Genomic DNA, 52,794 nt, shown 5'->3' with positions numbered 1-52,794 from the left:
GTTTCTCAGAACTTAAAAACAAATACACAAATATTTGTATATCGGTTGTTTATTATTTTATTAATAATGCACTACGGTTTTTACTTACACTTATTGAACATGCTTTAAGGCTTCCGCTACACTCGCCACCGGCAACTGGCAGGTCTTGTTTCTGCACACATAAATTTTAGTATCCTTACTTTGTTTATTTTGCAATAAGGGCAAAGTGCTTTTTGTTCCTGCCAAGGTAATCTTATTAGGGATATAATGTTGATCTAATTCCTTTTTTACGGTTCTAAAATCAGTTCCGGCAATGGCGATTTCGTTAATGCCGTAAACTTCGTTCAGGAGTTGGATGCTCCAATTAGCGTAAGCCGAACCGTAAGCTTTAATTCGGGGCTGTACTGCTTTTAGCATAGCCGATGCTCTTGCTGTATAGGTTTCCTCATCAAAAAACAGCCCTAATTTTTGCAAGTTTTGCGCCATTACCGAGTTTGAGGCCGGTATAACGTTATCCATCACTTCATGTTTACGGGCAATTAAATTTTCGCCATTGTTGGAGGTGTAGAAGAACATCGAGTTGGTTTCATCCGTAAAATTGGCCAGTACATATTCGGTTAAGTCTTTGGCTTCGTTTAACCAAGCTTCATTAAAATCGGTTTCGTAAAGTGCAATTAAAGCTTCGATCAAGAAAGCGTAATCATCTAAAAATCCAGTAATGCTGGCCTTAGCATTTTTATAATTACGGTATAGGCCACCGGCTTCATCCATGAGGTTATTGAGGATGAAATTGGCCGTTTGTTTTGCCTTTTCATAATAGGTATCCTTGCCCAAAACCCGAGCGGCATCTAGCAAGCCTTTTATCATTTGTGCATTCCAAGCGGTTAAGCATTTATCATCTAAACCAGGTTTAACACGTTGGTTTCTTGCTGCCAGCAATTTATTTTTTGCGGCCGTAACCACCTGCTTTAACTCGGTTTCGCTTAGCTGATATTTTTCCATCAATGCTTCGTCGAACACTTTGCGCAGCAAAATATTGGTGTTTTCCTCTTCCCAGTTCCCTGTTTCGGTAAGGGTAAAATACTCGTTTAATAAATTTTGATGCTCGCCTAGCACTTCATCAAATTCAGCCTTGCTCCATACATAGAATTTACCTTCTATACCTTCGCTGTCTGCATCTAAAGCAGAATAAAATAGGCCATCGGGCGATGTCATTTCCCGGTCTATCCATGCAATAGTTTCTTTAATGACCGCTGCAAATGGTTCATATTTTAAACATTGATATGCTTCGGCGTACAAACTTATCAGTTGGGCATTGTCGTACAGCATTTTCTCGAAGTGCGGCACATGCCATTGCGTATCTACCGAGTAACGGGCAAAACCGCCTCCAATCTGATCGTAAATTCCTCCCATGGCCATCGCTTCTAGCGTTCTCATTACGGCCATCATTACGGCTTGGTCATCTTTCAAAAAAGCATAGCGCAATAAAAACGACCAGTTATTTGGCAAAGGAAACTTAGGCGCACGATTATAGCCCCCATCCACCATATCAAAACTGCGTTTCCAAGGTTCTACAATGGCTACTAATTGTTCTTCGGTAAAAACAAGGTCGTTATTGGTGTCTTCAATCAGTTCGGCTTGCTTTAAGCCTTCGGTTAGTCTTTCTGCATATTTGATGGCTTTTTGTGGCTCATTTTGCCATAAGTTAGCCAAATTCAGTAAAATGTTAATCCAATCGGTTTTACGAAAATAAGTACCACCATAAATAGGTCGTTGATCTGGCAGACAAATGGCGTTTAGCGGCCACCCTCCATTTCCATTCATCAGTTGTACCGCCAACATATAAATCTGATCAATATCTGGGCGTTCCTCTCGATCTACCTTAATGCAAACAAAATGCTGGTTCATCACTTCGGCCACCTCATGGCTCTCAAAACTCTCGTGCTCCATTACATGGCACCAATGGCAAGCAGAATAGCCCACGCTTACAATAATCAACTTATTTTCATCCTTCGCTTTTTTTAAGGATGCTTCATTCCATTCGTACCACGCTACGGGGTTATAGGCGTGCTGTAAGAGGTATGGCGAGGAGGCGTGGATTAAACTATTGGCTTCTTTCATAATATAAAGGTATAAGGTTTAAGGCGGAAGGTATAAGGCTTAGCAAAATTTTACCTTGAAAAGAATTATCAATTTTGCTAAAGGATGCGAAAATTATCTATTTAACCGTTATTATTTTAGTTTTGTTTTATACTTTTAAGCAAATATTTTGTTTTATGGAATTGGCCGAAAGCGTACTATTTAGTGCTATTAAAGAAATTATCATTCAATCTAGGTTGAGGGTATTTCGCTTGGCTAATTCTGCGCTTTTGGAATCTTATTGGCACATAGGCAAACTCATTATTGAAGATGAACAACAAGGAAAACATAGAGCAGATTATGGCAAGGCAACCTTAAAAAACTTATCCAAACAACTTACATTAGAATTTGGCAAAGGTTTTGACTATACAAATTTAACTAACATAAGAAAGTTTTACCTTTCATTTCCAATTCTTGACGCATTGCGTCAAGAATTGAGCTGGACGCATTATCGCTTACTCTCTAGACTTGATTCTGAAGTAAAACGAACTTTTTATATTAACGAAGCAATTGCTTCCAATTGGAACAGCAGAGAACTACAACGCCAAATTAATACCTTGTCTTTTGAAAGAACTTTAACACAGCCAAAATCAACAGCACAACAAAGTATTCAACACTTAATTAAAGACCCTTATATTTTCGAGTTTTTAGGCTTAAAACCAGAAACTTCTACAACCGAAAGAAATTTGGAAACTGCAATTATAGACCATTTACAAAAATTTCTTTTAGAGTTTGGAAAAGGATTTGCATTCGTAGCTAGACAACAGCATATCGTCACCGATACTTCCGATTTCTTTATTGACCTTGTATTTTACAATTACATCTTAAAATGTTTTGTAATTATCGATTTAAAAACTGGAAGCCTTAATCATCAAGACATAGGCCAAATAGACATGTATGTTAGAATGTACGATGATTTGAAGAGAAGTGAAGGAGACAACCCAACTATCGGGCTTTTACTTTGTTCAGAAAAAGATGAAACCATTGTAAAATATTCTGTACTGAATGATAAAAACAAACTTTTCAGCAGTAAATATCTTTTATACCTACCCAAAGAAGAAGAACTAAAAAACATTATAGAACAAGATCGACTTAAATTTGAATTAGACAATTAGCATGAAACCATTTCGATTTAATCGGGATAGCTTCATCGCTATCAATATAAATTAACAAATAGATGAAAATTACCCACACCGAAATCTACCGTTTTAGTATTCCAATGGAACCCTTTACCATTGCCACAGGCACTATGGATTTTGCACAGAACACTTTGGTAAGAATTTTTACCGATGAAGGCATACATGGTAATGGCGAATGCTCGGCTTTTCCCATGATTGTTGGCGAAACTCAAGAGACCTGCTTGGCGATGGCCAAAGACTTTGCAAAAATTTTAAAAGGCAAAGATCCTTTAGATATTCCGGCACGAATGGATGATTTATTGGGCTATGCCGCCCACAACCCAACTATTAAAAGTGCTTTTGATATGGCTTTATTTGATATTGCAGCAAAAAATGCCAACCAACCTTTATATCAATTTTTGGGCGGACACCAGCGTACCATAGAAACTGACATGACCTTGGGAATTGATACGGCCGAAAATATGGCTGCCAAAGCCGTAGCACATCAAAATAATGGCTGTAGAATTATCAAAATAAAACTCGGCAAAAAAGTACATGAAGATATTGAGCGTGTAGCCGCCATTAGGAAGGCCGTTGGCGAAGAAATGACCTTACGTTTAGATGCCAATCAGGGTTGGAGTTTTGATGACGCACTTTTTGCCCTAACCGAACTGGAAAAGTACCATATTGAGTTTTGTGAACAGCCTATGCGTACTTGGTTCGATGATAAATTGCCAGAGCTCCACGCCAACTCTCCCATTAGATTAATGGCCGATGAGAGTTGTTACAACCATCACGATGCCAGAAAGCTGATTAATGCACAAGCTACCACCTTTTTAAACATCAAGTTCTCTAAATCTGGTGGTATTTTAGAGGCGCAAAAAATACATGAAGTAGCACTACAAAGTGGCGTAAAGTGTATGATTGGAAGCATGTTAGAAAGCAGATTGGCATTAACCGCTAATTTACATTTTGCATTGGCCAGCCCTAATGTGGTTTATTTTGATTTAGACACTTGTTTATTGGGGCATTTGGTAGATCCCGTAATTGGCGGTCTAACTTACGAAGGTTTTATGTTAAGCGTACCCGATACCCCAGGTATTGGCGCAGCAGCTGATGAAGCCTTTTTACAAAAATGCGAAAGCTGGACAATATAGTAGTAAGCTGGTTTACAATTTCTAGCTCATACTTTACAGTTGGCGGTTAATTATCAAATTGCCAACTGTAATTTCATACCAGCACAATAATCTACGAAAATTTTCGGAGTTTGTCGAGATTAATGGGGAGTTTGTCGATTTTAGGTTGCCTTAATGCAACGTTAGCGAATGATTTGCGTCTTATCTACAAAACACAAATCAAATTATGAAACAAAAAACCACTTCGCTATTTGCTATCGGGATTTTAGCTTTAGCCACCATGATTACCACCACCATTAACGCAAAAGAAGCAGTTAACCCTATTGCTGCTACCTATAAACACAGAAACGTTTACGAACAACAAGCTCCTAAAAAGGTCATCATTTCTGGAAATGTAGAGGTTACCTTGGTACAAGATTACGAAAGCAAAAAATTATTCTCTAATGATGGCACTGTAAAAGCCAGGGTTTACTCGGATGATAATGCAATTTATGTATCGGCCAAAAAAACTAACGAAACAGCAAAAATTACCCTTTACGTAGCTAATATTTATAGAATTGACATTTCTGGAAATGCCGTAGTAAATACCAAAAACACTTTAAATACGCAGCATTTACAACTTATTTTGCAAGATAGTGCAAAAGCAGACATTAGTTCTAAAACCGAAAGCCTTTTTACCAAACTGAGTAACGAAAGCGATTTAAAACTAAATGGAGCAACCGGACTACATGCCATTTCTACCAATGAGCTGGCAACCTTAAACACAAAAAATTTTAGAGCGCTTAAAACCGAGGTAGAAAAAAGAAACTCGACAGATTATGCAAAAGTGAAATAACACTTTGCCTCAATTATAAAAAAGTGCCTTATATCTACCATAAGGCGCTTTTTTTATGCAATAATAAATAATATATTAGCAACAAACTTATTTATTATGAAGAACATCACCGATAGGCACGAATACATCTTAAAAAAACTTAAAGAAGATGGCAAGGTAAATATTATTGAGCTTATTGATTTAATGAAGGTTTCGGGCGTAACCATCAGAAAAGATTTAAAAATGCTCGAAGATAAAAACCTTTTGTTTAGAACACGCGGTGGTGGTTCTATTAAAAATCCTTATGCCAGCGAACGCAGTATTTACGAGAAAGAGCTCATCAATGCGGAAGAAAAGCAACGTATTGCCAAAGCGGCGCTTAAACTGATTAAAGATACCGATTCGATTGCCATAGGATCTGGATCTACCGTTTTTGAGGTAGCCAGGTACTTGCATCCCAGCGAACATATTACCGTAATTACCCCAGCGCTAAAAGTAAGCTTAGAGTTAAGCAACCGAACCAATATCGAAGTGTTGCAACTTGGCGGCATGATTAGGGCTAACTCGTCGTCTGTTGCAGGTAATTTTGCCGAAAGAATTTTAGAAGAAATTTCTTGTGGAATTGCCTTTTTAGGGGTTGACGGCATTGATTTAGACTTTGGTTTTTCGATTACCAATTTAGCTGAAGCCACTTTAGACCAAAAAATGATAGAAAGTGCACAAACAGTAGTAATACTTGCCGACAGCACCAAATTTGATAAGCGTGGCCTAGGAAAGGTATGCACCTTCGATCAGGTTTCGTATGTGATAACGGATGATAAAGTACCTGCAATTTTGGTACAACAGTTAGAAGAAAAGGGAGTTAAGGTTATTGTTGCATAACCTAAAACTCCCTTTTTAATAGCGCTACTAAGCTTCTTCTTTATGCAAGTAAGCACCAGTATTCACCAACTCTTCTCTAATTAAATTCACCTCTAATTGCGAAGGCTTAACATTATTTCTGATAGCTAATTTAGCGGCTCTACCTGCAGCTTCGCCCATGGCCATACAAGGTGCCATTACGCGTATTGCCGACATGGCCTCGTGTGTTGTTGAAATAGAACGACCGGCCACCAATAAGTTTTCTACCTTTTGAGGCACCAAGGTACGGTAAGGGATATCGTAACTATCGCCACACCAGGTTAAGGTACAACCGCCACCTTCTGGATGATGAATATCTAATGGATAACTGGCCACGGCAATCGAATCGTCGAAACGGCGACAATTCAAAATATCATCGGCGGTCATTACATATTGGCCTACAATGCGTCGTGTTTCTCTTATCCCTAAAAAAGGGGCCATTTTTGTAAACATCGCATTTTCGAAACCTGGTACAAAATCTTTTAAATATCTTTCAATTTCTTCTACCTGTTTACGGCCTTCTATTTCTCCGTAAGTTAAACTCTCTGGGTTTGTTCCGTCAACGCCATTAATACGCGACATGTTTACCCAAACTTCGCCTTCGCGTAAGCCTGTAATTAAAATGGTACGCTCTACCGGCAAATGGTAACCAGCTTGGCGAGCTTTTTCCATTACACTTCTTAAACCCACCACAATAAATTGGTTATTTTGTCCAAAATATTCTGCCGGAATAAAGTCTGTTAAATAGGTACGTGGCTCTTCGGCAATAGACATGCGCAGTTTTTCAGTATCAACCCCGCCCATGCAAAACATTAGGGTAGGCGGTTGTGCGCCACCCACGTCATTTCCTTGTTCTGTTGGTACGCCTGCTTTGTAAGCCACGTCTGCATCGCCGGTACAATCTATAATGGCTTTTGCTAAAATAACCTCTCTGCCAGATTTACTTTCAATGATCACACCTTTTAACTCGTTACCTTCTTTTACAACGCCTGCACAGAAAACATACAGCAGTACTTTTACGCCAGCTTCTGCCAAAACTTTTAAGCCTACATTTTTTACGGCTTCTGGTTCAACAAGAGTTAAGCTCATGTGCAAAGGGCATGGCCTATGTTCCGAAGCGGCATCTACCTCTTTAAGTTTATCGATAAATTTTTGCGGCAAACCTTTAATAATTTGGTTTCCTTTTTGCCCTAGAAAGCCCAAAATAGGCAAACCTATGGTCATGTTGCCACCAATAAAACTTCGGTTATCAATTAAAGCAACATTCAACCCATCAGCAGCTGCTGCCTGCGCCGCAATAATACCTGCAGGACCACCTCCTACTACCAATACATCTACTTCCATTCGAACCGGGGTTTCTCTTGCTGGTTCGGAGATTGTTTTAACACTAGCCATTACTATATAATTTTAAATTCTTTTTAAATTAATTTTCTATCACTTTTTCTAAAGCCTCATCGGCAGATTTTACTTTTTCTCTACGCACCATCGTCCATAAAATTAACACGGCTATTGGATGCATAAATGCCATTGTAATGAAAATGGTGCTTGCTCCTAACGAGCCCATCATTTGGCCAACAAAGTAATTGAATATTACCGCTCCTAAAGCGCCGCAACCGCCTGCAATACCTAAAACAGATGCTACATTTTTCACAGGAAAAGCTTCGGCAATAACCACACTTACATTAAATAGCCAACATAGGCAAGCCATTGCTACCAACGAGTAAATAAATATGGTTAAATAAGGATTGTGAATAAATGGTGTTAAAGCACAAAGTGGAGCAAAAATGGTTACAATAGTTAACATCTTTCTGCGAGCGAAAAGTGGCTTTTGTCCTTTTTTCACCAACCTATCAGAGTAGGCAGAAAAAGCAATTGCGCCCACATCTGCTACTAAAAAAGGGATCCAGCCAAACATACCCACTTCTTTCAATGATAAGCCCGAATCTTCTTGCAAATATCCTGGCAACCAAAATAAACAGAAATACCAAACAGGATCGCTTACAAAACGAATTAGAAGTATGCCCCATAAGGTTTTGGTTTTCCATAATTGCCTCCAAGTAAATGCGGGTTGATCTACTGGCACTCCCTCTTCTCTAGCATTCTCTTCTAAAATTTCTGCTGGTGGCTCTTTGTAAATGATAAACCACAACAGCGCAATAATTAAACCTACTACCCCTGCAAAAATAAACACAGAATGAAACCCGTATTTTAACGCAATATGAGAAACTAAAAAGGTAGCTAATATGGTGCCAATAGAACTACCGGCGGTACACAAACTATTTGCGGTTGCCCTTAATTTACCAGAAAACCAAACCGTTACCACTTTAAGCTGTGCCGGAAAATTTGTTGGTTCTGAGGCTCCTAGCAGCCCTCTAAAAAAAGTAAACTGACCAAAGGTTTTAGACAAACCACCGCCTAAACAAGCGATAGACCAGCCTAAAATACCAACAAACATGACCTTTTTCTCTCCCAATCTATCTACCAACCATCCCGAAACAGGATACATGATAGCATAGAATACCGTAAACACGTTTAAAACTATAGCATATCCCTTATCATCTAATTGATATTCTTCCTTTAACATTGGTTTAAGAATAGATACAATTTGCCTGTCGAAATAATTAAATACGATAGCTAAAAAAACTACGCTTATGATAAACCAGCGACGACGCTCGGGTTTTATGGAAAGTACACTCATTTTTATTTGGTTAGATTCTATTGCACTTAATTATGCTGTTGCGTTTAGTTTTTCTAGTGTAAGTTCTCCATCGGTATCTAATTGAAAAAAAGTTAACGAAGAATTATGCTGTACAATTTTACGATAGTTTTTTAATGGCATACCTAATTTATGTGCCATATACAAACGATTGATACCGTTATGGCCAACCACCATAATGGTTTGGTCTTTGTGTTTAGCTAACATTTCTTTAAAGAAGTTATCTACACGAGTAACCACTTGGCTAGCAGTTTCACCATTTCCGCCAGCCGCATTTACTGCTGGGTTATCGCTCCACAGCTGCCATAAACCTGGATTTTCTGCCACAAACTCTTCCCTCCTTTTTCCTTCCCAATTTCCAAAATCTATTTCGATAATACGCTCATCTACCGTAACGCTTTCGCTACCAGCAGCAATTTTGGCCGTATGATTGGCCCTCATTAATGGCGACGAATATACGGCATCAATTTTTTTACCCTTTAGCTGCTCAAATACCGCGTTTGCCTGTGCAATTCCCTTAGCTGTTAAAGGAATATCTGTACGGCCACAGTAACGGTTCCCATCGGCATTAAACTGTGTTTCGCCGTGGCGTAATAAATATACATTAAGCATAAATTTCTTCTTTTGTTATAAATCCTCTTTCTACAAATTCTTGCAAAAACTGCTGATAGTTTTCTTGGTAAGCTTTCACAAGGGTAGCATCTGGAGTAACCTCTTTTTCTACAATGGTTAGTTTAGCAACAGCAGCTATAACATTTTCGAAATAGGTTTTTGAAGCCGATAGAATGGCCGCACCAACACCCCCCGAAACGTATTTCATTTTTACAATTTTCTTATTAAGAACAGCACTTCTAATTTTTAGCCATACCTCACTATTACTGGCTCCACCAGCAGTGTAAACTACATCAACATTTTCTCCCGACAAATGCTCGGCTAACTCGTAAGCATAGCGTTCTAGATAGGCTACACCCTCCATAGATGCTGCAAATTTTTCTTCGTCGGTTAAATCATCACCACCAAAACCATAAGCCTGAGGTGCTAAAATTGGAAAACGCTCTCCTTTTTGCAATAAAGGATATACAATTTTTCCCGTAGGGATTAATTGCGCCGCACTCTTGTTCAACGCATTCAAATCTGTATTTGCAAACTGCGTGCTTACCCAATCTGCCCCGGTATTACTTGCGCCACCTGGCATCCAATAGGTGCCCATAGCATGTTTATGGCTGTAAATTCTATTTAAGGGATCGATAATTTCTGATTTAGTAACTCCTTTGAGGACTAAAGTTGTACCTATTGTGGTATTCCAATCGCCTGGTTTAATTGCCCCGGCAGCAATTTGAGAAGCGCAGCCATCGGTTAAGCCTACTGTAACTAAGGTTGATGAAGATAGGCCCAAGGTTTCGGCCAGTTGAACATCTATACCACCTATAACCGCCCCAGAAGCTAAAACTTGTGGCAGCCATTCTTTTTTAATGCCAAGTTTCTCTGAGATATAGTTTGGCCAATTTAAAGCACTTACATCGTAACCCGACTTAAAGGCATTGGTATAATCGGTAATTCCCCATTGCCCGCTCAACTTTCCCGTAATAAAATCTGCTGCATGGATCCATTTTGCTAAACGGGCAGCTTTTTCTGGATAAGTTTGTACAAACCACACCATTTTGGCTAAGCCGCTAGAAGAATTAAAACCACCGAAACCTTTATTATGATTTGTTTTAAAAGCTTCGATACAACTTTTGCCAGCTTCTTCAGAACGTTTGTCGCTGTACATAATTGCGCCATGCAAAGGCTGGTGATTTGCATCTAAAGGAATTACGGTGCCCGATGTTGAGGTTACGCCTACAGACTTAATGCTACTCACGTTTAATTTATCGCTAAGCTCCATAACCATTTTTTTGATCAAAGTCTCGCAACATTGCCACCACTCTGCTGGCGATTGTTCTTGACGCGATTGCTCATTCAACTGAAAAACATTGCCCTCTTCAAAAAGAAGTTCGCCATTTACATCAATCAGCACCACTCTAACGCCCTGCGTACCTACATCAACACCTAAAAAATAAGCTTCGTCTTGCATCTTAACTTAATACCTCTCTAAATGATTTCCTAGCCTGTTTCCAAGCATTGTAATTCGCTTTATCTGTTGACGAAAAATTTGGGAGCGTTTCGTCTATTACTACTCTATTTAATTGTGGTTTACCTAATGCTTGGTTGCAGATTAATGCCCCACCAATAGCCGACGATTGACGGTAAGTATCGCAAACAATAACTTTTTTACCTGTCAAATTAGCTATTAGCTGACGTAGTTTTTTACTTTGCACACCGCCACCACAAGCCAGCACATAATCTTTATCGTGTTTAGAAATCTCATCTAAACAATCGTAATTTTCTTTAATGCTGCAAGCAATATCCCATAAGGTGGCAAAAACAAAATCGGCTCTTTTTAAAAGATGCGAAACCGGGGCGTCTATAATGAAACCGCCTTTTAGAATTGGTGTTTTTTCTGAAGCAACCAAAGAACCTAGGGAAGCTACGCAATTACTTCCATCCACTTCTTCCAGTTCTTTTTCTACCACTTCATAGGTTTCGTTTGGATAAAACACTTCTTTTAAGCGTTGGTAGTTTAAGCCTGTTACACCGGCGTTGGTTTCTACCATAAAAGTATTCGGTTCAACATGTCTGCCAGTCCAATTACGTTGCTGTTGGTCTGTTTCGTAAACTTCACTGATTTTAATAATTGGCGTAGTAGTTCCAGAAACAATTACCACATCGTTGGTAGCGGGCTGGGTACTTTTCGCAGCCAATTGCGTATCGGCACCGCCAACTATTACTACAGCATCGGCATTTAAGCCTAGCTGATTTGCAATGGCAGGTTTTACTTTGCCTAATACCGTTCCCGAAGCAGTTAGTGGCGGTAAAACATTTTTGTCGATGTTAAAAACACGCACTAACTCATCAGACCATTCTTGTCTTTCTACATCGTAAAGCAAAGTTTCTGAAGCATGAGAATGCTCAAAGTGCAAAACATCACTAAAAACAAACTCTACCCAATCGCTAATGCTTAACACAGCACCGATTTCTTTTGCTATTTCTGGTCTTCTTTTTTGAATACCTACTATTTTTAATGCCGAGAAAAGCGAAGTTGGATATCTTCCTGCTAACTGATAAATTTTAGCTTTATCAGTCATTAAATCATCCCACTCTCTACCTCTATGATCGATATTAGGCATGCCTATTAAAGCCTTTCCGGTTTTATCAACCAAAACAATTCCTTCTCTTTGACTAGAAGCTGTAACCGCTAAAACTTTACAGTTATTGGTTTGCAGGAGGGATAAAGACATTTCTTCTATTTGCTGCCATAAAAAAGCAGGATCGAAATGCAAGGCATCTGGATAAAGGCTGTCTTTTTGGTACTGAATATCTTGTGTGTTTACACCTAGAATAGTGCCATTGGTTGCAATTAAAGCAACCCGAGCATTACCAGTACCAATATCAACAACTAAATAAGCTTCTGTCATAATTAAAAATATTAGGCTTTAGCCAGTGAAACAGTTTCTTTCCAAGCCTCTAATTGTTTATTTAAAATAGCTACGTGATGGTCTTCTACTTCGAAAGTTGCGCCAGCCGTATGCGGTGTTGCCAATACATTTTCTGCAGTAATTAACCGATAGTCTAGCTCATCTGGCGGTTCGTGATCAAAGACATCTAAAATAGCGCCAGCAATCTTGTTATTGGTTACTACATCAATCAAAGCATTTCTATCTACCACGCTTGCCCTTGCTGTATTAATAAAAATGGCATCTTTACGCATGCTATTTAACAGCTCAGCGTTAATCATGCCAATGGTATGTTTGTTAACGGGCAGGTGAATAGAAACAATATCGCAGGTAGCAAATAAATCTTCTAAAGTTGTCTTTTGATAATCAGAATCGTAATTCTCTATAAAAGGATCGTAAAACTTAACAGGACAAGGATAGGGCTTTAACATTTCGGCAACTCGTTGACCAACGGCACCGAAACCAACCATACCTACCACTTTATTGGCCAGCTCGTTTCCTTTAAACTGTAAATAAGAAGTATGCGCCCCCTCGCCCCAATTCTTAGCTACCAACCACGCTCTGCTAGGAATCAACTTCCTCATAAAACCAATTACGGTAGCAATCCACATTTCGGCAACTGCTTGCGCATTACGTGCCGGCGTATGAAACACCGGAATACCCAATTCATTGGCCCTATCTACAGCCACATTTGATGGAGTGCCGCGACATACGCCAATAAACTTTAAATGAGGGTTTAAGCTGATTACCTTTTCGGTTACATGATCATGCTCAGTAATCAAGGCATCGGCATTTGAGACAGCAAGCAGCTTTATTAGCTCATCCTCATGGTAAGCCCTGCCTTGCTTCTTCCATGGCTCATAAATCACCTCCCCTAGGTTTTCTTCAATAAATTTTCTCCCTATCTCGTTATAAGGAGCAGTAATTAGAATTCTCATATAATAAATATCCCTAATAATCTACATATTTTCTTTAATTAAAGCTGGAGCTGGGAGCTTAATAAAATGTGTTAAAAAGGCACTTACAAGATACAACAAAGCCAGCATCCATGCCATACCTCCACTGCCTATTTGACCAATAAACAAGCCCACTAAAGCTGGCCCTACAAAAACCGATAAACCAGCGCCCAAATTAAGCACAGCCATGGCCGCACCTTTATCTTTACTTACCAACGATGGCACCAAGGCCGATAGTGGTACATAACCTGCCAATAAAGCACCCCATAAGACACCACTAGCCATTATTAACCAGTAATTACCATTAAACAACTGCGGCGAATAATAAAACAACAGGGTGGTTAAGGCACAGCCCACACCTCCAAACCATTTAATGGTGTTGCGCCAACCCAAACTATCGCCAACAAAACCAAATATTAGGTTAAAAGCGATGTTGGCCATAAAAATTGTACCCCATATTTGCAACCAAGCCACGGTAGATAATCCGTGTGCCGCCATATAAGTTGGTAAAAAAACAGGAAATGCAAATTGCGCTGTGGTATTAATAATTCTTACTAATCCTCCCAATAACACCTTGGGTTCATTTTTCATAATGGTGATTCCCTTCATCAACTCGTTGCTTTTAGTATTTGATGAAGTTGCCACCACTTGAAATTTATCTTTATTAATTACCAACGCTAAGAAAGCGCCTAGCAAAACCCAAAAAATAGAACTCCACAAAGTATTAAAATAACCTAAGCCACCTATAGCCCAAGAAGCGTAGTAGGCTCCAAAAACGTTCAATCCACCGGTAAAAACAAACCAAAACCAGCCTACCGCAGCGCCCAACCTCTCTTTTGGACTGCGATAAGTAATCCAAACTAAAAAAGAATACGCAAACAGCGGATAACCAAAGCCTCTAATGGCATAGGTAACAATCATTACCCAAAAATTAAGATTTGGCAAAGCATAACCTACAAAACCTACCGTACCAATAATATATAGCAACACACCAAGAGACATTGTTTTTCGAGGGCCAAAACCTTCTGTTAATACGCCCGAAAACCACGCAGAAATAGCAATAGTGACACCATAAGCCGTAAATAACGCGGCCGACTGCCCAAGTGACATTCCTTTTTCAATTAAGTACGGACTAAGCCAACCTTGTTCTACCCCATCCCCCATCATAAAGACAAGAATACCCAAGTAGCCCCAAGCTAGATGACGCGGCATTCCAATCTTTGCTAAAAGGCCGACAGCAGAATTGCTCATACTTAAATTTGGTTTAGATTATAATTCCTTTTTCAAATAAAAGAAAAAATTAAAGAAAATAAAAGAAAATTTAATAAAATTAAATATCGTTAAAACCAAATTGAACAAAAAAGAAGAGTTCTCAAGAAAGTAAAATTACGATAAACATCAAGCTTCAACAAATAAACGCACACGATTCAGTCCCTCAAAAAGCGTGGATTAACACAAAAGCACCATAAAAAACAAAAACATTTTAGCAATAATTCACTGTTAAGGTATGGTTAAATAATAAACCACAAGAATTATCCAATATTAAAAAATGAAACAAAAAACAACAAAGCAATGAAGTTTAAGTTTTTATTTATTATTTTAGTTTAACATTAGCAGCCTTATAAACCAAATAAAAACTAAAAATGAACAAAAAGAAAGAAAACCAAAATAGAAAAACTATTTCGAGGCGAGATTTTGTGGTTAGCACCACCGTTGCAGGAATTGGCCTAACCGTTTTTGGTTGTAAAAAAGCAAAAAGCCCTGAGCCTGTTCCCCCAACAAGTAACTCGCTTAAGATTACAAATGCCATAATTCCAAGTAACCTTAGTTTTACCACTTCGAGCGATTTTTCTTTTCAAGGAGGAGGTTATGCCCTAGGCGACAAATTGATTTTTACCGCATTAACAGATGCCACTATAAACTTTACCATTGAGCTTAAAGCCGTAACGGCCAACAACTGTACTTTTACTATTCCAGCTGGTGTTAAGCCAAACACTTATCGTATTTCTATAGTACGCGGCACACAAAGCCTACTTTTGGGCTCAAGTACTATAGACACCCCGTTTGCCAACATTCCAGATAAAGCGGGAATGACCGTTAAAGGGACGGTATTTGCTGCGGGCGTAGGCATTGCAAACGTGATAGTTTCTGATGGTGTGGAAGTTACCAAAACCGATGAGAACGGCGTGTACTACCTGCCGTCTAACAAAACCAAAAACTTTGTGTTTATCTCTATTCCAAGTGGCTACGAAGTAGAAAGCAAAAACAATATACTGCCTGCTTTTTACAAGAACTTTAGCGCAAATGCACAAACAGTAGAGTATGCAGATTTTGAATTAAAGGCCGTAGATAACAACAAACACATTATGCTTGCTTTGGGCGATATGCATTTAGCTAACCGCAACAACGATATTACCCAATTTCAAAATGGTTTTTTAAATGACGCCAAGGCTACAATTGCCAAATACAAAAGCGAAGGCTATAAAGTGTATGGTTTAACCTTAGGAGACATGAGCTGGGATGCTTATTGGTACGATAACAACTTTGGTTTAACAGACTATGTAAACACCATGCGTCCTATTGACATTCCAATTTTTCATACCATGGGCAACCATGACAACAACCCTTACATAGCCGATGACTGGAATGCAGAAACTGCTTTTAGAGGAAACCTGGGGCCTACCTATTATTCTTTCAACATTGGAAAAGTACATTATATTGTTTTAGATGATATTCAATATTTAAACACAGGAGGGGCACAGGGCACACAAGGTGGAAGAAATTACAATGGTGTTATTGTTGCTGATCAACTAGCGTGGTTACAAAAAGACTTGGATACCCTTACCGATAAAAACACCACTATTGTTGTTTCGATGCACATTAATTTATACAACAACCCAACCTTAAGCGGGCAAACCGAAACTTCGACACCAAGGTTAACGGGCGCCACTAGTTTCATTAATATGTTTTCTAGTTTTAATGATGTTCATGTAATTACCGGTCACACTCATTATTCGTTTAATTACGCCTATAACGCTAAATTAATGGAGCACAACACTACTGCTATTTGTGCCACTTGGTGGTGGACTGGTAGAAATGGCTATGCAGGCAACCAAATTAGTAAAGATGGCACCCCAGGGGGATATGAAATTTGGAAATTTAACGGCACAACCTACCAATGGAGGTATAAATCTATTGGCTACGATGAAAATTACCAATTTAGAGCTTACGATTTAAACAAAGTACATATTACCGCAGCTAAATATGCCTCAAAGGCAAACGATATCTTTGCTGCCAAATTACCATCTTTTGCTTCTCCTTATGATGTAGCCAACACCAACAACGAAATTTTAGTTAACGTTTGGAACTACGATAAAAATTGGACTGTAGAAATATTAGAAAATGGCGCACCACTAACCGTTACTAGGGTTAGAACTAAAGACCCCTTGCACATCATTTCGTATGAAGCTTTGCGCTTAAATGTTAATGCCGACCCTACTGAAGATTTTGTAAGCAACCTAAATGCGCATTTCTTTAAGGCAAAAGCCAATAGCGCCACAACACCTATCACCATTAAGGTTACCGACAGGTTTGGGAATGTTTATACCGAAACCATGACAAGACCAAAAGATTTAACTACCGCTATGAAGTAGAAAACGAAAAAGGCTCCAAAAATTGGAGCCTTTTTCTGTGGTATATCTTTTTAAAAGAGTTAGTTTACAACAAATTTAGCCGTAGAACGCTCAGCACCAACAGTTAGTTTAACTACATATACCCCCGAAACTAAATTCAAGCTATTAGTAACGGTATTTGAACCAACTATTGTATTAGCAGATACACTATATACTGTTTTTCCATTTAGATCAACTACGTCTAGTTTAACATTTGCTACTTTCGAAGCATCGAAATCAACCGTTAAATTACCTTTATTATAAGAAGCCTTAATAGAATTTTTAACTAAATTACCGTAAGCATAAACAACATTGCTTTGGTTTATTTTGCCATCTAAATCTACCTGAGCCAATTTGTAATAATTTACACCCGCCGCAGGTTTAGTATCTATAAATTGGTATTGCTGAAGGGTAGAAGTTGTACCCGCACCTTTTATTTTACCACTAATTGCTACAAAGTCTTCGCCTTGTTTACGCAAAATCTCAAAATAATCGTTATTTAATTCAGAAGCAGTTGACCAGTTTAGCTCAATGCCTTGATTAGATGCTTTAGCTGTAAAAGATTTTAATACTATTGGAAGAGTAGTTGCTCCGACAACAGATTCTAAAATAGCTTTCGAAGTTATAGTTGATACCGCAATATTATTTGCGAGCGAACGCGGCACATTCCAAGTTTTTAAAGTAGTATTATAATCGCCACCAAATTGCACAAACTTAACCGCATCACCTCCTGCCGTACCTAGCGTAATATACAAAGAATTGCCATCAGCATTATTAACATTAAAATATTTTGCATCATTATTATTATTATAGGTAGGTAACGTATAACCAGCATTCAATGCATCAACTAATTTGTTCGCTCCTAAGCCCGTTCCTGTAGCTTCACCAAAAAAAATGGCATCTATTGGTCTTGTATCAGAATCTATAGATGAAGCCTTATCCACCATAAAAACTGCAATACCAGAAGGATGTGTGTTTGGGAAAAACCCAGAATTACTAGCATTACTCGGATTAGTTATACCTGCCCCTTGTATATCCCCATTTACAGTAGGATCTAGCTTTACCAATTTCGCCGTAGAAAAATCGTCACCTGTAACTAAACTAGTACTTCCATTCAATTTTGGATCGTTGCCCGTGAGGTAAAAATAATCTCCTTTATTTAAAGAAGTAAAATTAGCTCTAGCTGGCGTAATGGTAAATACATAACTCGTACTAGTCGCATCAGCATTTATCCATCCTTTGGGCGTTGACCCAGAGTTTCTCGCAAGCGCAATAATAAATTTTTTATCCACATAATCTCCTCCGCTAAAAAAAGTAATATTTTCTGTTGCTCTAAACTGAACATATTCATACCAATTACCAGTACTGGTAACATCTGTACTACCAGTCACTGTTCTTTTTACACCAGTAATGATAATCTGGGAAAAAGACTGCATCGCCAAACAAAAAAACAATGCATTTAAAAGTAAAATTTTCTTCATAACATTTTGATTTAAAGGTTTATATTTTGATTTATTTAATATTTTATCTCAAAAATTTTAGACATAAAAATCCACTGCACCATTAAAATGGCGTCAATTCCAATTCGTAAAATTGTTCTTGATTAAATTGTCATATCGGCATACATAAAAAAATGATCACTCGGATACATGTCGTTTTTCTTGTCTTTAATAAGCGCACATGTTGTTGCTTTGATATCTCCTCTAGTAAAAATATAATCTATTCTATTACCTGCTTTCCCTTTAACTTCTTGATATTTTTCACCTAAAAAGCCATGCCCTGTAGCTTCGGCATTTTGCGTTCCGTTAATTATTTTAAACTCATCAATAAATTGATTATCGGTAGCTAGCTTTATTGGCTCGCTAGTGGGCGACGAATTAAAATCTCCTGTTAAAATTTGAGGAAAACGTTCTTTGTATTGTTTCGAATCGGCCACTATCATTGCTACCTGTTTAACCTTTGTATCGGTAGTTTTGGTAGTAAGGTGCGTATTTATAAACCTAAAATCTTTACCGTTAACCTGGTCTCTTAAAATTGCATAATTAACGTGTCGAGCTCTATACGTTCCCCACGATTCGCTACCTGCAACATTTGGCGTTTCTGACAACCAATAAGAACCAACGGACAGCAATTCGAATCTAGATTTTTTAATTAGCAATGGGTTTTTAGCAATACCCGCATACTCGGTAACACCAGCCATTTCTGGGCCATCGTAGCCTAAAAAATAGTAATCTTTAAATGCTTTTCGCAGATCTATGGCTTGCTGATAAAACACCTCTTGAAAACCTACTAAATCTGGCTTATACTTTTTTATAACTTCTATACAAAAATCTCTTCGTTGTTTCCAGCCTAAGCCTTTGGCTTCGTCTTCCTTTAAATCTACTCTAATATTAGCTGTTAGCACCCTAAATTTTGCACCGGCTGCGGAGTCATTATCTGCCATTGCTTCTAAAGAGATCGCTGGCAAAACCGATAATAGCGCTGCGCTTTTTAAAAAATTTCTTCTTCCTTTCATCGTATAAAAACTTACTTTCCTAAAACTTCTACAATTGGCACGCCTACATTTCCATTTGCTGGCTGTATTTTCAACAAATTGGCTATAGTTATGGCAATATCATTTTGATGATAAACTTTATTTGTACTGCCCTGCTTAATGCCCCAGCCCATAAACAATAAAGGAATATGCGTGTCGTAGGGGTTCCAAGCAGCGTGTACCCCACCACTTCTTTTTGAGGCATCTAAGTAAGCCGATTGTCCAACTATAAAAATTTGCCCCGTACGTTTTCTATTGTTACCATTTACAATCATTGTTTTAATACGCTCGGGCAACGAAACATTGTCTATACGATCTACATCAACCGCAAATTGCACATTGGGCTGCTGCTCTAAAAATAAAATTGCTTCGGCCTTAACTTTCTCAAAATCCAACCCTTCCAATCTGTCCATGTTAAAATAAACGCTATAATTGGCTGTGGTACTAACCAAACCTTTTACATTGATTTTTTTTGTTAAGTGGTCGTTTAATGATTTTCTAAAAGAGCTAACCTTTAGCAATCCGTTTGGCAATTTATTCTCTTCTAAAAAATCTACATTATGGGCAACGCCATGATCGGCTGTTAGAAACAGGGTATAATTGCCTTTCCCTAGATTAGCATCTAAATACTTAAAAAAGGCTGCCAAAGACTGGTCCAACCTTAAATAAAGATCTTCTATCTCAACAGAATTTGGCCCAAACTGATGCCCAACATAATCAGTTGAAGCGAGGTTAATTGTTAAAAAATCTGTTTCAGCACCCCTACCTAACTGATACCCTTCAATAGCTGCTTTAGCAAAATTTAAAGTTAAATCGTTACCAAAAGGGGTACTCCTTAAAGCAGCCTTGCTGGCTTTATAAATTTCTGGCAATGCGTAAGGGAAAGCGCTTTTCTTTTGATTTTTATATAAAACTTCCCATTTCACATCGTCTGCCGAACTTTGCTTATAAGTATTAATTGGATATAATGTATTCCAATTTTGAGACATTAGTTTTTCTGGCTCTTTACGATTATTAAACTTATTTACCCAATCAGGTAACTGGTTCATATAATAAGAACTGGTTATAAATTTTGCAGAATTATCATCAAACCAAAAAGCAGCAGTTGGATTATGGCCTACGGGTAAAATAGCAGCCCTATCTTTTAATGAAACACCTACAACTTTTGAGCGGAAGTTAGTAGCTAACCTTAATTCATCGGTAATGGTATTAACCAATAAATTACGTGGCGACATTTGACCGCCACTACCGTCTGCATCACTTTCAGTTTCGTTGGCTATGCCCACTGCGTTTACAGTACTATCTGCTACACAATAAACTTTTTTATTGGTAAATCTTTCTACCCAAGTATTGGCCGTAATACCATGAATGGCGGGTACCGAGCCGGTAAAAATGGTTGCATGGCCTACTGCTGTTTTTGATGGCGTATGGTTAATATAGGTATTCTCTACAGAAAAGCCCTCGTTTTGTAAGCGTCTAAAACCATCTTTACCATACCGCTCTTGAAAACGATATAAATAATCCCAACGCATTTGATCTAAAACGATACCTATTACAACTTTGGGCTTGCCCAACTTTTCTTGAGCGTTAAGCTGTATGGAAAGTAAAACAAGTGCTAAAAAAGCAATGAAATTTTTCTTGATCATTAATGGTTAACGTTTTTTGTCTATAAAATATTTACTTTTTGTACTTGTTTTAGGATAAAACTCCTTCACAGCATCATAAGCCTCCAAAGCCCTGTCGCTTAAAAGAATATCTACACCACTGGTAATTGTTTTTTTATACGACTGCGTCCTTATGTCTTCATCTTTCTCCTTCTCCATTACCTTAGCAGTGTAAACAAATATCATCATGCCTTTACTGTGCAATAAATTATAAAAGCTTTTCTTTTTAGGTTGCCCAACATAGGCTACCATATTTTCATGCGGAATGCCGGTATCCTCGTATTGCTTCAATTTCTCTTCGTTAGATACAAATATTTCGAACATTAGATTTTTATCTTTAGCAAAATAGAAAGCAGCTTCTTCTGGTGTGTAAGCAGAAATTAAAACGTTAGCTTCTACTTTATTTCTTTTAATGCTTTCATAAAGTTGTTGCAGCGGTACATCTTTCTTATCTATCATTAAAATAGTTTTGCCTTTCGCCCATTGCAAAACTTCGTCTAAGGTGTGCACCCTGTAAGGGGTTATCTTGCCCTTTCGGTCTCTCAATCTCATTTTTTTGACCTCTTCCCAAGTGTAATCAGACAGTTTACCAGTACCAGTAGTTGTTCTGTCTAGTGTTGCATCATGTAATACCACAGCAACGCTATCTTTGGTAAGTCGTGGATCAATTTCAAAAAAAGCAGGCATTTTTGAGAGTATGTACGCTAAGCCCGCTATCGAATTTTCGGGATAAAACTCTTGCGCACCACCTCTGTGCCCACATATTAATGGAATACGATCTTCGGTGTACTTAAAGAAATCTTTTAAATCTGTGCTTGACTGTATGTTCAACGTGTTAAGCCTCTTACCTTGTGCCATTACTTTTGGCAATTGCACCATAGTTAGCAAGACAAGAACAATTAGCAATCTATAATTAAGAATATTTTTCATATTAATTTAGCTTAAACGTTGCTACAGTAGGGTAATGATCGGAAATAACATGGGTAATACTGTCTTGAATAATATCGGCATATACCATTTTTTTTGCCAAGGGCTTATTAACCCAGATATAATCTACTCGTCTCAAGATGGAATTCTTCTTCATTTGGCTTTTTACAGGCACGCTATTTTTAAAAGATTTATGTAGAAAGAAATAAGCATCTGCAAAACCTGCGTCAATCATTTTATCTGTTACCGAAAAATCTATAGCGCCATTGTTAAGGTTATTTCGATAGATTGTTCTATTTTTAACGATAGGTGTGCCACTTTTTGGCTCCAATCTTCCTTCTAAACGCAACATTGAATTAAGCAATTTCTCATCATAATTTGCGGAATCAAATCTTGCAAACGAATTAAAATCTCCTCCTACTAACACCTTTGCACTTTTAGGAAAGGTTTTAACCTTGTTCAAAATTAGCTCGATATCCTGCTGTCTGTCCTTTAGGGTAAATGGCGCTAAATGGGTAGCAATAAAATGTAGGTTTTTTATTTGGGCATACACATACCCATGCCACATTTTATCATTATGCATTTCAACTTTATCAAGAGGGTATTTAGAGGTTATCGCTATAGGATGCGTTACATCGTAACCCGTTTCTTTACTCATAATTACCGAAAAAGAATGACCGTACTTTTTAGCAAACGTTTTAAGTTCGGCTTTAGAAAAACCAATCATTTCTTGGTACATCACTACATCAGGAGCGACAGTTTTTACCCAAGAAATGTATTTCGCACGTATTAAGCTATCGCCATTAAAACCATGAAGCGAATTGTAATCTAAAACTTTTAAAGTATTAGGCGGCTGTTGCGCTTTACTACTGGCAAAAGCCAATAGCAGTACTAAAAACAGAAAAAATGCCGATTTCTTCATTATTATTTATAAAGTGATGTCGAGAAGTTACTATCCTCATCTGTTTCTTCTAACAAATTATCTTTTTGAGGGATAAAAGTTCTTAACTGTAATTTTTGATTAGCTTGGTCAAATTTCATTAACCTTAAAATGCCGTTACCTCCGTTTCTATCGGTTTCTCCGTGAGGTGGGTTTCTCCTAGATTGATAATCTGTCAAGAAGATTTTTATGGTTCTTCCATTATAATTTTCTACCCGATAGGCCTCGCCGCTTCTATGCCCACAAAGCATCATAAAAACATTCGACGAATGTTTAAACTTCTCAAAAATCATTTTGCCTTGCGAGGTGAAAAGACCTTTCTTAGGCGTGTTACCCTCGCCTGCAACAAAATTGCTGTTGCTAGAATTGTCTTTCTTTAAAATACTATGACTTACAATAATTGCCTTTTTATCCGCATGTTCTTTTAATACTTTCTCGCCCCAGTTAAAAACAGATTCCTCTAATTTGGCATCGTAAAACTGGTTTTTACTGCTTTTTTCATTAAACACTAAATAAAGCACAATAAAACTTTCTCCATTTGCCGAGAAAATATCGTAGTGATTGGCGCTAGAGCTTTCATCGTTATAAGAGCCGCCGTAATAGTTTCTACCTTTAAAATGATCTCTCCCAAAATATTTAGTGTAACCTTCTTTTGTACCATTAGGATCGCCGTTAGGCCTAAGGTCGTGATTACCAACTGCCACACCATAAGGAATGCCATGCGGCAAACCTGGACGCGGTTTCTCTAAACGATACATCGCATCTTTAGCCCTCTCCCATTCTATAGGTTTAGCATCGCCGTGGTCAGTTATATCTCCAACGTGCACCACATAAGCTATTTTTTCTTGCTCAGCATTGGCGGTTATCCAATCAATCTGATTATAGAACATGTTCATGCTACCACCATATTTCTCGGCGGTATAATATTGGGTGTCGCCTAAAACAGCAATTTGAAAGTATTTATCTTTGGCCGCTTGGGTAAAGGCAATTGCTTGCTTATCATTAGCACCAAAGTGCTTATAACCCGCACCAAGCAACACAAAGCACAAAAAAGAATAAAGAACAATTATCTTCCTGTTTGGATTAAATACCGATAAAATGGAATAAGAAATCATTTTTGAAAATTATTAAAAGGCGCCTGTAATATACAGGCACCTTTTTATGAAAAATTAATTCTGATAAATGGCAATATCATCAATGGCCACACGGCCATAACCTGGATCTGGCACAAACCTTAATCTAAAGGGACCTCTAATATCAAGGGTGTACTCTGCAAAATATAGGTTAGCAAGATTGGAAGTAGGCACTTCTAATTTCGGTCCTAAATCAACCCAGGTTACCCCGCCATCTACAGAATAAGATGCCTGTACCTTGCCTCCTTTCATATCATTTGCATTAGTTGGGTTGGCAATAGCATAATAGAACGACACTTTAGAAGCACCATACAGCACATCAAAATTCATACTAATTTCTGCGGCGGTAACTGGAAACATTGCAGCCCTGGCATCTTTTTTAAATTGTGCTCCAGTTAAAATATAGGCAGATCCCGTCATGTTCCAAACACCTGTTTTATGTTCCGATTTATTACCTCCCGAAGCCGATGTTTTTGCGGCAATTGAACTTGCCACTTCCCAGCCTTCAGGAAAATTAGCATACAGTTGCCCTGGTCTATAAGGCTCTATTACCTTTGGTGCCACATCAGCTAAACTTCTTATTTGTATGTAAGCAGACGCAGCCCCATTTACAACAAAAGGATAGGCAATGCCAATATAATCGGCAAAATTAGCAATCTCCTCCGAGGCAAAAGTAGCTTGTGCATTGGTACGTAAAGTTACATTATTAAAAAAATCGGTAATTATATGATCACCAGCATAAGTGGTAGTACCTGTAGAACTATCAAAAATAGCGTTCTGTAACTTAACTAGGGTATTTTCATATAAGGAGGTATTTTTAAGCAGCTCGGAAAAATTAGTACCTATAACATTTGTTTTCTGCTCATTATTGGCAGATATTTTTGCTATTGCTCCACTTTGCAATTTGGTAATCTGTAGCATTCCATTTACTCTTTCCAGCGTTGCGCCATCCACTTTTACCACAATAGAATCGCCTGCGGTGTACTGGCTCGCCTCAGCACCTAAAGCTAAGGCAATGCCTCTTAATTGCTTACGGCGATAACTTTGCACAATTACCAGTCCATCAGGCGAGTTACCATTTACCGGATCAGAGATAACGATACCACAAATGCTAGTGGCTCCCATCATATTTTCGGCCTTTAACACTAATGGGCTTTCATTAAACATCGATTTAATGTCTGTTACAGAAATCAAAGGGCTGGGTTTTCCAGTAACCTTTTCTTCTTTTTTACATGAAATAGTGAAAGCTAAGCCAGCCAACACTAAGAAAAATAAGAATATCTTTTTCATCCTTTTGTAGTTAAGGTTTATTTTTTGCTATGGTTTTTGCCACCAACTCATCGAATCCAAATCATCTGGTCCTTGTATGGCAAGGGCTTTATTATAGTTGGTAACATTAGTTGCCTGAAGAGAAACAGGATAATACAGTCTATTAGGCATCATTCCATTGTTTCTTAAACCTGGCCCCTTAGGCAATACCGGATGGCCGGTTCTACGATATTCAATCCAAACTTGCATATCTGTATAAAACAACGCTAAATATTTTTGCCAATGAATTTTCTCCATTTTGTCCTGAATTGCATCAGCATCATTCCAAGCTATTAAAGTGCCGCTTAAGTAAGAGCCAACACTGCGCCCCCAAAGTGTAATTCGGGCAGTAGCTCCCGCTTCGTAATATTCTTTAGGTGTTTTTGCAGTTACCCAACCTTTTATTGCCGCTTCTGCCAATAACAACTGTACTTCTGCATAATTTAGCATATTACCCAACAGCGGTTCGGTAGTTAGGTATTGCAAGTAAGATCTGGTTTCTGGTGTTTCGCCATAGGTATAACCACTCGGGATACCTTCATACGAGCCATTATAGGTGGTTAGCCATTTGCTTGTACATGGATCATTAGAAAAGTCTAATTTATCAGCAAAAAAGCTACAAGCTTTTGGATAACGCCAATCTGAATTTTGCATATTGGCAAAAGGCGAATTATAAGGAGGTACTCCAGTCCATTTCAAAATGGCAGATTCGTCGTTAGAATTAATAAGCGGATAATTGGCCGGATTTTGATCTACCATTTCTTTGATTTTTGCTACGGCATTAGCGGCCACCTCTGCCTTACCCGAAACCCTCATCAGCAACCTTAAGTACAGCGAATTACCAAATTTACGCCATAAGGCTACATTTCCTTTATAAACAGGGTCTGATATAGAATTAACGTTTTTGGTAGTTGTTTTCAACAAGGTATTTGCTTCTTCTAACTTCGCAAATATATCTGCATAAATATCTTTTTGAAGATCGAATTTTGGCGCATAAATACCTTCTTTACCCATGTTAGCCTCGCTATAAGGCACATCTCCAAAGGTGTCGGTAATGATAGAACTCACCCAAGCCTGACAAATTAGCGAAATTGCCATATAGGTCTTACTATTGTTTTCATCAGCGTTATTTTCTTTGGCAAATTTATAAATATCCTTAAAATTAGTTAACTGCGCATACCAACTGTTCCATGGAGCCTCCGGAATATTACGTCTAATATCGTATCTAAATATTCGATCGGTTTCTACCAATGTATTTACAGTTACCTGCATTAATTCGTTAGTAATGGTGCGGCTACGATTCATATTGTTCTCTACAGTCTTTACCAACGCTCGTGCCAATAAATTTTCGGCCAGCACCTTTTCCGAAGTATTCGGATCTGTGTTTAGTTCCGAAAAATTCTTTGTACATGAAAGGGACAGCAATGTTACGCTTAAACCAATCCCTATGAAATATTTTATCTTCTTCATGTGATTTATTGTTAAAATCCTACAATTAAATTAACCCCAAATGTTCTTGTTGAGGGAAACTGTCCCGTTTCGAAACCTCTATTGATCTCTGAACCACTTAATGTTCCGAATTCTGGGTCGAAGCCTGGCCATGTTGACCAAATAAACAAATCTCTGCCAAAAACACCTAATGTTGCTCGTTGCAAACCTAGTTTCTTTGCCGCTTTCGCTTTTAGCGTATAGTCTAGTCTAGCCTCTCTTAACTTTATAAAATCAGTAGAAAAAGTAGCGCCCTCTACATTACTGGTGCCAAAATGAGCATCGTAGTAGGCAGACAAATCTTCTGCAACTACTGTATTAGGGCTATAGCTTCCATCCGGATTGCGCATTACACCATCGCCTACAATGCCGTTATATCTTCCCGGCAACGTTGAGGTGGTTTTTCCTTGTACTGCCATTTTACCTTGGGTTAACGAATAGGCTACAGCGCCATATTGGGCATCAAAAAGAAATCCCATAGAGAAATTTTTGTACTTGAATTGATTTTGAATACTTCCTTTCCATTGCGGCATGGTATTTCCCAGCTTTAACAAATCGTCTGAAAGCACAGGCATACCGCTGTTGTAAACAATCTGACCATCTGGAGAACGAAGATAGCCACGGCCATACAAATCGCCCATACTACCGCCAACATTGGCAACAATAAAACCATTACTACCCGGACCGTTTTGTAATGTAAACGATTCTAAATAATCGGAAAGCTCAATGATTTTATTTTTATTCGCAGAAAAAGTAGTATTAATATTCCAAGTTAATCCGTTTCTAACCTTAACTGGCGTACCATTTAATGCTATTTCTATTCCTTTATTACGCACATTTCCAGCGTTTACTACAATATCCCTAAAACCAACAGATTGGTCTAACAAGGAGTAAAGAATTTGATCTTTTGTATCGGCGGTGTACACTGCCAAATCTAAACCTATTCTGTTATGAAAAAGCTGTAGCTCTATACCTGCCTCGTAACTATAAGTGTATAAAGGTTTAAGATTTGGATTTTTTAACCTAGAAGGATTATATAAACCTCCAGAATAAGCAGGGTCGGCTAAAAAAGAAAATGCTGTATTGTAAGGCGTATTACCTCCACTACCCACACCCGATGCCGAAGCCCTCAACTTAAGATAACTGATTTGCTTTGGCAAAAGAACTACTTGCGAAAGGATAAAACTTGCATTTGCGGAAGGGTAAATAATTGAAACGTTTTCTCGGCTAGTAGGACTTGCCAATAAACTGCTCCAATCGTTTCTAAGCGTAACATCTAAGAATAAATAATCTTTGTAGCTCGTAGAAACCAAACCGTATAAGCTGTTGATAGCATAGCTTGACCTGTATGGGCTGGTCCACAATGGGCCGGCACTATTTGCAAAAGTAAACACCCCTGGAAATAGTAGCGAGTCTGCCCTTACTTCATTTTTGTTGTAAGAATTTCTTAATGCAGCACCACCTACCGATGCATCAACAGTAATATCTTTTGTGAACTTAGTTTTATATTTCAACAAGAAATCACTATTAACTTCTCTGGAAGTAATATCTTGTGTACGGTACATTCCTTTTTTAAATTTCTCGGTATCAAACGGTCGTTGCTGCGAACGGGCATCATTAGCTAAATCAACCGAAGTTCTAATCATTAAACTGAAATCTTTAGCGATATGATAAGTAGCCGAAACATTACCTGTTACCGAATTACGGTTCTGCTTATTCAACATCTCGTATGAAATTAAATAAGGATTATCTGGCCCCGAAGTTAATGGTGTGTTTTGGGTAATATTTTCTTTGCCTGGCACCCAATAGTTTCGCAACCACGAAATAGGAGCACTTGGTGCCCAAAAAATATAACCGTACATGATAGATTGATTGTTATATCCACCTGCTGGTAAATTATCAGAAACCTTATTGGTATAATTAAGTTTAGAACTAATTTGAAGATTTTTTGATGGCTTAGAATTAACAGATAATGCGACGGTATTTCTATCGTAGCCCGTGTTTGGAATTATCCAAGTATTGCCCACATTGGTATAGGAAAACCTAGCGGTAGTTTTATCCGTTCCTCCATCAATACTTACGCTATTTGTAAATGTTTTAGCGGTTTCAAAAAAATCGTTAAAACCTCCTTTCTTATAAGGCCTCCAAAGTGTACGTTCGGTAGCCTGCGCATTAGTTACTGGGTCATACTGAAAGAAATACTGACCATTAAACTTTGGCCCATAAGCATTGGTGGTTCTGTTTGTAGCGGCCCCATCTACCGACGCTCCGTAAGAGAAATAATTAGCTCCATCTACCCCTTGCCCATATTCGTACTGCAACGAAGGCATACGGTTAATGGTAGCAAAGGCGGTGTTACTATTTATACTAACACCTATACCTTTTTGCTTAGCCTTGCCCGATTTAGTAGTTATAATTACTGCTCCGTTTGCACCCCTAGAACCATATAATGCTGCCGCACCTGGCCCTTTAAGTACGGTTACATTTTCAATATCATCCGGATTAATATCCTCTACACTACTGCCATAGCCCACAACGGTTTCGTCTAAATAGGCACCCGAACCACCGCTCATTCTACCGCTACCGCCGTTAATAATAACGCCATCAACAACAATTAGTGCATCGTTGCTACCCGTTAGGTTGTTCTCTCCCCTTAAAATAATAGAAGCAGAGCCTGTAGGGCCGCTGTTAGAACGAACAAGATTTAAACCTGCTACTTTTCCAGAAAGTGCATCGGTCCAGTTATTGGAAAGGGCTTCGGTAAGCTGCTCGTTGCCAATGGTAGTAACGGCATAACCTAAGGCTTTTTTATCACGTTCTATATTTAACGCAGTTACTACCACTTCATTTAGCACGCTCCTATCTTCCTGTAAAGTAAAGTTTACACTTGTAGTAGTGGCGGCCTTAACCACTATTTGTTCTTTTTTCTGTTTAACAAAAGAAATAAATGAAACTTCGAGCGTATAAACGCCAGCGGGAACTTGCACCCTATAATTTCCAGAAACATCTGTAGTTACAACCCGATTTAGCTGTACCACTTTGACACTTGCACCCGTAAGCGCTATGCCGTTTACATCAGAAATTTTCCCCGATACAGTTCCATTTTGCTGCGCCTTAACCTCTACTAACGCACCTAGCGTTAATAAGAACAGAAAAAATACACCGTACCTTGAAAAACCTATGAGACACTTTTTTTGCATGACGATAAGTTTGGTTTATACTTTGGTTAAAATAATGTCGCATCGTGGAAATGCAACACTACTCAAAGTAAATTATTTTAATATTAAAAAACAAAATAAAAGTAAAAAAAAACGTTTTGAAACTTAAAGGACAAAAAAAAGCCTTTTTAATAAGCGAAAAGGTTTTTCAATAAAAAAAGCTCCAAAGAGCACATAAACAGAGAAAATAGTTTTTTAGCAATCATTAGTATTTAGTTAAGAATTTGAAATTAATTAATGGCAAACCTAGCATTGCACTTTAAACACATCATTAACAAATTATTAAAGAAAACTTTAAAAAGGTTAACATTCATTAACAAACCATTTAAAAACAAAGCTTTTAATTTACAACAGTATTTGCGAGGAATTACCTCATCCAAGTATTTTTCTTTAAATAAAACTTAAATAGCTGTAAACAAAAAAAGCCTTTCCGTAAGATGGAAAGGCTTTTAAGCTTCAAAACAATATATTTAATACCTCATTATTTACTTAGTTCGGCATAATACTTATGAAACAAAGGCAATGTTTCAATTCCTTTATAATAATTATAAACATCGTACTTCTCGTTTGGCGAATGTAAGGCGTCGCTATCTAAACCAAAGCCAAACAATACAGACTTAATACCAAGTACATCTTCGAACAATGCTACAATTGGAATACTACCACCGCCACGTGTTGGGATTGGCTTTTTACCAAAGCTATCTAAAATAGCTTGCTCTGCAGCCCTGTAAGCCACACTGTCTGTAGGCGTTACCACTGGCTCGCCACCATGGTGAGGCGTTACCTTTACTTTTACGCCTTTTGGTGCAATCTTCTCGAAGTGTTTTGCAAAAATCTCGCTAATTTCATCAGAATTTTGATTAGGCACCAAACGCATCGAAATTTTAGCATTAGCTTTACTTGGCAATACTGTTTTTGCTCCTTCACCAATGTATCCACTCCAAATACCATTTACTTCTAAAGTTGGTCTTGTGCCTGTACGTTCTAGGGTCGAATAACCTTTTTCGCCCCACTCTGCATCAATAGCTAGATCTTTTTTATATTCTTCTAAATCAAAAGGAGCAGCATTTAATGCCTCTTTCTCGGCATCATTCAACTCCACAACCTTATCGTAAAACTCCGGAATAGTGATGTGATTATTTTCATCGTGTAACGAAGCAATCATTTTACACAGTATAGTTGCCGGATTTGCAACCGCTCCGCCGTAAACGCCAGAGTGCAAATCTCTATTTGGCCCAACTACTTCTACCTCCATGTAAGCCAAACCTCTTAAGCCCGTTTCTATCGAAGGGTTTTCCATGCTAATCATCGAAGTATCAGAAATTAAAACCACATCGGCTTTTAAACGCTCTACATTAGCTTTCACAAAAATGCCAAGGTTTGCCGAACCTACTTCTTCTTCTCCCTCTATCATAAACTTCACGTTGCAGGCCAAAGTATTGGTTTGCATCATTAGTTCAAATGCTTTAACGTGCATATAAAACTGTCCCTTATCATCGCAAGCACCACGAGCATAAATTTTACCATCGCGTATTGTTGGTTCAAAAGGAGGAGTTTGCCACAGCTCCAACGGATCTGCTGGCTGCACATCATAATGCCCGTATATTAATACTGTAGGCAAACTGGCATCTATTATTTTTTCACCATATACAATAGGGTATCCGGCGGTTGGGCATATTTCTACCTTATCTGCACCGGCTTCTTTTAGTTTTTGCGCTACAAAGTCTGCAGTTTTTAATACATCGCCCTTATATTTCGGATCGGCACTTACCGATGGAAAACGCAACAGTTCAAAAAGCTCGTCTAAAAAACGTTGCTTATTATCTTCTACATATTTTTTTATTTCTTGCATAAGATTAAAATTTTGAAGCAAATATAGGTATTTTGGCCAGAGCATTCGATTAATTGGCAGGATAAATAGTTATTATAGTTAACCGATAAATAAGTGTTTTTCTTATTTTTACCTTGCTCATAAAATATATGAAGATGAAAAAGCTTGCTTTCTGTGCCTTACTTCTTGGCGTTACATTATTATTTTCTTCTTGGGGTTTTTTTGCACACAAAAGAATTAACCAACTGGCTATTTTCACCTTGCCCGAAGGCATGATTGGTTTTTATAAAAACAACCATAAATACATTACCGAACATGCGGTTGATCCTGATAAAAGAAGGTACGCTGATACTGCCGAAGCTCCCAGACATTTCATTGATGTAGAAAATTACGAAAATCATATCGACAGTATTCCTGAAAAGTGGAACGATGCCGTAAATAAGTATGGAGCCAAGCATTTAGCGAAAGAAGGGACCGTGCCATGGCAAATAGTGCGCACCTATAACAATTTAGTAAGGGCCTTTAAAGAAAGGGATTCGCTTAAAATATTAAGATATTCGGCAGATTTGGGCCATTACGTTGGCGATGCACACGTACCTTTACACACCACCCGCAACTACAACGGACAGCTAACAAATCAGGTTGGTATCCATGGATTTTGGGAATCGAGAGTGCCAGAGTTATTTGCAAAAAATTACAATTTATTAGTGGGCAAAGCCACTTACATTGAAAACCCTTTAAAAGAAGCCTGGGCCATCGTTAAAAATTCGCACACCATGGTAGATACCGTTTTAACTTTTGAAAAGAAATTGAGCGAAACTTTTCCATCTGACCAGAAATACGACTTTTCTATGCGTGGCCAAAATGTAATGAAACAATATTCAATGGCCTACACCAAGGCCTACCAAGACCTAATGAATGGCATGGTAGAGCGCCAAATGCGTTCTTCTATTCTAAAAGTTGGTTCCTTTTGGTTTTCGGCCTGGGTTGATGCTGGGCAACCAGACCTCAGAAATATGATTAGAATTGAGGCTACTATTGAAGACAAGCAGCAAACCGAAAAAGTTGATAAAAAATATCAGGAAGGGAAAATTATTGGAAGGGAGTATTAAAAGAGGGTATTGTCATTTCTGACAAAGAATAAGGAGAAAGCTAGCTTAAAATAAAAATGCTAGGTTTCTCCTCGCTCTGCTTCCCTCAAAATAATGGGAAATGACTTATAAAGCCGTATCGTTATCCTCTATTTTCTCTTTCTTTTTAAACAAAGATTTCAAAGCTGCAATAATTACCGGAGCAAATGTGCCTACTGCAATAATTACAATAATTACTTCAAAGTTTTTCTCTACAAATGGAATTTTGCCCAACAGGTAACCTGCAAAAGACAAACTAAAAATCCAAGCAAAACCACCAATAATATTGTAAAGTGTAAACTTACCAAACTCCATTCTAGCTGCACCTGCAACAAAAGGTGCTATTGTTCTAAAAATTGGCAAAAACCTTGAAAAAACAATAGCTACAGCACCGTGCTTCTCAAAATACTCGTGAGATTGATGGTAATATTTCAATTTCAAAATTTTATTATCTTCTTTAAACACCTTAACCCCAAAATACTTACCAAGTCTATAATTTACAGTGTTTCCTAAAATTGCAGCGGCAGTTAAAATAAAGCACAAAAACCAAATATCTAAACCTGTATTTCCAGCAGCCACAATTGCTCCCATGGCAAACAGCATCGAGTCGCCGGGTAAAAAAGGAGTAACTACAAAACCTGTTTCTGCGAAAATAATCATGAAAAGAATAAGATAAGTCCAAGTTCTATATTCATAGATAATTGCGCTTAAAGTATCTTTGGTATCGGTAAGCAGCCTAATTAATAAGTCTAGTATCTCCACTTTAATTAAATTTTGCGCTAAAATAAGCAATATGGTTATTAATTCACCTGTTAAATTGCTAAATTGTTGTAGGCTTTATGTAAAAAGTTTTGTTGGTTAGTTTGCTACAGAAATGGTAAAAAGCAAAAAGCCCAGACTTTTTTGGACCTGAGCTTTTTGCTTTTATTTTTAATTATTGTTAATAGCTGTTATTTAACATTACTGGCATTACCAACATTAAAACATCTTCATTTTCATCATTGGTATGAGGGATTAATAAGCCTGCTCTGTTTGGTGTAGAAAGTTCTAAAGTAATTTCTTCGCCATTTAAGTTATTTAACATCTCGATCAAGAAACGAGCATTAAAACCAATTTCTAAGTCTTCGCCATCATATTGGCAACTTAAACGTTCGTGCGCCTCGTTTGCAAAATCTAAATCTTCTGAAGAGATATTTAACTCGCTACCGCTAATTTTTAAACGAACTTGGTGGGTAGTTTTATTGGCAAAAATTACCACCCTACGCAGGGTATTTAAAAACAAAGCCCTGTCAATAACCAACCTATTTGTATTGTTGGTGGGAATAACCGCTTCGTAATCAGGATAGCGTTCGTCAATTAAACGGCAAATTAAGTTGATATTTTCGAACTTAAAAAAAGCGCTAGTTGCATTATAATCTACAGAAACATTTACATCTGTACTTGGCAAAGCTGCTTTTAAAAGTGTTAATGCTTTTTTAGGCAAAATAAACGAAGAAGCTTTATCGGCCTTGCTATCATTTCTTCTGTAGCGAACCAATTTATGCGCATCGGTAGCTACAAAAGTGATGTTTTGAGGAGACAGCTGACAAAACACCCCCGTCATTGCCGGACGAAGCTCATCATTACTTACCGCAAAAATTGTTTTGGTTATTGCTTCTGCCAAAACAGATGCAGGTAAATTTACCGACGACGCATTGTCAACTACTGGAATTTTCGGAAAATCATCTCCGTTCTCTCCACTTAATTTATATTTTCCATCGCCTGCACTAATTTCTATAGCGAAATTATTGTCATCTACATGAAAAGTTATTGGCTGATCTGGCAAAGTTTTCAAAGTATCTAGCAAAATTCTCGATGGAACTGCAACTTTACCTTCTTCTTTCGATTCTACCAATAAAGAAGTAGTCATACTAGTCTGCAAGTCGGTAGCAGAAATAGTTAAATTCCCTTCCTTAATCTCAAACAGGAAATTCTCTAAAATAGGCAATACCGTGCTGCTACTCGAAGCACCATTAACCGTTTGTAAATGCTTTAATAATGTCGATGTGGATACTATAAATCTCATAGTTTGTTATATATAGACTCAAAAGTATGAAATTTACCTTGCATACTTATGTTTACGATAATAATGTTGAAAAGTTGCGAAACATATTAACAACAAAATTGGCAAAACGGTGTTTATCAGCTGCCATTTTGTTTTTTCGGTACGTACTAAAGTTTTATCTAGCGGCCTAACCGTAATTTCTTTATTGCGCAGGGCGATTAAATTGTCTTCATTGGTGAAATAATCTGCAATATTTAACAATAGTGCCTTGTTCCCAAAATTCTGTTGTGTATATCTATCAAAGCCCAAGGGAAACGGAGAACCGTCTGCACCAACCTGGTTCCGAAAGATATCGCCGTCGCCAATAACAATCATTTTTGCAGGCTTGCTTTGCGCAGGCACTTCATATTGTTCTTTAATGCCCTCTGGCACCGGCCTATTTAAAAAAACAGACTTAAAGCTTCCTTCCAATAACACACCAACACTTTTTGCGGTACTTGTAAATTCTTTTTGCGAAGGTTCTTCTTCTACCATTTGCAGGTTAAACATTTTTGGAGAAGTGTACACTTTATTGTAAGGAGAAGTAGATAAAATAAAGTGTTTATGTACATTTTTACTGCCAATAGTATCTACCGTACTGGCAAATTCGGCTTTTATGTTATCTAAATTCCTCACTACGTTGCTGCTCGTATCGGGCAATAGTATTGGATAATATAACCACGGCGCCATTTGTATATTGCCCTGTGGGCCAGCAGCAGTGGCTACCGGAATTTCAGCACAATTTACATCGGCAATAATGTTGTAATTGATACGGGCACCGTACTCAAACAGCATGTCGTCTAAATTGAGGGCATTATTGGCGGCCAAAAACGAACGTCCGTTACGCAAGCTGTCTAAGTCCATGCGCACTTGATCTATAGACCAAACTACGTGCCCGCCTTTCATTACAAAATAGTTGATCCTGTATTTCTGCGCTTCGGTAAAAGCCTTTAATGGTTTAGCAACAACTAGCATTTTCAAGCTATCTAAACCTGGTTTTGTAATAGAATCCAAGTTTACACGCCCAACCACATAGCTATCTGCCAATGCAGTAATGGCATCGTACAAATAACGATTATCAGGCTCGCCATTACCTTCGGTAAAGCCAATACGGGGGTTGTAGCCAGTAATTACCTTTTTTAAGGATGACGTAAAAATATATTCTAAGTTTTTGATAGAATTATTGATACTTTGATCGTAATTGGAAGCCTCGCCACCTAAGTTTTGCAGCAATTTAATTGGCATTTGTTTACCATTACTTTCTATCAGCGCCATAGGAAAAACCAGTTTTTCTGCAAAGCCGGCATCAGTTTTTATATTGATATTTGTAGGGCGAACGCCAACTTCGTACAATTGGCTAATGGCCGCTTCTTGTTCTTCGGCAGATTTCCCAGAAATAGGATCTATAAACAGCACCCTAAAAGTGGTGTTGGCGTAAGCTTTGTAATCGTTCAACAAATCTTTTGTGGCATTACGCAAACGTTTAAAAGCAGCAGGCATATCGCCATCAAGATATACCCTAATTGTAACTTCGTGCTTATTGTTCTTTAATATCTCCTTGGTTTTTTCTGTCAGCGTAAAACGTTTTTCTTTGGTAAAATCAAAACGAGTATAGGCAAATTGCGCAATTACATTTAGCAATACTAGAACTACCACAAATAGCAGCAATCGAAACCACCTCTTTATTCCTTGTTCTTTGCTCCTTGCTCCCTTACCTACCATTTTCTACCTCCTATTGCCAATTTAGTTAAACCTAAAAACAAAGCCACAAAGGTGATGAAATAAACAACATCCCTAGTATCTAAAACGCCCCTGCTTATGGATTGGTAATGCTCGGCAATGCCTAAATTAACCAATGTACTTTCTATGCTTTCGAAAGCGCTAAGGCGGCTAACAGAATCGAAACCGCTATAAGCGAAAAAACAAAGAAACACCGCAACTGCAAATGCAATGATTTGGTTTTTAGTAATAGACGACGCAAAAATGCCAACGGACGTAAAAGCGCCACCCAATAAAAACAAGCCAATATAAGAACCAATTACAGCTCCTGTATCAATATTTCCTTGCGGCATACCTAAACGCGAAATACTATAGTAGTAAATTAAGGTAGGCAATAACGAAAACAGCACCAAAACCATGCAAGCCAAATACTTTGCCAGTATAATCTGCAAATCTGTAAGTGGCCGGGTAGCCAACAATACATAAGTTCCTTCTTTACGCTCTTCGGCAAAAGAACGCATAGCGATGGCCGAAATAAGGAACATAAAAAGATAGGGCACCAGACTAAAGAAACCATCCATTTCGGCATAACCGTATTCTAAAATGGAAGTATCGGGAAAAAACCAGAACATTAAACCACAGGCCAGTAAAAAAATACCGATGGTAATGTAGGCCATTGATGAACTGAGGAAACTGAATAACTCTCTTTTAAATACTGCTAGCATGCCTTTGTATTGTGATGCCGAAGTTATACAATATCTGTTAAAACAAAAAAGCCCTTCCGAAAAATCGGAAAGGCTTTGATTTTTTTTGTTTATGGTTTACAAACCAAAGTTTAAAGCTGCTCTTAAACCGATGAATGAAGAAGTTCCATTTTTAGACCATCCTTCATAACGTGCTCCAAAGTCAACTGCCATTTTATCGGCAACTGGGAACTCAACACCTAAACTTGGGGCATAAACAAACGCAGTACCGCCATTGCTCTCAGTTGAAAATGCCGCACCAACTTGACCTTGTGCGTAAAAATTTTCAGCCAAGAAGTATCTAACACCTGCTTTTACTGGAATAGTACCAAAACTAACTGTTTGACCAGCAAACTCTTTAGAGGTAAAGTTTAAATAACCTGCTTCGCCTACAAAATTAGTTTTATTAGCAATTGGCGCTTGAAAATTTAATGAACCGCCAACTCCAAAATTCCAGAAGTCACCAAAATCACCCATTGGGAAGGCAAAATCTGCACCAACACCAATTTTAGAACCACCCATTGCTGGGTCTTTTTTGCTTTGTGCATTAGCAGCTAAACCTAGGCCAGCTACAAGAGCTAATGATAATAATAGTTTTTTCATCTTTTAAATAATTTTAATTTGTGTATTAATTTATAACTGGAATAATAGACACAATAACTCTGCCAATAGTTACATAAAAAGATAAAAAAAATACAAAACAAACACTTAATTAAATTACAAGCCAAACAGGTAGCCTAGCTTTAATCCTACAAAACCAAAATTCGAACTTTTAATTCCTGCAGAAGAAACTTTGCTTTTCAATGTCCAAGATTCATAACGTAAGCCAAAATCGATTTTATTTTTCTTAGACCCTGTTTTGATTAAAGTTCCAAATCCTGGCGACCATACCAACGAAGTTTTAGCACTGTTGTTCCCATTAAAAGCAGCGCCAACCTGTCCTTCGATATAAAAGTCTGGTGTGCCGTAATATTTTAGCCCAAGTTTAGTGGGTATGGCCTCGATATTTTGTATTCGGGTACCTAAATATTTTTTACCAATGAACAAATTGTACCCACTACTGGCCGTAAGGGCATAATGTTCAGACACGCCAATTTCCGCTTTAAGCGACCCACCAAACCCAATACCACTTACACTAGATGCATTCCCAGTAGGAAAATTAAACTCTGGGGCAACTGATAAACGAAACTGCTGTGCGTTTACAGTTGTTAAAACAATTGAGAAAAGCAGTGCGATATATATGCCAAGTTTCATATAGAGATTTTAACGAGTTAACGCTTTAAAAATTTCTTCCAACGATGCCTGCTGATGTTCTTTTCTTAAATCAGCAATTGAGGTATTTGCAACAAGCGTACCTTTGTTGATAATGATAACATCATCACACAGCGCCTCTACTTCTTGCATAATGTGGGTAGAAATAATTACCGTTTTATCTTTACCCAAACTTTTTATCAAACTTCTAATATCAGCTAATTGGTTAGGATCTAATCCGGAGGTAGGCTCGTCTAAAATTAACACTTGCGGATCATGAATAATAGCCTGAGCCAAGCCCACACGCTGTTTGTAGCCTTTAGAAAGCATCCCAATTTTCTTGTGTTGCTCTTGCGTTAAGCCTACTAATTTTATCACTTCCTCTATACGTTGGGCAATATTTTTTAGTCCGTAAGTTTCTGCAACGAAACCCAAGAACTCACGCACATACATCTCTAGGTACAAAGGCGTGTTCTCGGGCAAATAACCAATCAGTTTTTTCACTGCCAATGGTGCTGTTTGTATCGTCAAATTACAAATCTCGGCTTCGCCAGAGGTTGGTGCTAAATAACCGGTCAGCATTTTCATGGTGGTAGATTTACCGGCACCATTTGGCCCCAAAAAACCTAATATGCGGCCAGGCTTAGCCTCAAAGCTAATTTGATTTACTGCTTTTTGTTCGCCGTAATGTTTGGCTAAATTCTTTACTATTACGCTCAATTTATTTAGTATAGAGATTTTTAAATTTCAATTTATTTTTTGCCCGATAAACGTTTAACTGCTCGCCAGCTAAAGAAACTTCATCGGTAGAAAGCACATCTGCACCATCAGCAATTAAATCGCTATAAATATTTTTGTTAAGGTTTGCTTTTGCACTTCTATCTAAGTTGCCCATGGTACCTAAAATAGTACTTATGCCTTTACTATTCAAATATTGGTACAGGCTTTTACTAGGTGCCGACACGCCAACAAACGCCACAATTTTATCATTGGGTACGCCCATTTGGTTTAAACGCTCTAAATCTTCGACACTTTTCACCGTTGCCGAAATCATTAAATCGGGCGCTAACCGATGCACTTTAGCTGCTTGATTAGCATTGTAGGTAATGATGATGGCGTTGGTTTCTGACTTGGTTTTGCGTACCGCAGCAATAATTTTTTCGTAAGGCACTCCCCTTTTTATATCAATAGTGAAAAGCACTTTATCTTTGCCCCAATGCAATACTGCTTCTAACGTAGGGATTTTAAAACTGGTTACTTTACCATCATCGTCTTTTAAAGTTAACTTTTGCAGTTCGTTATAGGTATAAGATGAAATTAAACCCGCACCTGTGGTGGTTCTATCCAATTTATCGTCGTGCATAATTACCAAAGCAGAATCTTTGCTTAGAGCCACATCAAACTCGATAATTACGGGCTGATAGGTGGTTGCATTTTCGAAAGTTTCAATAGCATTTTCGGGAAACCCTGGCATTGGCCCACCACGGTGTGCACTTAATAATGGGTAGCTAGATGTTTTTCTATTTAAAAAATCTTGAAATTCCTTTGCTGTTTTAAAACTGATATGATAATGTTGCTTTGGGGCAATGCAAGCTAAGCCCGATAGTGCAATGACGAGTAATAGCAAATGTGCTTTTTTCATCTATTTATTTTTTTAGTTTCCGTAAATACTGCTGCAATTAAAAGGAATGCATCATTAAGCTGAATTTTAATGCTTACTTTTTTATGGTAATTACCCTGCCTGTCACCAACATAAACTCATAAATGCGGTACAAACCGTCATCAGTCATTTCAATACTTTCTACCAAGCCAGTTTTACTAAAAGTATCGGTTACCATATCACCTGGCTTTATTCCATTGAGCACATCTAGCGGAGTTTCTTCGTTTAACCTAATCATCTTATTTAGTAAACATTAAACCAAAGCCCACATAATCGGCCTCGGTTTGGTGTATGTATATTTTAGATTGTAAGGCCAGCCAATTATTTAGTTTATACTTTGCACCGGCTGTCCAGTAGGTTTTTATAGGCTTTAAACTATCGTAATACACATAATAACCGTACTTAACCATAAATGAGAAATTACCCATCCATAAATCTGGACCAATGGCTGTTCCTACCCGCCATCTTTTAAAAGAAGATGCATTAGATTGGTAAGTTTCTAAAATTCTATTAGGGTCATAAACCGTGTGATAATACACGGCATCTACCCCAGCGCTCAAAGCTAAATACGAGGCTACCCGATAATTATACCCTCCGTACAAACCTGTTCTATACAAGCCGTCTTTACTTTGATAAACTCCTCTTCTGCCCAGGTTAATACCCAAATCTAAGCTATGTTTTTTATAGTTTTCTGTTTCAAAAGTAGGCGTTGGCGTTTCTACTGCGTTATTTAGTGCCGCTGCTATACTTAACCCTGCACTAACAACATTTAAACCATTATTAGGCACACGGGTACCGCCATTAGAGTAGTGCAACACGTCTAAATTTGCACCTAGGGTTATTTCATTACTTATGGGCAAGCTTGCCTTTAAACCTGCTTTAAGCCCAAAGTTAAGTTTGCTACCTACTACTGGGTTTTTATTGCTAAACCACGATTGTCCGGCATATAAAATTCCAAAACCGGGAGTAAAGGCTACATCTAATTTACTCACATTAAAAAGTGGGAAAGTTAATCCACCCAACAAACCATAGCTATCTCCAAACTCTCCTTTAATTGGCGCTGCAATGCGGGTAACATCTGCCATGCGCTTATAGTTAAAAATTACATCGATACTTCGTATTCCTAAATCGCTAGACCATTTCTTGGGTTCTCGGTTTACATTATAATGATAACTTAGTTCGCCACCGTAGGCATTGCCCTGCAATTTGTTTTGGTTAGCACTAAAGCTATTAATTGACTGTTGTAAGTTTATTTCTAAGGTATGTACATTTTGCTGCGCCACAGCAAATACCGGAATACACCACGCTACAAATACGAAATAAGATTTTAAATGTTTAATTAAACTATACATTTATCTAAAAGGTTGATAAGCCAAAAATATAAAAATTATTTAGGCCTAGGCTATTTATAAAACGTATCGATATAAAGTTGTTCTGTTTGTTTTCTTGCCCATTCGTGCTTGCGCAAAAACTTTAGACTAGATTTAACGCTAGGATCAATAATAAAACAATTAAAACGCAACAGGTACCCCAATTCTGCCCAACCATAATGCTCGCTCAATTGTGTTACAATGTATTCGAGTGTTTTTCCGTGTAATGGATTATTTTTTTGTTCTGTTGTTGGCATACACAAAGGTAGCAGGATTAGTAGAAAATTACCCAGCCAATTTGTGGTAAAAACACACTCGGCTCGGTAAGTCTTGGTATCGGGCTAGGCTGTTATTTGCTAAAATAGCCTTTTTACCGAACAAGCAGCTGAGAAAACACAACCCACAACACCAAGTAGCTAGCAAAGGTGTAGCGCAAGTAAAATAACATTTCTCTATTTAATAATTCTGAAACCCAAGTTTGCAACTTCCCCACAACGCGAAACATACATAATCATAAAAAAATCCCGTAAAGCATAAACCTTACGGGATTTTTGAATATTAAAATATTAGCTAGCTTTTAATTTCCGGCCGTCCATTTATTGTTGTCGGCATTGCTATCTGGCAATACTTGTTCTGGGTCTAGCACTACTTCTACAACTTCTTCAGTTGTTGGGTAAGTTACCAACCAGCTTGTATTTTTCATCCAAACATCAACAGGAACTTTTACAACTGCGGTTTTGCCACTTTTAGTTTTAATTCCTAAGATAATTGGCATTGGCATTTTATCTAAATTATCCACCTTTATGGTGTAAGCTGTTATTGCGCCATTGTTTTTTACTTCTTTCACTGCTGAAATACCTTGATCCATTTTCCAGTTGTTCAAGAACCAACTTTTCCAAAACCAACTTAAATCTTCGCCAGCAGCATTTTCCATGGTACGGAAAAAATCATTAGGAGTTGGGTGCTTATAAGCCCAGTTATTGATGTATTGTTTAAAGGCAAAATCGAAACGATCTCTACCTAAAATTTGATCTCTTAGTATATGTAGCGCCCAACTTGGTTTATAGTATAAGTTAATCCCGATATTTGCTTCTATCATACCGTCTGGAATAAGCATCATGTTTTCGTATCTCGGATTTCCGATAACAGATTTACCGATGGCGTTCATATTCATTTTACGTGGTTTGTATTCGCCGTTGTTAAATTCAGCGCTCGACAAATCGTTGATAAACGTATTAAAACCTTCGTCCATCCAACCAAACTTACGTTCGTTAGAACCTACAATCATTGGGAACCAGATGTGTCCAAATTCATGATCGATAACGCCCCAAGCACTGCCTTTCTTCGCTTTCCAGCCGCAAAAAACAATACCTGGATATTCCATACCTCCAATATTTGTAGCCACATTTACTGCCATTGGATAAGGATATTCGTACCACATTTTTGAATAATGCTCTATCGAAGCCTTTACATATTCTACCCCTCTGCCATAACTATCCATCCCATTGCTCTCTACCGGATGCGCCGAAACGGCCAACGATTTCTTACCACTTGGTAAATTGATACGTGCAGCATCAAGAACAAAAGCTTTTGATGAAGCCCAAGCTGCATCACGCGTATTTGTCATTTTAAATTTCCAAGTTAATTTATCTTTAGCAGGGCGAGATTTTGGATCGGTTACTTCGGCTTCAGACCTGATGTGAACTGTTTTATCACTGTTTTTTGCTTCGTTCCAACGTTTAAACTGCTCGGCAGTAAATACTTCTTGCGGATTTAGCAATTCTCCAGAGCCCATTACCAGATGACTTGCCGGCACGGTAACATCGAACGTAATATCGCCGTATTCGCAATAAAACTCACCAGCACCCCAGTAAGGCAAGGTATTCCATCCCAGCACGTCGTCATACACACTCATACGCGGGAACCATTGTGCAACAGCAAAAATTTCGCCATTCTTGGTAGTTAAGTGTCCCGTTCTGTCCGAACCTAATACCGGCAAGGTATAAGTGTAATCCATTTTAATAACTATCACATCGCCATTAGCGGCCATGGCTTGGTCTAAACGGATTTGCATACGTGTATCTTCTATTAAAGAAGTAAACTTTACAGGCTTTGCTTTTTGCGAAACCGATAGGTTAGAAATATTATATCCGCCTTTAAAGTTTTCGCCTTGCGCCCCGTACCTGCTTTTGGCCGGAGTAATAGCTTGCCCACGAGAATTTTCGCCAAACGAATTTTGATCTAGCTGCAACCATAAGTAAGGTAGTTTTTCGGGGCTATTGTTCTTGTAGGTAATGGTAATGGTTGCTTTAATTTTATTGGTAGCTTCATCAAGACTTGCGCTGATGTTGTAATCTACCCTATTTTGCCAATACTTTGCACCAGGAGCACCGCTTGCAGAGCGATATTCGTTACCATTTTGGGTGTAAAACAGCGGACTAAAAGCTTCTTCGGGCACATATTTTGCCGCGGGCTTATCTTGGGCGAAACTTAATTGTCCCAATAAAACGGTTAACACAACCGCAAAAGATTTCAATAATGTTTTTTGCATATTTGATTATTTTAATGCTAAGGTAGTTGAAAAGCGATAATTTTCAAGAATGGAACATGAATATTACGAAAGCTACGGGTTGCCCTTCAATTTTGGCAATGGCGAGAGCTTTCTTGCCTCGGCAGGCAATTTTTTCCAATGGTAAAATGTAGTAGCAATGTAATAGGTGTAATCAAACGGTTTGTCGGTCTTTACTTGTTCTACTGTTGGGCGGTACAAACCAATATAGTCATCCAAATCTTTCTCTTTGTAATTTACCAACTTTTGGATAATGGCTTTGTTAAAGTTGTTTGAAATTTCTTCATTAATTGCTGCAGCTTCTTCTAATTCTTGTTCTTTAGCTTGTTGTTTGCGCCATTTACCATAGCCTAAGTTTAAACGCAAGCCGCCTTTGTTCTTCGAGGCATCTACCCTTCTTGCAGCTACTGCTTCTGTATCTTTAACATCTAAAAAAGGTGATACTTTGGCGGTAGTTACATTTACGGTATTTAACGTGTTTACAGTTATTCTTAAATAGATATTCTTAGCGAACAAATTGGTTAAAAACAGTGTATCTGTTTGGTAACCCGCTAGACCAAAAGAGAGCAAATCACCTGTTTTAGCTTGCAGGGCAAACCTACCGTCTTTATCTGTTACCACCAATGCCTTAGTGGCAAGATTTCTTACGGCAACACCTTGTAAAGGCAAGTTCCGTTGCTCGTTATCGAACACATTACCTGTAATGTAAGTTTGCGCCCAGGTAAACACTGGCATTAATAACAAACAGAATAAATATATTTTTTTGCCCATGTTCAAATTTAATGTTCTGTGCTTGGTATAAATTAGCTTTAACAAACTTTAACAAGTTGCTTCTTTTTAATTGACAGTTTAAAGCCCTAGCCTATTTATACTCCTAGTTTAGTTTGATATTCTTCTTCCTTAAAACCTAACAATACTGCTTTATCATTTGTTTCTACAATAGGTCTTTTAATGGCGCTGGTGTTATTGATAAGATAGGCTATGGCAGGAGTTTCCGAATTAATTGCCGCTTGTTCTTCTTTGGTTAATTTTTTAAAAGTCAATCCAGCTTTGTTAATTACCTTCTCCCAACCAAAAATACGGCACCATTCTGTAAGTTTTTCGGCGGTAATGCCTTTCTTTTTAAAGTCATGAAACTCGTAGGTTACTCCATTGGTTTTTAACCAATCTTGGGCTTTCTTTACCGTATTGCAATTAGGTATGCCGTATAATTTTATCATTTTAATTTTATTTTGAGCGGCTAAAGTTAATAAAAACAAATGCTTTACTCTTTTTGTAAAAGCTAATATTTTTTCATATTAATTTTCACTCCATTATTGTTTATCTTAGCAAACTTTCCACAAAAATTAAGTCCTATATGTTTAAACTTTCCTTTAAGCAGCAAATACTTACAGGCTTTGCAACCGCTCTCGCTTTCGTGTTAATTTCAGCGGTAGTTTCTTACCTCAGCATCAAATCGTTAAATGAAAGTTACGCATGGGTATTGCATGCCCAGAAAGTTAGTAAAACAGCAGAGCAAATGGAAATTAACCTGCTGCATACCGAAGCTTCTTTAAGGGGCTTTCTTTTAGCAGAAAGAAAAGAATACCGTGCAGCTTATGATGATAACATTAACAAAATATTACCAATAGTAGATGAATTGGACCAACTGGTAATCGATAATCCAGAACAATCAAAAAGGGTTGATAGCATTAGATTTTATGCTGTTACTAAAGTTGCTGAGATGAAAAATATTGCCACTAAGGCAAATATTGGAGATTTTGTTGGCGCAAAAGAACAATTCTTAAACGACCATGGAAGAATAGCCAAAGTTAAGCTTATAGCTTTTGGTGATGAGTTAATCAAAGAAGAAACCAAGCTGTTAGAAGAAAGGCAAAAAATAACAGCAGGAAAGAACGAAAGTACTATTCTCATCATCATTGGAACTTCCATCATCATCTTCGGGTTAATTCTATTTCTACTAAAGTATATACACAAAACATTTGACCAACAAAAGGAGACAGAAAAACAAATACTTATTACGAATAAGGAATTAGAAGAATTATCTATCAAGAACGAACATCATAATTGGATATTAAGCGGCAAAGCAAAAGTTAATGAAGCAATGCGAGGCGATTTAGGCATTGATGAACTTTCTGCCAATATTATTGCTAGAATTTGCAACCTGCTCAACTATCAAGTAGGTGCTTTTTACTTATTTAACCCGTATAAAAATGGCCTTCAGGTAAAAGGAACGTATGCTATAAATAGCGAGATGCTAAACAAGCGATACAATGCTGGAGAAGGTTTGGTTGGTCAGGCAATACTTGAAAACAGCACTAAAATATTTTCGCCAGTTCCAGAAGGTTACCTGAAAATTAATTCTGGCTTAGGAAACGTTGCCCCAAACCATATTATTTGCATGCCCATTACTTTCGAAGAAAAAACATTGGCAGCACTAGAAATTGGCAGCATTAATGCTATAAAAGAAACCGACGTTGAGTTTTTAAAATCGATTACCAAAGACATTGGTATTGCCGTGAACAGTGTGCTGGCTAAAGTTAAACTGCAAGAACTTTTTGAAAAAACACAACAACAGGCCGAAGAATTAACCAGTCAGCAAGAAGAGCTGCGTGTTACCAACGAAGACTTGATGCACAAAACAGAGAAACTGCAAGCATCTGAAGAAGAGCTAAGGGTACAACAAGAAGAACTGCAACAGGCCAACACCGAACTAGAAGAAAAAGCGCAGTTATTAGAAGAAAAGAATAACGCAATTAATCTGGCAAAAGAAGCTATCAGTTTAAAAGCAGAAGAATTAGAAATAAGCAGCAAATATAAATCTGAGTTTTTGGCAAATATGAGCCACGAACTACGCACACCCCTAAATAGTATTTTAATATTGGCCCGAATTTTAAAAGAAAATAAGCACGCCAATTTATCAGAAGAGCAAATTAAATATGCGAACGTTATACAAAATGCCGGAACCGACCTTCTGACATTGATTAATGATATTTTAGACCTCTCTAAAATAGAATCTGGCAATGTTGAGCTCGTATTGGAGCAAACCAAACTAAGCACTATTCAAAGCCAAACAAAAGCATTGTTTACCGAAATTGCTAACCAAAAGGACATTAACTTTGAGTTTAATCTGACTGACGATTTACCAGAAACAATTGTTACAGACCAAGCTCGCTTAGAACAAATTATTAAAAACTTACTGGCCAACGCCTTTAAATTTACAAAAGCAAAGGGTAGCATAATTGTGGAAGCTGGTGTAGCCAAAAAAGAACAAATTAAACAGAATAAATCACTTATAGCGCACCCACAAAACCCATTATACTTTTCTGTTACCGATACTGGAATTGGCATTGCGGAAGAAAAGCTGCAAATTATTTTCGAGGCATTTCAGCAAGAAGATGGCTCTACCAGCAGAAAATATGGCGGCACGGGCTTGGGGCTGTCTATTAGTAGGGAATTGGCCAACTTACTTGGTGGCGAAATACAATTAAAGAGCGAACTAGGTTTAGGAAGCACTTTTACATTATTTATCCCCCAAAGTTTGGCACCCCAAAAAACAGAGAAGACCGAAGAAACAAGCCCTGAGCCAAATCCAGTAGCCGAAGAAAAGAAAACAAGTAGTACGCCAATGCCCTTACCTCAAAAAAGCGACGAAGGCAATAAATTATTGATTGTAGAAGACGACGAAAATTTTGCCGAAATATTAAAGGCCTATGCCATTGAAAAAGGTTTTGAACCTATATTAGCCCACAGTGGCGATACCGGTTTAGCCCTAGCCATTGCCGAACTTCCAGATGCCATTGTTTTAGATGTAATGCTGCCCGTAATGGATGGCTGGACTATCTTAAAGAAGCTAAAAGACAACCCTGCCACGCAACACATTCCAATTCACATGATGTCGGCAGGTGATGAAAAGGCCAGTAAGGCAAAAAGAGAAGGAGCTATTGGCTTCCTTAAAAAACCTGTAGATAAAGAAAAGCTTGACCATGCCTTTGAACTGCTCTCAAACCAATATAAATATAATTTTAATAACGTATTGGTAATTGAAGACCAAGTACTGCAGAGCAATGAACTTACCGAGCAACTGATAAAAAAAGGCGCTAAAGTTTCGCAAGCCTATACAGGCGCCGAAGCTAGACAAATATTAGAAGAAAGCGTTTTCGACTGTATTATCTTAGACCTAAAGCTTCCTGATATTTCGGGCTATGATTTATTAGATGAAATAAAATCAAATCCCGATACCAAAGATGTGCCTGTAATTATTAACACCGCCATGGAGCTAGACAAAGACAAAATGGCTCATATTATGCGCTATTCGCAGGCAATGGTGTTAAAGAGCAACAAATCTAACGACAGACTTTTAGATGAAGTAAGCCTGTTCATGAACAAATTACAGACCGAATCGCCAAAAAAAGAACCGGCTGTTGGCATTACCAAAACACCAAAAAATTATGCACCAACCATAGAGAAAGCATTAAAAGATAAAACCATTCTCATTACAGATGACGATATGCGTAATATCTTCGCCCTATCATCTGCTTTGCAGGATTACGAAATTAACGTAGTGATAGCCAACAATGGTATCGAAGCACTAGAGAAATTAGCAGAAAACAAAGCAATTGACTTAGTACTAATGGACATCATGATGCCCGAAATGGATGGCTACGAAGCCATGCGACAAATAAGGGTCCAACGACATTTGGCCAACCTTCCAGTAATTGCACTAACCGCCAAGGCAATGAAAACAGATAGGGAAAAATGCATGGAAGCTGGTGCCAGCGATTATATATCTAAACCAGTAGATATCGACAAGCTCTTATCGATGTTAAGAGTGTGGCTTAGCTAACCTTTAAGGTACTTAACGAAAAACAGTGATTACAGACGAACAGGTAGAAGAACTAATTTTAGTTACACGTAATATTTACGGGTTTGACTTTGAAGGATATTCGCGGGCATCTTTAAAACGAAGACTAAGCAGAATAATGACCTTGAAAAGGTTAGATTTCTTTGACTTGAAAAGCATTTTAACCAATAGCCCCGATTTTTTTCACGAATTTTTAAATGAGGTAACGGTAAATGTAACCGAAATGTTTAGGGATCCCCATTTTTTTAAATCGATAAAAGAAAACGTACTTCCCTATTTAGGCACCTATCCGCACATTAAAATTTGGAATGCCGGATGCTCTACAGGCGAAGAGCTCTATTCTTTTGCCATTTTGTTCCAAGAATTAGGGCTCTATAACCGTAGTTTTTTTTACGGAACAGATATTAATCATAAAGTATTAGAGATAGCGAGAGAAGGCATTTACGACCTTCAGAAAATGAAGCAATATTCTGAAAATTACCATGCCATAGACGGAGGAAAATCTTTAGCAAACTACTATACGGCCAAGTACGATGCCGCATCTATTTCTAGGCAATTGAAAAAGAACGTACTTTTCTCTATGCACAACTTGGTTTCAGACGGGCCGTTCAATGAATTTCAAGTTATTTCGTGCAGAAATGTGTTGATCTATTTTAATCCAGAATTGCAAAAAAAAGTAATTAACCTCTTTTACAACAGCTTGGCAAACTTTGGCTTTCTTTGCTTAGGCGCAAAAGAAACCATTCGCGACCAGCAAATAGTTAAAAGGTTTAAAGCCATAGACAAGAAGAATAACATTTACCAAAAAATTAGTTAACTTACCAGTACATGAACAAAATTAACCTTTTAATTGTAGATGATAAGCAAGAGAATATCATTGCCTTAGAAGCTCTTTTGAATAGAAATGATATTAACATTATCACTACAACATCGCCAAATGATGCATTGCGTATTTGCTGGGAGAAAGACATTGCCATTGCACTGGTAGATGTTCAAATGCCTGAAATGAATGGCTTTGAATTAGTAGAAATCCTTAAAAAGAACTCTCGTACACAAGACATCCTCATTATTTTTGTTACTGCCATCTCTACCGAAACCAAGTATGCAATTAAAGGTTATACCACGGGCGCAGTAGATTATCTATACAAACCCTTAGATCCTTATATCACATCGGCCAAGGTAGATGCCTTTATTCAACTGATTAAAAACCAGATAGAAATTAAGACAAAAAACCTGCAACTAGAAAAAATACAAACCGACTTAATTAAAGCCAAAGAAGAAGCAGAACAAGGAAAAAGAGCAAAGGAAAGCTTTGTAGCCAATATGAGCCACGAAATACGAACACCTATAAACGGCATTATTGGGCTATTACACTTGCTTAAACAAGGCCAGCTTACCGAAAACCAGAGCGAAATATTAAACTTGTTAGACATTTCCTCAAACTCGTTATTGGGCGTAATTAACGACATTCTGGATTTATCTAAAATAGAAGCTGGAAAATACACTATCAGCTTTGTCGAAACAGACATTAAAGATTTGGCAACGCAAGCTTTCAATTTACTAAACATTAAAGCATTAGAGAAAAACATTAGCTTAAAGCTAATCATGACTGACAATGTACCAAGATACATCATGGCAGATTCATTGCGTTTAAATCAGATTTTCATGAATCTGCTCAGTAATGCTATAAAATTCACTAATGAAGGCGAGGTAACCTTTAAAGTAGAAGCCTTAGAAGCCAGACCAAGCACTGCCTTGCTAAAGTTTTCTGTAACTGATACCGGAATTGGTATCTCGCAAGAAAATATTCAAAATATCTTTCATTCGTTTGAACAGGTAGAAAATATGCATACCAGAACTTATGGAGGTACTGGTTTGGGTTTATCTATAGTTAAAAAGCTAGCAGAACTTAAAGGAGGAGCGTTAGATGTGAAGAGCGAACTGGGCAAAGGCAGTACATTCTCGTTTACCAAATGGTACAAAGTAGTGGAAAAAGAGGAAGAAAAAATAACACCTCAAGAAGCTCCTAAAGAATTATCGACTTTTGATGGTTTAAAGGTGTTAGTGGCCGAAGACAATGCCATCAATGTTTTCTTAATTGTAAAAATACTAAACGGCTGGAAAATACAAACTACCGTAGTAGGCGATGGCGCCGCTGCACTAGAAACCTTAAAAAAAGAAGACTTTGATTTGGTATTGATGGATACTTATATGCCTGTAATGGATGGTTTAGAAGCCATCCAGAAAATACGAGAAGGTCACATTCCAAGTAAAGAAAAAACACCTATTATTTCTTTCTCTGCCGGTGTTCTAGAATCGGATAAAGAAACGGCCATAAAAGTAGGTGCTAACGACATTATAGGGAAGCCATTTAAAGTAGATGTACTACACGAAAAAATTGCTAGGTTAACAAATAGGTAGTGGGCTATTTATTAAATAAAGTCATGGTTTGCGCAGCGCCAATTGTTGCGAAACTTTTAATCATGCTCACTGCCCTATTAATTAATACGGGCAGTTCTTTTTTCTCGTTCTTGTCAAACTGACCAAGTACAAAATCCACCTGTCTGCCCTTCGGAAAATCATCGCCAATGCCAAAGCGTAAACGGGCATAGTTTTGTCCGCCGCAAACTTCTTCTATGCTTTTTAAACCATTATGTCCGGCGCTACTTCCCTGTAATTTCATACGCAGCTTACCTAAAGGCAAAGCCAAATCATCTACCAGTACTAAAACATTTTCTGGTGCAATCTTCAATTCTTTCATCCAATAATTAACCGCTTTACCGCTTAGGTTCATGTAAGTGGTGGGTTTAATTACATGAAGTTTCCTGCCCTTATGCGATACCTCTGCATGATAGGCCAACCTACCGTGTTCAAACTTGCCCTCGTGGCTAGCCACCAACTCATCAGCAATATCAAACCCAATATTATGTCTTGTCCCTTCGTATTCGGCACCAATGTTCCCTAAGCCTACAATTAGAAATTTCATAGCGCAAAGATAGTAGTATGTAGTTGATTTGAAAATGTAACCAACAAAACCTTTAACCTTTGTAAATAGCGGTATTATCAGAGAGCGCTTCTAACAAAAAAGCGTCCCGATTTTTACCTCGGGACGCTTTTATCTTGTAAATCAAGAATTCTTAAACCTTGACTTATTTTTTACCTTTTGCTTCGTTTTCAGCTTGTTTTAACGCTCTAGACATACCTACAGAAACGATAGTATCTTCTGGCGTGTTAGTAACAACATATTCGCCTTTTTGCAAATCACGAACACGGAATAAGTTACCTACTTCTAATTTAGCAATGCTTACTTCTACTACTTGAGGCATGTTTTTAGGCAATGCTTTAACACGTAGTTTACGTAATTTTTGAACTAATTTACC

At 37.9% G+C, this 52,794-nt stretch carries 42 protein-coding genes and 1 pseudogene; 9 read left to right on the top strand and 34 right to left on the bottom strand.

Annotated elements, in window-relative coordinates; genetic code table 11:
* Positions 1-90: 90 nt before the first annotated feature.
* On the bottom strand, positions 91-2,100 hold the full coding sequence (locus tag B3I52_RS13325) for a thioredoxin domain-containing protein (RefSeq protein ID WP_293302019.1): 2,010 nt from the start codon (positions 2,098-2,100) through the stop codon (positions 91-93).
* 155 nt (positions 2,101-2,255) lie between these two features.
* On the opposite strand from B3I52_RS13325, the gene B3I52_RS13320 reads away from it, so the two are divergent.
* From B3I52_RS13320 to B3I52_RS13305, 4 genes are all read left to right on the top strand, one after another.
* The gene (locus tag B3I52_RS13320) at positions 2,256-3,233 is read left to right on the top strand and encodes a PDDEXK nuclease domain-containing protein (RefSeq protein WP_293302017.1); all 978 of its coding nucleotides are present in this window, start codon (positions 2,256-2,258) and stop codon (positions 3,231-3,233) included.
* Positions 3,234-3,295: 62 nt separating this feature from the next.
* Complete coding sequence (locus tag B3I52_RS13315; RefSeq protein WP_293302015.1) at positions 3,296-4,393, top strand: mandelate racemase/muconate lactonizing enzyme family protein; 1,098 nt, start codon at positions 3,296-3,298, stop codon at positions 4,391-4,393.
* Between the two features lie 205 nt (positions 4,394-4,598).
* Positions 4,599-5,207: a GIN domain-containing protein gene (locus B3I52_RS13310; RefSeq protein WP_293302012.1), complete on the top strand. Its 609-nt coding sequence runs from the start codon at positions 4,599-4,601 to the stop codon at positions 5,205-5,207.
* A 96-nt stretch (positions 5,208-5,303) separates the two neighbouring features.
* Complete coding sequence (locus B3I52_RS13305; protein WP_293302010.1) at positions 5,304-6,068, top strand: DeoR/GlpR family DNA-binding transcription regulator; 765 nt, start codon at positions 5,304-5,306, stop codon at positions 6,066-6,068.
* A 27-nt stretch (positions 6,069-6,095) separates the two neighbouring features.
* Here the strand turns inward: B3I52_RS13305 and B3I52_RS13300 are convergent, their stop codons facing one another.
* Genes B3I52_RS13300 through B3I52_RS13270 form a run of 7 tightly spaced genes read right to left on the bottom strand, consistent with a single transcriptional unit; the run spans position 6,096 to position 14,563 of the window.
* Positions 6,096-7,481, bottom strand: coding sequence for an FAD-dependent oxidoreductase (locus B3I52_RS13300; RefSeq protein WP_293302007.1), 1,386 nt, complete (start codon positions 7,479-7,481; stop codon positions 6,096-6,098).
* 28 nt (positions 7,482-7,509) lie between these two features.
* The gene (locus B3I52_RS13295) at positions 7,510-8,784 is read right to left on the bottom strand and encodes an MFS transporter (RefSeq protein ID WP_293302004.1); all 1,275 of its coding nucleotides are present in this window, start codon (positions 8,782-8,784) and stop codon (positions 7,510-7,512) included.
* 30 nt (positions 8,785-8,814) lie between these two features.
* Positions 8,815-9,414, bottom strand: a complete 600-nt coding sequence (locus B3I52_RS13290) for a histidine phosphatase family protein (protein ID WP_293302002.1) — start codon at positions 9,412-9,414, stop codon at positions 8,815-8,817.
* Entirely contained in the window at positions 9,407-10,876 is a 1,470-nt protein-coding gene (locus B3I52_RS13285) for an FGGY-family carbohydrate kinase (protein ID WP_293302000.1), read from the bottom strand. Before B3I52_RS13285 ends, B3I52_RS13290 begins: the two co-directional genes overlap by 8 nt.
* 1 nt (position 10,877) lies before the next feature.
* Positions 10,878-12,317, bottom strand: a complete 1,440-nt coding sequence (locus B3I52_RS13280; protein WP_293301998.1) for an FGGY-family carbohydrate kinase — start codon at positions 12,315-12,317, stop codon at positions 10,878-10,880.
* A gap of 11 nt (positions 12,318-12,328) precedes the next feature.
* Positions 12,329-13,294, bottom strand: coding sequence for an NAD(P)-dependent oxidoreductase (locus B3I52_RS13275; protein WP_293301996.1), 966 nt, complete (start codon positions 13,292-13,294; stop codon positions 12,329-12,331).
* Positions 13,295-13,315: 21 nt separating this feature from the next.
* The gene (locus B3I52_RS13270; RefSeq protein ID WP_293301994.1) at positions 13,316-14,563 is read right to left on the bottom strand and encodes an MFS transporter; all 1,248 of its coding nucleotides are present in this window, start codon (positions 14,561-14,563) and stop codon (positions 13,316-13,318) included.
* 392 nt (positions 14,564-14,955) lie between these two features.
* Here B3I52_RS13270 and B3I52_RS13265 point away from each other — a divergent pair, with 392 nt between their 5' ends.
* Positions 14,956-16,965, top strand: a complete 2,010-nt coding sequence (locus B3I52_RS13265) for a calcineurin-like phosphoesterase family protein (RefSeq protein WP_293301992.1) — start codon at positions 14,956-14,958, stop codon at positions 16,963-16,965.
* A gap of 59 nt (positions 16,966-17,024) precedes the next feature.
* On the opposite strand, the gene B3I52_RS13260 is transcribed toward B3I52_RS13265, so the two are convergent.
* The 10 genes from B3I52_RS13260 to B3I52_RS13215 form a co-directional block, all read right to left on the bottom strand.
* Positions 17,025-18,464 carry a T9SS type A sorting domain-containing protein gene (locus B3I52_RS13260; RefSeq protein ID WP_293301990.1) on the bottom strand — a complete coding sequence of 480 codons (1,440 nt, stop codon included), beginning with the start codon at positions 18,462-18,464 and terminating at the stop codon, positions 17,025-17,027.
* Between the two features lie 122 nt (positions 18,465-18,586).
* Positions 18,587-19,498, bottom strand: coding sequence for an endonuclease/exonuclease/phosphatase family protein (locus tag B3I52_RS13255; RefSeq protein WP_293301988.1), 912 nt, complete (start codon positions 19,496-19,498; stop codon positions 18,587-18,589).
* 11 nt (positions 19,499-19,509) lie between these two features.
* Positions 19,510-21,162: an alkaline phosphatase PafA gene (gene pafA, locus B3I52_RS13250; protein WP_293301986.1), complete on the bottom strand. Its 1,653-nt coding sequence runs from the start codon at positions 21,160-21,162 to the stop codon at positions 19,510-19,512.
* 6 nt (positions 21,163-21,168) lie between these two features.
* Positions 21,169-22,110 carry a glycerophosphodiester phosphodiesterase family protein gene (locus tag B3I52_RS13245; protein WP_293301985.1) on the bottom strand — a complete coding sequence of 314 codons (942 nt, stop codon included), beginning with the start codon at positions 22,108-22,110 and terminating at the stop codon, positions 21,169-21,171.
* Between the two features lies 1 nt (position 22,111).
* Positions 22,112-23,029 carry an endonuclease/exonuclease/phosphatase family protein gene (locus B3I52_RS13240; protein WP_293301983.1) on the bottom strand — a complete coding sequence of 306 codons (918 nt, stop codon included), beginning with the start codon at positions 23,027-23,029 and terminating at the stop codon, positions 22,112-22,114.
* A gap of 2 nt (positions 23,030-23,031) precedes the next feature.
* Positions 23,032-24,162 carry a metallophosphoesterase gene (locus tag B3I52_RS13235; RefSeq protein ID WP_293301981.1) on the bottom strand — a complete coding sequence of 377 codons (1,131 nt, stop codon included), beginning with the start codon at positions 24,160-24,162 and terminating at the stop codon, positions 23,032-23,034.
* Positions 24,163-24,216: 54 nt separating this feature from the next.
* Positions 24,217-25,470, bottom strand: a complete 1,254-nt coding sequence (locus B3I52_RS13230) for a DUF5689 domain-containing protein (RefSeq protein ID WP_293301979.1) — start codon at positions 25,468-25,470, stop codon at positions 24,217-24,219.
* A gap of 27 nt (positions 25,471-25,497) precedes the next feature.
* The gene (locus tag B3I52_RS13225; RefSeq protein WP_293301977.1) at positions 25,498-26,958 is read right to left on the bottom strand and encodes a SusD/RagB family nutrient-binding outer membrane lipoprotein; all 1,461 of its coding nucleotides are present in this window, start codon (positions 26,956-26,958) and stop codon (positions 25,498-25,500) included.
* Positions 26,959-26,969: 11 nt separating this feature from the next.
* Positions 26,970-30,176, bottom strand: a complete 3,207-nt coding sequence (locus tag B3I52_RS13220) for a SusC/RagA family TonB-linked outer membrane protein (RefSeq protein WP_293301975.1) — start codon at positions 30,174-30,176, stop codon at positions 26,970-26,972.
* Positions 30,177-30,675: 499 nt separating this feature from the next.
* Positions 30,676-32,046, bottom strand: a complete 1,371-nt coding sequence (locus B3I52_RS13215) for a dipeptidase (protein WP_293301973.1) — start codon at positions 32,044-32,046, stop codon at positions 30,676-30,678.
* 134 nt (positions 32,047-32,180) lie between these two features.
* Here B3I52_RS13215 and B3I52_RS13210 point away from each other — a divergent pair, with 134 nt between their 5' ends.
* Positions 32,181-33,137 (top strand): zinc dependent phospholipase C family protein, encoded by a 957-nt coding sequence (locus B3I52_RS13210; protein WP_293301971.1) that lies wholly within the window; start codon positions 32,181-32,183, stop codon positions 33,135-33,137.
* Between the two features lie 105 nt (positions 33,138-33,242).
* On the opposite strand, the gene B3I52_RS13205 is transcribed toward B3I52_RS13210, so the two are convergent.
* From B3I52_RS13205 to B3I52_RS13140, 14 genes are all read right to left on the bottom strand, one after another.
* Entirely contained in the window at positions 33,243-33,917 is a 675-nt protein-coding gene (locus B3I52_RS13205) for a VTT domain-containing protein (protein ID WP_414691881.1), read from the bottom strand.
* A 178-nt stretch (positions 33,918-34,095) separates the two neighbouring features.
* Positions 34,096-35,220, bottom strand: a complete 1,125-nt coding sequence (gene dnaN / locus B3I52_RS13200) for a DNA polymerase III subunit beta (protein WP_293301970.1) — start codon at positions 35,218-35,220, stop codon at positions 34,096-34,098.
* A gap of 33 nt (positions 35,221-35,253) precedes the next feature.
* A complete protein-coding gene (gene gldG / locus B3I52_RS13195) occupies positions 35,254-36,960 on the bottom strand; it encodes a gliding motility-associated ABC transporter substrate-binding protein GldG (RefSeq protein ID WP_293301969.1) in 1,707 nt (568 codons plus the stop codon).
* The gene (gene gldF, locus B3I52_RS13190; RefSeq protein ID WP_293301967.1) at positions 36,954-37,682 is read right to left on the bottom strand and encodes a gliding motility-associated ABC transporter permease subunit GldF; all 729 of its coding nucleotides are present in this window, start codon (positions 37,680-37,682) and stop codon (positions 36,954-36,956) included. Before gldF ends, gldG begins: the two co-directional genes overlap by 7 nt.
* A gap of 96 nt (positions 37,683-37,778) precedes the next feature.
* Entirely contained in the window at positions 37,779-38,303 is a 525-nt protein-coding gene (locus tag B3I52_RS13185) for an outer membrane beta-barrel protein (protein ID WP_293301966.1), read from the bottom strand.
* Between the two features lie 114 nt (positions 38,304-38,417).
* A complete protein-coding gene (locus B3I52_RS13180; protein WP_293301964.1) occupies positions 38,418-38,954 on the bottom strand; it encodes a hypothetical protein in 537 nt (178 codons plus the stop codon).
* A gap of 9 nt (positions 38,955-38,963) precedes the next feature.
* On the bottom strand, positions 38,964-39,671 hold the full coding sequence (locus B3I52_RS13175; RefSeq protein ID WP_293301962.1) for an ATP-binding cassette domain-containing protein: 708 nt from the start codon (positions 39,669-39,671) through the stop codon (positions 38,964-38,966).
* 1 nt (position 39,672) lies between these two features.
* Positions 39,673-40,593: a glycerophosphodiester phosphodiesterase family protein gene (locus B3I52_RS13170; RefSeq protein ID WP_293301960.1), complete on the bottom strand. Its 921-nt coding sequence runs from the start codon at positions 40,591-40,593 to the stop codon at positions 39,673-39,675.
* A 73-nt stretch (positions 40,594-40,666) separates the two neighbouring features.
* Entirely contained in the window at positions 40,667-40,849 is a 183-nt protein-coding gene (locus tag B3I52_RS13165; RefSeq protein WP_293301959.1) for a hypothetical protein, read from the bottom strand.
* 1 nt (position 40,850) lies between these two features.
* Positions 40,851-41,963, bottom strand: a complete 1,113-nt coding sequence (locus B3I52_RS13160) for an acyloxyacyl hydrolase (protein WP_293301958.1) — start codon at positions 41,961-41,963, stop codon at positions 40,851-40,853.
* Between the two features lie 50 nt (positions 41,964-42,013).
* Entirely contained in the window at positions 42,014-42,238 is a 225-nt protein-coding gene (locus B3I52_RS13155) for a VF530 family protein (protein ID WP_293301956.1), read from the bottom strand.
* Between the two features lie 320 nt (positions 42,239-42,558).
* Positions 42,559-44,532, bottom strand: coding sequence for a M1 family metallopeptidase (locus B3I52_RS13150; protein ID WP_293301955.1), 1,974 nt, complete (start codon positions 44,530-44,532; stop codon positions 42,559-42,561).
* A gap of 72 nt (positions 44,533-44,604) precedes the next feature.
* Positions 44,605-45,321, bottom strand: a complete 717-nt coding sequence (locus B3I52_RS13145) for a carboxypeptidase-like regulatory domain-containing protein (protein ID WP_293301953.1) — start codon at positions 45,319-45,321, stop codon at positions 44,605-44,607.
* A gap of 95 nt (positions 45,322-45,416) precedes the next feature.
* Positions 45,417-45,770 (bottom strand): Spx/MgsR family RNA polymerase-binding regulatory protein, encoded by a 354-nt coding sequence (locus tag B3I52_RS13140; RefSeq protein ID WP_349678682.1) that lies wholly within the window; start codon positions 45,768-45,770, stop codon positions 45,417-45,419.
* A gap of 137 nt (positions 45,771-45,907) precedes the next feature.
* Here B3I52_RS13140 and B3I52_RS13135 point away from each other — a divergent pair, with 137 nt between their 5' ends.
* Genes B3I52_RS13135 through B3I52_RS13125 form a run of 3 tightly spaced genes read left to right on the top strand, consistent with a single transcriptional unit; the run spans position 45,908 to position 51,835 of the window.
* Positions 45,908-49,396, top strand: coding sequence for a response regulator (locus B3I52_RS13135; RefSeq protein ID WP_293301951.1), 3,489 nt, complete (start codon positions 45,908-45,910; stop codon positions 49,394-49,396).
* 25 nt (positions 49,397-49,421) lie between these two features.
* Positions 49,422-50,231: a CheR family methyltransferase gene (locus B3I52_RS13130; protein ID WP_293301949.1), complete on the top strand. Its 810-nt coding sequence runs from the start codon at positions 49,422-49,424 to the stop codon at positions 50,229-50,231.
* Between the two features lie 11 nt (positions 50,232-50,242).
* Positions 50,243-51,835 carry a response regulator gene (locus B3I52_RS13125; protein ID WP_293301948.1) on the top strand — a complete coding sequence of 531 codons (1,593 nt, stop codon included), beginning with the start codon at positions 50,243-50,245 and terminating at the stop codon, positions 51,833-51,835.
* A 4-nt stretch (positions 51,836-51,839) separates the two neighbouring features.
* Here the strand turns inward: B3I52_RS13125 and pth are convergent, their stop codons facing one another.
* Together pth and B3I52_RS13115 are read right to left on the bottom strand one after the other, a co-directional pair.
* The gene (pth, locus tag B3I52_RS13120; protein ID WP_293301946.1) at positions 51,840-52,400 is read right to left on the bottom strand and encodes an aminoacyl-tRNA hydrolase; all 561 of its coding nucleotides are present in this window, start codon (positions 52,398-52,400) and stop codon (positions 51,840-51,842) included.
* Between the two features lie 163 nt (positions 52,401-52,563).
* Positions 52,564-52,794 (bottom strand): annotated as a pseudogene (locus B3I52_RS13115) (50S ribosomal protein L25); the annotation flags it as partial.

Source organism: Pedobacter sp. UBA4863, from assembly GCF_002399615.1.
In the GTDB taxonomy this organism is placed as follows: domain Bacteria; phylum Bacteroidota; class Bacteroidia; order Sphingobacteriales; family Sphingobacteriaceae; genus Pedobacter.
The sequence above is the reverse complement of the archived record's forward strand: the minus strand, read 5'-3'. Positions and strand labels throughout refer to the sequence as shown.

Excerpts from the sequence above, each read along its gene's own strand:
- B3I52_RS13325 (WP_293302019.1), bottom strand. The coding sequence starts at position 2,100 with ATGAAAGAAGCCAATAGTTTAATCCACGCCTCCTCGCCATACCTCTTA.
- B3I52_RS13320 (WP_293302017.1), top strand. The coding sequence starts at position 2,256 with ATGGAATTGGCCGAAAGCGTACTATTTAGTGCTATTAAAGAAATTATC.
- B3I52_RS13315 (WP_293302015.1), top strand. The coding sequence starts at position 3,296 with ATGAAAATTACCCACACCGAAATCTACCGTTTTAGTATTCCAATGGAA.
- B3I52_RS13310 (WP_293302012.1), top strand. The coding sequence starts at position 4,599 with ATGAAACAAAAAACCACTTCGCTATTTGCTATCGGGATTTTAGCTTTA.
- B3I52_RS13305 (WP_293302010.1), top strand. The coding sequence starts at position 5,304 with ATGAAGAACATCACCGATAGGCACGAATACATCTTAAAAAAACTTAAA.
- B3I52_RS13300 (WP_293302007.1), bottom strand. The coding sequence starts at position 7,481 with ATGGCTAGTGTTAAAACAATCTCCGAACCAGCAAGAGAAACCCCGGTT.
- B3I52_RS13295 (WP_293302004.1), bottom strand. The coding sequence starts at position 8,784 with ATGAGTGTACTTTCCATAAAACCCGAGCGTCGTCGCTGGTTTATCATA.
- B3I52_RS13290 (WP_293302002.1), bottom strand. The coding sequence starts at position 9,414 with ATGCTTAATGTATATTTATTACGCCACGGCGAAACACAGTTTAATGCC.
- B3I52_RS13285 (WP_293302000.1), bottom strand. The coding sequence starts at position 10,876 with ATGCAAGACGAAGCTTATTTTTTAGGTGTTGATGTAGGTACGCAGGGC.
- B3I52_RS13280 (WP_293301998.1), bottom strand. The coding sequence starts at position 12,317 with ATGACAGAAGCTTATTTAGTTGTTGATATTGGTACTGGTAATGCTCGG.
- B3I52_RS13275 (WP_293301996.1), bottom strand. The coding sequence starts at position 13,294 with ATGAGAATTCTAATTACTGCTCCTTATAACGAGATAGGGAGAAAATTT.
- B3I52_RS13270 (WP_293301994.1), bottom strand. The coding sequence starts at position 14,563 with ATGAGCAATTCTGCTGTCGGCCTTTTAGCAAAGATTGGAATGCCGCGT.
- B3I52_RS13265 (WP_293301992.1), top strand. The coding sequence starts at position 14,956 with ATGAACAAAAAGAAAGAAAACCAAAATAGAAAAACTATTTCGAGGCGA.
- B3I52_RS13260 (WP_293301990.1), bottom strand. The coding sequence starts at position 18,464 with ATGAAGAAAATTTTACTTTTAAATGCATTGTTTTTTTGTTTGGCGATG.
- B3I52_RS13255 (WP_293301988.1), bottom strand. The coding sequence starts at position 19,498 with ATGAAAGGAAGAAGAAATTTTTTAAAAAGCGCAGCGCTATTATCGGTT.
- pafA (WP_293301986.1), bottom strand. The coding sequence starts at position 21,162 with ATGATCAAGAAAAATTTCATTGCTTTTTTAGCACTTGTTTTACTTTCC.
- B3I52_RS13245 (WP_293301985.1), bottom strand. The coding sequence starts at position 22,110 with ATGAAAAATATTCTTAATTATAGATTGCTAATTGTTCTTGTCTTGCTA.
- B3I52_RS13240 (WP_293301983.1), bottom strand. The coding sequence starts at position 23,029 with ATGAAGAAATCGGCATTTTTTCTGTTTTTAGTACTGCTATTGGCTTTT.
- B3I52_RS13235 (WP_293301981.1), bottom strand. The coding sequence starts at position 24,162 with ATGATTTCTTATTCCATTTTATCGGTATTTAATCCAAACAGGAAGATA.
- B3I52_RS13230 (WP_293301979.1), bottom strand. The coding sequence starts at position 25,470 with ATGAAAAAGATATTCTTATTTTTCTTAGTGTTGGCTGGCTTAGCTTTC.
- B3I52_RS13225 (WP_293301977.1), bottom strand. The coding sequence starts at position 26,958 with ATGAAGAAGATAAAATATTTCATAGGGATTGGTTTAAGCGTAACATTG.
- B3I52_RS13220 (WP_293301975.1), bottom strand. The coding sequence starts at position 30,176 with ATGCAAAAAAAGTGTCTCATAGGTTTTTCAAGGTACGGTGTATTTTTT.
- B3I52_RS13215 (WP_293301973.1), bottom strand. The coding sequence starts at position 32,046 with ATGCAAGAAATAAAAAAATATGTAGAAGATAATAAGCAACGTTTTTTA.
- B3I52_RS13210 (WP_293301971.1), top strand. The coding sequence starts at position 32,181 with ATGAAAAAGCTTGCTTTCTGTGCCTTACTTCTTGGCGTTACATTATTA.
- dnaN (WP_293301970.1), bottom strand. The coding sequence starts at position 35,220 with ATGAGATTTATAGTATCCACATCGACATTATTAAAGCATTTACAAACG.
- gldG (WP_293301969.1), bottom strand. The coding sequence starts at position 36,960 with ATGGTAGGTAAGGGAGCAAGGAGCAAAGAACAAGGAATAAAGAGGTGG.
- gldF (WP_293301967.1), bottom strand. The coding sequence starts at position 37,682 with ATGCTAGCAGTATTTAAAAGAGAGTTATTCAGTTTCCTCAGTTCATCA.
- B3I52_RS13185 (WP_293301966.1), bottom strand. The coding sequence starts at position 38,303 with ATGAAAAAACTATTATTATCATTAGCTCTTGTAGCTGGCCTAGGTTTA.
- B3I52_RS13180 (WP_293301964.1), bottom strand. The coding sequence starts at position 38,954 with ATGAAACTTGGCATATATATCGCACTGCTTTTCTCAATTGTTTTAACA.
- B3I52_RS13170 (WP_293301960.1), bottom strand. The coding sequence starts at position 40,593 with ATGAAAAAAGCACATTTGCTATTACTCGTCATTGCACTATCGGGCTTA.
- B3I52_RS13165 (WP_293301959.1), bottom strand. The coding sequence starts at position 40,849 with ATGATTAGGTTAAACGAAGAAACTCCGCTAGATGTGCTCAATGGAATA.
- B3I52_RS13160 (WP_293301958.1), bottom strand. The coding sequence starts at position 41,963 with ATGTATAGTTTAATTAAACATTTAAAATCTTATTTCGTATTTGTAGCG.
- B3I52_RS13155 (WP_293301956.1), bottom strand. The coding sequence starts at position 42,238 with ATGCCAACAACAGAACAAAAAAATAATCCATTACACGGAAAAACACTC.
- B3I52_RS13150 (WP_293301955.1), bottom strand. The coding sequence starts at position 44,532 with ATGCAAAAAACATTATTGAAATCTTTTGCGGTTGTGTTAACCGTTTTA.
- B3I52_RS13145 (WP_293301953.1), bottom strand. The coding sequence starts at position 45,321 with ATGGGCAAAAAAATATATTTATTCTGTTTGTTATTAATGCCAGTGTTT.
- B3I52_RS13140 (WP_349678682.1), bottom strand. The coding sequence starts at position 45,770 with ATGATAAAATTATACGGCATACCTAATTGCAATACGGTAAAGAAAGCC.
- B3I52_RS13135 (WP_293301951.1), top strand. The coding sequence starts at position 45,908 with ATGTTTAAACTTTCCTTTAAGCAGCAAATACTTACAGGCTTTGCAACC.
- B3I52_RS13125 (WP_293301948.1), top strand. The coding sequence starts at position 50,243 with ATGAACAAAATTAACCTTTTAATTGTAGATGATAAGCAAGAGAATATC.
- pth (WP_293301946.1), bottom strand. The coding sequence starts at position 52,400 with ATGAAATTTCTAATTGTAGGCTTAGGGAACATTGGTGCCGAATACGAA.